This window comes from Synechococcus sp. CC9616, assembly GCF_000515235.1.
In the GTDB taxonomy this organism is placed as follows: Bacteria; Cyanobacteriota; Cyanobacteriia; order PCC-6307; family Cyanobiaceae; genus Parasynechococcus.
In genome coordinates, this window is record NZ_KI911558.1 from 1,071,918 (window position 1) to 1,127,934 (window position 56,017).

General features: G+C 59.1%; 58 protein-coding genes, 1 tRNA gene and 3 pseudogenes (1 of these 62 running past the window's edge). 42 read left to right on the forward strand and 20 right to left on the reverse strand.

Annotation, left to right across the window (positions count from 1 at the left end; all coding sequences use genetic code 11):
* Positions 1-648: pseudogene (locus SYN9616_RS17930) on the reverse strand (photosystem II q(b) protein); the annotation flags it as partial.
* 141 nt (positions 649-789) lie between these two features.
* Entirely contained in the window at positions 790-2,106 is a 1,317-nt protein-coding gene (locus SYN9616_RS0106430; protein WP_028952361.1) for a YcjF family protein, read from the reverse strand.
* Positions 2,107-2,301: 195 nt separating this feature from the next.
* On the opposite strand from SYN9616_RS0106430, the gene SYN9616_RS0106435 reads away from it, so the two are divergent.
* From SYN9616_RS0106435 to SYN9616_RS0106455, 5 genes are all read left to right on the forward strand, one after another.
* Positions 2,302-3,168, forward strand: a complete 867-nt coding sequence (locus SYN9616_RS0106435; RefSeq protein ID WP_232200659.1) for a cation diffusion facilitator family transporter — start codon at positions 2,302-2,304, stop codon at positions 3,166-3,168.
* Positions 3,161-3,688 (forward strand): hypothetical protein, encoded by a 528-nt coding sequence (locus SYN9616_RS0106440; RefSeq protein ID WP_028952363.1) that lies wholly within the window; start codon positions 3,161-3,163, stop codon positions 3,686-3,688. The genes SYN9616_RS0106435 and SYN9616_RS0106440 overlap by 8 nt, the downstream gene beginning before the upstream one ends.
* A 15-nt stretch (positions 3,689-3,703) precedes the next feature.
* Positions 3,704-4,252: a hypothetical protein gene (locus SYN9616_RS0106445; protein WP_028952364.1), complete on the forward strand. Its 549-nt coding sequence runs from the start codon at positions 3,704-3,706 to the stop codon at positions 4,250-4,252.
* 3 nt (positions 4,253-4,255) lie between these two features.
* Positions 4,256-5,269: a tryptophan--tRNA ligase gene (gene trpS, locus SYN9616_RS0106450; protein WP_028952365.1), complete on the forward strand. Its 1,014-nt coding sequence runs from the start codon at positions 4,256-4,258 to the stop codon at positions 5,267-5,269.
* 190 nt (positions 5,270-5,459) lie between these two features.
* A complete protein-coding gene (locus SYN9616_RS0106455; RefSeq protein ID WP_369791924.1) occupies positions 5,460-6,173 on the forward strand; it encodes a muramidase in 714 nt (237 codons plus the stop codon).
* A gap of 4 nt (positions 6,174-6,177) precedes the next feature.
* Here SYN9616_RS0106455 and SYN9616_RS0106460 read toward each other — a convergent pair whose 3' ends face one another.
* Complete coding sequence (locus SYN9616_RS0106460; RefSeq protein ID WP_037990759.1) at positions 6,178-6,510, reverse strand: DUF2605 family protein; 333 nt, start codon at positions 6,508-6,510, stop codon at positions 6,178-6,180.
* Positions 6,511-6,539: 29 nt separating this feature from the next.
* On the opposite strand from SYN9616_RS0106460, the gene thrS reads away from it, so the two are divergent.
* The 6 genes from thrS (at position 6,540) to SYN9616_RS0106490 (ending at position 14,584) form a co-directional block, all read left to right on the forward strand.
* Complete coding sequence (thrS, locus tag SYN9616_RS0106465; protein WP_028952368.1) at positions 6,540-8,369, forward strand: threonine--tRNA ligase; 1,830 nt, start codon at positions 6,540-6,542, stop codon at positions 8,367-8,369.
* Positions 8,366-8,767, forward strand: a complete 402-nt coding sequence (locus SYN9616_RS0106470; protein WP_037990761.1) for a DUF1824 family protein — start codon at positions 8,366-8,368, stop codon at positions 8,765-8,767. The genes thrS and SYN9616_RS0106470 overlap by 4 nt, the downstream gene beginning before the upstream one ends.
* A gap of 83 nt (positions 8,768-8,850) precedes the next feature.
* On the forward strand, positions 8,851-9,885 hold the full coding sequence (locus SYN9616_RS0106475) for a glucokinase (protein ID WP_028952370.1): 1,035 nt from the start codon (positions 8,851-8,853) through the stop codon (positions 9,883-9,885).
* A gap of 14 nt (positions 9,886-9,899) precedes the next feature.
* A complete protein-coding gene (gene thrB / locus SYN9616_RS0106480; RefSeq protein ID WP_028952371.1) occupies positions 9,900-10,847 on the forward strand; it encodes a homoserine kinase in 948 nt (315 codons plus the stop codon).
* Positions 10,848-10,904: 57 nt separating this feature from the next.
* The gene (locus tag SYN9616_RS0106485) at positions 10,905-12,476 is read left to right on the forward strand and encodes an NAD(P)H-quinone oxidoreductase subunit 4 (protein ID WP_028952372.1); all 1,572 of its coding nucleotides are present in this window, start codon (positions 10,905-10,907) and stop codon (positions 12,474-12,476) included.
* A 5-nt stretch (positions 12,477-12,481) separates the two neighbouring features.
* The gene (locus tag SYN9616_RS0106490) at positions 12,482-14,584 is read left to right on the forward strand and encodes a M3 family metallopeptidase (RefSeq protein ID WP_028952373.1); all 2,103 of its coding nucleotides are present in this window, start codon (positions 12,482-12,484) and stop codon (positions 14,582-14,584) included.
* On the opposite strand, the gene SYN9616_RS0106495 is transcribed toward SYN9616_RS0106490, so the two are convergent.
* The 5 genes from SYN9616_RS0106495 to SYN9616_RS0106515 are packed head-to-tail and all read right to left on the reverse strand — an operon-like array spanning position 14,581 to position 22,262.
* Positions 14,581-15,171, reverse strand: coding sequence for a triacylglycerol lipase (locus SYN9616_RS0106495; RefSeq protein WP_028952374.1), 591 nt, complete (start codon positions 15,169-15,171; stop codon positions 14,581-14,583). The genes SYN9616_RS0106490 and SYN9616_RS0106495 overlap by 4 nt on opposite strands.
* A complete protein-coding gene (locus SYN9616_RS0106500) occupies positions 15,168-15,545 on the reverse strand; it encodes a dihydroneopterin aldolase (protein WP_028952375.1) in 378 nt (125 codons plus the stop codon). Before SYN9616_RS0106500 ends, SYN9616_RS0106495 begins: the two co-directional genes overlap by 4 nt.
* Before the next feature lie 8 nt (positions 15,546-15,553).
* Complete coding sequence (locus SYN9616_RS0106505) at positions 15,554-16,861, reverse strand: glutamate-5-semialdehyde dehydrogenase (RefSeq protein WP_028952376.1); 1,308 nt, start codon at positions 16,859-16,861, stop codon at positions 15,554-15,556.
* Positions 16,862-16,875: 14 nt separating this feature from the next.
* Positions 16,876-17,778 carry an ROK family protein gene (locus tag SYN9616_RS0106510; RefSeq protein WP_037990763.1) on the reverse strand — a complete coding sequence of 301 codons (903 nt, stop codon included), beginning with the start codon at positions 17,776-17,778 and terminating at the stop codon, positions 16,876-16,878.
* Between the two features lie 2 nt (positions 17,779-17,780).
* Positions 17,781-22,262, reverse strand: coding sequence for a translocation/assembly module TamB domain-containing protein (locus tag SYN9616_RS0106515; protein ID WP_156918705.1), 4,482 nt, complete (start codon positions 22,260-22,262; stop codon positions 17,781-17,783).
* A gap of 33 nt (positions 22,263-22,295) precedes the next feature.
* Between SYN9616_RS0106515 and SYN9616_RS0106520 the strand changes: the two genes are divergently transcribed.
* The 12 genes from SYN9616_RS0106520 to SYN9616_RS15370 all read left to right on the forward strand — a co-directional run bounded on the left by SYN9616_RS0106520 (position 22,296) and on the right by SYN9616_RS15370 (position 31,611).
* On the forward strand, positions 22,296-22,748 hold the full coding sequence (locus SYN9616_RS0106520) for a DUF2518 family protein (RefSeq protein ID WP_028952379.1): 453 nt from the start codon (positions 22,296-22,298) through the stop codon (positions 22,746-22,748).
* Positions 22,745-23,125 carry a DUF4332 domain-containing protein gene (locus SYN9616_RS0106525; RefSeq protein WP_028952380.1) on the forward strand — a complete coding sequence of 127 codons (381 nt, stop codon included), beginning with the start codon at positions 22,745-22,747 and terminating at the stop codon, positions 23,123-23,125. Before SYN9616_RS0106520 ends, SYN9616_RS0106525 begins: the two co-directional genes overlap by 4 nt.
* A gap of 62 nt (positions 23,126-23,187) precedes the next feature.
* Positions 23,188-23,457, forward strand: a complete 270-nt coding sequence (locus SYN9616_RS0106530; protein WP_369791925.1) for a hypothetical protein — start codon at positions 23,188-23,190, stop codon at positions 23,455-23,457.
* Positions 23,447-25,024 (forward strand): CocE/NonD family hydrolase, encoded by a 1,578-nt coding sequence (locus SYN9616_RS0106535; RefSeq protein ID WP_028952382.1) that lies wholly within the window; start codon positions 23,447-23,449, stop codon positions 25,022-25,024. The genes SYN9616_RS0106530 and SYN9616_RS0106535 overlap by 11 nt, the downstream gene beginning before the upstream one ends.
* A 15-nt stretch (positions 25,025-25,039) precedes the next feature.
* On the forward strand, positions 25,040-25,762 hold the full coding sequence (locus tag SYN9616_RS0106540) for a DUF3887 domain-containing protein (protein ID WP_051410970.1): 723 nt from the start codon (positions 25,040-25,042) through the stop codon (positions 25,760-25,762).
* Between the two features lie 61 nt (positions 25,763-25,823).
* Positions 25,824-28,130 carry a 1,4-alpha-glucan branching protein GlgB gene (gene glgB, locus SYN9616_RS0106545; RefSeq protein WP_028952384.1) on the forward strand — a complete coding sequence of 769 codons (2,307 nt, stop codon included), beginning with the start codon at positions 25,824-25,826 and terminating at the stop codon, positions 28,128-28,130.
* 49 nt (positions 28,131-28,179) lie between these two features.
* Complete coding sequence (gene hemE, locus SYN9616_RS0106550) at positions 28,180-29,238, forward strand: uroporphyrinogen decarboxylase (RefSeq protein WP_028952385.1); 1,059 nt, start codon at positions 28,180-28,182, stop codon at positions 29,236-29,238.
* The gene (locus SYN9616_RS0106555; protein ID WP_028952386.1) at positions 29,235-30,254 is read left to right on the forward strand and encodes an NAD(P)-dependent oxidoreductase; all 1,020 of its coding nucleotides are present in this window, start codon (positions 29,235-29,237) and stop codon (positions 30,252-30,254) included. Before hemE ends, SYN9616_RS0106555 begins: the two co-directional genes overlap by 4 nt.
* Positions 30,255-30,260: 6 nt before the next feature.
* Positions 30,261-30,620 (forward strand): plastocyanin, encoded by a 360-nt coding sequence (petE, locus tag SYN9616_RS0106560; protein WP_028952387.1) that lies wholly within the window; start codon positions 30,261-30,263, stop codon positions 30,618-30,620.
* 128 nt (positions 30,621-30,748) lie between these two features.
* A complete protein-coding gene (locus tag SYN9616_RS0106565; protein WP_028952388.1) occupies positions 30,749-31,102 on the forward strand; it encodes a c-type cytochrome in 354 nt (117 codons plus the stop codon).
* The gene (locus SYN9616_RS17665; RefSeq protein ID WP_028952389.1) at positions 31,099-31,326 is read left to right on the forward strand and encodes a Nif11-like leader peptide family natural product precursor; all 228 of its coding nucleotides are present in this window, start codon (positions 31,099-31,101) and stop codon (positions 31,324-31,326) included. Before SYN9616_RS0106565 ends, SYN9616_RS17665 begins: the two co-directional genes overlap by 4 nt.
* An 81-nt stretch (positions 31,327-31,407) precedes the next feature.
* The gene (locus SYN9616_RS15370; protein ID WP_051411094.1) at positions 31,408-31,611 is read left to right on the forward strand and encodes a hypothetical protein; all 204 of its coding nucleotides are present in this window, start codon (positions 31,408-31,410) and stop codon (positions 31,609-31,611) included.
* A 2-nt stretch (positions 31,612-31,613) separates the two neighbouring features.
* Here the strand turns inward: SYN9616_RS15370 and SYN9616_RS0106580 are convergent, their stop codons facing one another.
* Positions 31,614-31,817 carry a hypothetical protein gene (locus SYN9616_RS0106580; RefSeq protein ID WP_037990769.1) on the reverse strand — a complete coding sequence of 68 codons (204 nt, stop codon included), beginning with the start codon at positions 31,815-31,817 and terminating at the stop codon, positions 31,614-31,616.
* A 151-nt stretch (positions 31,818-31,968) separates the two neighbouring features.
* Here SYN9616_RS0106580 and clpB point away from each other — a divergent pair, with 151 nt between their 5' ends.
* The gene (clpB, locus tag SYN9616_RS15375; RefSeq protein WP_051410971.1) at positions 31,969-34,641 is read left to right on the forward strand and encodes an ATP-dependent chaperone ClpB; all 2,673 of its coding nucleotides are present in this window, start codon (positions 31,969-31,971) and stop codon (positions 34,639-34,641) included.
* On the opposite strand, the gene SYN9616_RS16430 is transcribed toward clpB, so the two are convergent.
* Complete coding sequence (locus tag SYN9616_RS16430) at positions 34,602-35,081, reverse strand: 6-carboxytetrahydropterin synthase (protein ID WP_028952391.1); 480 nt, start codon at positions 35,079-35,081, stop codon at positions 34,602-34,604. The genes clpB and SYN9616_RS16430 overlap by 40 nt on opposite strands.
* A 61-nt stretch (positions 35,082-35,142) precedes the next feature.
* On the opposite strand from SYN9616_RS16430, the gene hisIE reads away from it, so the two are divergent.
* Positions 35,143-35,811, forward strand: coding sequence for a bifunctional phosphoribosyl-AMP cyclohydrolase/phosphoribosyl-ATP diphosphatase HisIE (gene hisIE, locus SYN9616_RS0106595; RefSeq protein WP_028952392.1), 669 nt, complete (start codon positions 35,143-35,145; stop codon positions 35,809-35,811).
* A 6-nt stretch (positions 35,812-35,817) separates the two neighbouring features.
* Here hisIE and SYN9616_RS0106600 read toward each other — a convergent pair whose 3' ends face one another.
* Both SYN9616_RS0106600 and SYN9616_RS0106605 read right to left on the reverse strand, forming a co-directional pair.
* Complete coding sequence (locus SYN9616_RS0106600) at positions 35,818-36,474, reverse strand: hypothetical protein (protein ID WP_028952393.1); 657 nt, start codon at positions 36,472-36,474, stop codon at positions 35,818-35,820.
* Complete coding sequence (locus SYN9616_RS0106605) at positions 36,474-36,965, reverse strand: DUF2214 family protein (RefSeq protein WP_028952394.1); 492 nt, start codon at positions 36,963-36,965, stop codon at positions 36,474-36,476. The genes SYN9616_RS0106600 and SYN9616_RS0106605 overlap by 1 nt, the downstream gene beginning before the upstream one ends.
* A 180-nt stretch (positions 36,966-37,145) precedes the next feature.
* Here SYN9616_RS0106605 and SYN9616_RS0106610 point away from each other — a divergent pair, with 180 nt between their 5' ends.
* The 5 genes from SYN9616_RS0106610 (at position 37,146) to SYN9616_RS0106630 (ending at position 39,707) form a co-directional block, all read left to right on the forward strand.
* Complete coding sequence (locus SYN9616_RS0106610; protein ID WP_028952395.1) at positions 37,146-38,072, forward strand: sigma-70 family RNA polymerase sigma factor; 927 nt, start codon at positions 37,146-37,148, stop codon at positions 38,070-38,072.
* A gap of 68 nt (positions 38,073-38,140) precedes the next feature.
* Positions 38,141-38,539, forward strand: a complete 399-nt coding sequence (locus tag SYN9616_RS0106615) for a YkvA family protein (RefSeq protein WP_028952396.1) — start codon at positions 38,141-38,143, stop codon at positions 38,537-38,539.
* Positions 38,540-38,544: 5 nt separating this feature from the next.
* Positions 38,545-38,868: a hypothetical protein gene (locus SYN9616_RS0106620; RefSeq protein ID WP_028952397.1), complete on the forward strand. Its 324-nt coding sequence runs from the start codon at positions 38,545-38,547 to the stop codon at positions 38,866-38,868.
* A 54-nt stretch (positions 38,869-38,922) separates the two neighbouring features.
* Complete coding sequence (locus SYN9616_RS0106625; protein WP_232200669.1) at positions 38,923-39,156, forward strand: hypothetical protein; 234 nt, start codon at positions 38,923-38,925, stop codon at positions 39,154-39,156.
* A gap of 8 nt (positions 39,157-39,164) precedes the next feature.
* Complete coding sequence (locus tag SYN9616_RS0106630) at positions 39,165-39,707, forward strand: phosphate-starvation-inducible PsiE family protein (protein ID WP_037990772.1); 543 nt, start codon at positions 39,165-39,167, stop codon at positions 39,705-39,707.
* Here SYN9616_RS0106630 and SYN9616_RS16435 read toward each other — a convergent pair.
* Positions 39,670-40,122: pseudogene (locus SYN9616_RS16435) on the reverse strand (Nif11 domain/cupin domain-containing protein); the annotation flags it as partial. The gene SYN9616_RS0106630 and the pseudogene SYN9616_RS16435 overlap by 38 nt on opposite strands.
* A gap of 74 nt (positions 40,123-40,196) precedes the next feature.
* Between SYN9616_RS16435 and SYN9616_RS0106640 the strand changes: the two are divergent.
* Positions 40,197-40,448 carry a DUF3136 domain-containing protein gene (locus tag SYN9616_RS0106640; protein ID WP_369791926.1) on the forward strand — a complete coding sequence of 84 codons (252 nt, stop codon included), beginning with the start codon at positions 40,197-40,199 and terminating at the stop codon, positions 40,446-40,448.
* Between the two features lie 19 nt (positions 40,449-40,467).
* A complete protein-coding gene (locus tag SYN9616_RS0106645) occupies positions 40,468-40,809 on the forward strand; it encodes a c-type cytochrome (protein ID WP_028952402.1) in 342 nt (113 codons plus the stop codon).
* Here the strand turns inward: SYN9616_RS0106645 and SYN9616_RS0106650 are convergent.
* A complete protein-coding gene (locus tag SYN9616_RS0106650; protein WP_028952403.1) occupies positions 40,785-41,054 on the reverse strand; it encodes a YciI family protein in 270 nt (89 codons plus the stop codon). The two genes, SYN9616_RS0106645 and SYN9616_RS0106650, sit on opposite strands and share 25 nt — an antisense overlap.
* A gap of 95 nt (positions 41,055-41,149) precedes the next feature.
* Between SYN9616_RS0106650 and SYN9616_RS0106655 the strand changes: the two genes are divergently transcribed.
* On the forward strand, positions 41,150-41,521 hold the full coding sequence (locus tag SYN9616_RS0106655) for an AbrB family transcriptional regulator (protein ID WP_028952404.1): 372 nt from the start codon (positions 41,150-41,152) through the stop codon (positions 41,519-41,521).
* Positions 41,522-41,634: 113 nt separating this feature from the next.
* Here SYN9616_RS0106655 and trpA read toward each other — a convergent pair whose 3' ends face one another.
* From trpA to SYN9616_RS0106670, 3 genes are read right to left on the reverse strand one after another with little or no spacing between them, the layout of a single operon-like run.
* Positions 41,635-42,429 carry a tryptophan synthase subunit alpha gene (trpA, locus tag SYN9616_RS0106660; RefSeq protein ID WP_028952405.1) on the reverse strand — a complete coding sequence of 265 codons (795 nt, stop codon included), beginning with the start codon at positions 42,427-42,429 and terminating at the stop codon, positions 41,635-41,637.
* A gap of 32 nt (positions 42,430-42,461) precedes the next feature.
* Entirely contained in the window at positions 42,462-42,803 is a 342-nt protein-coding gene (locus SYN9616_RS0106665) for a DUF3007 family protein (RefSeq protein WP_028952406.1), read from the reverse strand.
* A 1-nt stretch (position 42,804) separates the two neighbouring features.
* Positions 42,805-43,056: an NAD(P)H-quinone oxidoreductase subunit L gene (locus SYN9616_RS0106670; RefSeq protein WP_028952407.1), complete on the reverse strand. Its 252-nt coding sequence runs from the start codon at positions 43,054-43,056 to the stop codon at positions 42,805-42,807.
* Positions 43,057-43,096: 40 nt separating this feature from the next.
* Between SYN9616_RS0106670 and SYN9616_RS0106675 the strand changes: the two genes are divergently transcribed.
* Both SYN9616_RS0106675 and SYN9616_RS0106680 read left to right on the forward strand, forming a co-directional pair.
* Positions 43,097-43,182 (forward strand) — tRNA-Leu (locus SYN9616_RS0106675).
* A 75-nt stretch (positions 43,183-43,257) separates the two neighbouring features.
* Positions 43,258-45,912: a glucosidase gene (locus SYN9616_RS0106680; RefSeq protein WP_037991366.1), complete on the forward strand. Its 2,655-nt coding sequence runs from the start codon at positions 43,258-43,260 to the stop codon at positions 45,910-45,912.
* Here the strand turns inward: SYN9616_RS0106680 and SYN9616_RS0106685 are convergent.
* Genes SYN9616_RS0106685 through SYN9616_RS0106695 form a run of 3 tightly spaced genes read right to left on the reverse strand, consistent with a single transcriptional unit; the run spans position 45,909 to position 48,908 of the window.
* Positions 45,909-46,214 carry a thioredoxin family protein gene (locus SYN9616_RS0106685; protein WP_028952409.1) on the reverse strand — a complete coding sequence of 102 codons (306 nt, stop codon included), beginning with the start codon at positions 46,212-46,214 and terminating at the stop codon, positions 45,909-45,911. The genes SYN9616_RS0106680 and SYN9616_RS0106685 overlap by 4 nt on opposite strands.
* Positions 46,205-47,236, reverse strand: coding sequence for a dihydroorotase (gene pyrC, locus SYN9616_RS0106690; protein WP_028952410.1), 1,032 nt, complete (start codon positions 47,234-47,236; stop codon positions 46,205-46,207). Before pyrC ends, SYN9616_RS0106685 begins: the two co-directional genes overlap by 10 nt.
* Complete coding sequence (locus SYN9616_RS0106695) at positions 47,229-48,908, reverse strand: SulP family inorganic anion transporter (protein WP_028952411.1); 1,680 nt, start codon at positions 48,906-48,908, stop codon at positions 47,229-47,231. The genes pyrC and SYN9616_RS0106695 overlap by 8 nt, the downstream gene beginning before the upstream one ends.
* A gap of 94 nt (positions 48,909-49,002) precedes the next feature.
* Between SYN9616_RS0106695 and SYN9616_RS0106700 the strand changes: the two genes are divergently transcribed.
* The 7 genes and pseudogenes from SYN9616_RS0106700 to SYN9616_RS15380 form a co-directional block, all read left to right on the forward strand.
* Positions 49,003-50,100 (forward strand): calcium/sodium antiporter, encoded by a 1,098-nt coding sequence (locus tag SYN9616_RS0106700; protein WP_028952412.1) that lies wholly within the window; start codon positions 49,003-49,005, stop codon positions 50,098-50,100.
* Between the two features lie 125 nt (positions 50,101-50,225).
* A complete protein-coding gene (locus tag SYN9616_RS0106705; RefSeq protein ID WP_028952413.1) occupies positions 50,226-50,726 on the forward strand; it encodes a DUF2231 domain-containing protein in 501 nt (166 codons plus the stop codon).
* The gene (locus SYN9616_RS0106710) at positions 50,723-51,343 is read left to right on the forward strand and encodes a DUF2231 domain-containing protein (protein WP_028952414.1); all 621 of its coding nucleotides are present in this window, start codon (positions 50,723-50,725) and stop codon (positions 51,341-51,343) included. The genes SYN9616_RS0106705 and SYN9616_RS0106710 overlap by 4 nt, the downstream gene beginning before the upstream one ends.
* Positions 51,340-52,275 (forward strand): cytochrome c oxidase subunit II, encoded by a 936-nt coding sequence (locus tag SYN9616_RS0106715; protein ID WP_028952415.1) that lies wholly within the window; start codon positions 51,340-51,342, stop codon positions 52,273-52,275. Before SYN9616_RS0106710 ends, SYN9616_RS0106715 begins: the two co-directional genes overlap by 4 nt.
* An 8-nt stretch (positions 52,276-52,283) precedes the next feature.
* Entirely contained in the window at positions 52,284-53,972 is a 1,689-nt protein-coding gene (locus SYN9616_RS0106720) for a cbb3-type cytochrome c oxidase subunit I (protein WP_028952416.1), read from the forward strand.
* 4 nt (positions 53,973-53,976) lie between these two features.
* A complete protein-coding gene (locus tag SYN9616_RS0106725) occupies positions 53,977-54,573 on the forward strand; it encodes a heme-copper oxidase subunit III (protein WP_028952417.1) in 597 nt (198 codons plus the stop codon).
* A 4-nt stretch (positions 54,574-54,577) separates the two neighbouring features.
* Positions 54,578-56,017 (forward strand): annotated as a pseudogene (locus SYN9616_RS15380) (GMC oxidoreductase); it runs 67 nt beyond the window's last position.

Here is a 56,017-nt window from a genome sequence, read left to right on the forward strand (position 1 = left end):
GGAGCCGTGCATGGCGGAGAACAGTGATCCACCGAAAACACCTGCGACGCCCAGCATGTGGAAGGGGTGCATCAGGATGTTGTGCTCGGCCTGGAACACCAACATGAAGTTGAAGGTGCCAGAGATGCCCAGGGGCATGCCGTCAGAGAACGAACCCTGACCGAAGGGGTAGACCAGGAAGACAGCGAAGGCTGCTGACAGCGGAGCGCTGTAGGCAACGCAGATCCAGGGGCGCATGCCCAGGCGGTAGGAGAGTTCCCACTGGCGGCCCATGTAGGCGGAGATGCCGATCAGGAAGTGGAAACAAACCAGCTGATAAGGACCGCCGTTGTACAGCCACTCATCGAGTGAAGCTGCTTCCCAGATGGGATAGAAGTGCAGGCCGATGGCGTTGCTGGAAGGGACAACAGCACCGGAGATGATGTTGTTTCCGTAGATGAGGGAGCCGGCGACGGGCTCACGGATGCCATCGATATCAACCGGAGGGGCGGCGATAAAGGCAATGATGAAGCAGATGGTGGCTGCCAGCAGGCAGGGAATCATCAGCACACCGAACCAACCCACATAAATGCGGTTGTTGGTGTCAGTGACGTACTGACAAAAAGCTTCCCAGTTGCTCTGGCGTCCGCTGCGAATGGCGGTGGACATAAGAGGAAAGAAGACAGGAAATGGCCACCCTTGATGAAGGGAAGGCTGTGCAAAGCCTATGGAGTGATTTGCTTATTAGACGGCGACTAAATATTCCGAAGCAGCTCTCAATCTTTCTTCATGAAGGACTTCATGAAGCCTTCATGAAGTTGCGTGAAGAAGCCAGTGTTTTGACTGCTGCAAGAAGCCTGGCCAGTCCAGCCGCTCTTCCTCTGCGGCCCTGGCCACAAGGAGGGGAGCCTGTTGTTTCAGCAGCTTCAGATCCGGCTCGGCAACACCGGTATTGATTGCCAACCAATCAGCCATCGAACGACCCACCACGCGCGTTAAGTAGGCGGCACTCAGGGCCTGCATCGCTCCAGCCACAAGCCAGCTTCCGCCGTCGAGCTTGGCAAGCCCCAGAAGCATCTGGGAGCTCCACTCCACGACGCCCTGAGCCAGAGCAGCTCGAGCCAGTTGAGCCGCTGCTTCCTTCAGCACATCCAACTGGAGACGACAGCCCCAGAGGTCGGCCATCTCGCGGATCATCAGCCCGTTGGCCACGACGATTGCCAGAAGATCAAGACTTGGCACCGGTGACGCCAGCACGGACGTTGCGACGATCCACTGGGTGCGCTGCTGAAGTGTCTGAAAGCGTTGACGCCGGAGCTGTTCGAGATCGGCTTGCCAACGTTGGTGCAGATCCGCAAGCAAACGTCGGCGAGTCATCGCGATGGTGGACTCTGCCGAACCAAGGCTCAATCTCAGCGGCTGAAGTGTGACGCGCAGTTCGACATCACTGGCAGAGAACAACAAGCGCTCATGCCAGCGCTGCGGCAGCTGGCTCAAAAGATCCTCTTGCAGGGGGCAGCCGAGTCCATCCACCACAAGCCAGGCTGGTTGATCCTCTGGCACCTGATGCAGCCAGAGCAGATCGGCAGCCAGCAACGGCGCGTGCAAAACGTGCACCACCACATCCTGTTGGCGCAGAGCTTCGGGCCAGCATCTGGCCCCATCACCTGCCGTCAGCGGATGGGCCATGGACAGCTTGAGAGGAGCTGATCCAGACAGGGCCAGCTGCCATGTTTCGACTGGGAAGATCTCGGTGCCCGGCACAGACACAACGGCGAGGGTCTGAGGAGCAGAGCGGTCCAGCAAGCTCTGCAGGGCTGCCTCTCGACCACGGGCATCACCGCTGGAGCTGTCCTCCAAAGCCTCGAACTGCTTCAGGACCTCCCGGCATCGCTGGATCCAGCCATCGAGCGTTTCAGGTGGCTGAAACCGGGGTTGAGCTGAACCACGGCCAAGCCACCACGCGGCTGCGCCCAGGGCGAGCAAGGAGAGGCCGCCACCGGGAAGGCGCAGAACGTCGCCAAGCAGCCAATGACCTGCCAACACGCCCCCTCCGGCCAGCGCCAACTTTCCGATCAAGGCCGGAGACACTGGAGAAACCTGTGTCAGGAGTCCCGGGAGTTTCAACGGAAAGGGAATGGTCCGTAGAGGAATCTTCTTAGCTCACTGTTGCGGATGCGACCAGCGACACAGATCAAACTGCGTAATTTTCCATAATTTGTAGATTCAGTCCCGATCTGGTGCATGCAAGGGAAGGTGGCCCAAAACCACGCCGTCGCACCAACAAGCCTGGATCACCGGCAGCAGGTTCGTTCCGTCCTGATGGTGGCGCTGGCCGTCAACATCAGCATGTCGCTGCTGAAACTGATCGTTGGCGTGATCAGCGGCTCATTGGCGGTCATCGCCGATGCCATGCACAGCGCGACCGATGCACTCTCCAGCCTGACCGGGCTGATCACCAACACGCTTTCTGATCCCAGACCGGATCGGGATCACCCCTACGGCCACCACAAATACGAAGCGATCGGCGCCCTTGGCATCGCTGCGTTCATCCTGTTCACCGCACTAGAGATTCTGCTTCGATCGGGGGAACGGATGGTCGAAGGTCTTCCGGCGATCCGTGTCTCCGCATCGGAACTGCTGCTGTTGTTTCTGGCTCTCGGCTTCAATTTGCTGCTGGCCGGCTACGAACACCAGCAGGGGAGTCGCCTAAACAGCACGCTGCTGAAAGCTGACGCACAACACGCGGCCAGCGATGTGTGGACAACAGTCCTCGTTCTGGTGGGCATGGCCGGGACCCTCTGGTTTCAGATCAGCTGGCTTGATGTCGCCTTGGCGATCCCGATGGCCCTGCTTTTGATTCGCGTCTGCTGGGACGTGCTGCGCAAGACGCTGCCCTGGTTGGTTGATCACATCGCCATCGCACCGGAAGCGATTCATGCACAGGTGATGGATGTCCCGGGGGTCCTCAACTGCCACGACATCGCCAGTCGAGGGGTCCTTGGTCAGCAGGTGTTCATCGATATGCACATGGTGGTGGAGGCCGACGATCTGACCACGGCACACCGCATCACAGAGCATGTTGAGCAGAGGCTGGATCACAGCTTTGGGCCGGTGCGCTGCACGATTCACCTCGAGCCCAAGGACTACGTGGAGGAGGGAATCACCTATTCAGGGACGCATGGCTAGCGACAGGCCAACCCACGATCCTCTGGACGTTCTCACAGCCCGGCAGCGTCTCGGCCTTTCCGAGATTTTCGATGAGGTACGCCTGGCATCCGGCTGGTCCTGGCAGTTGCCGGTCCTGCTGCAGGAACGCAGCTGGTTGAGGCTGATGCGAATCAATCTGAGGGACCTCAGCCGCCACCTGCCGCCCGATGGACGCGAGGATGCGCCGGAGCTGAGTCGATTTCGAGGCTTGCTGGAGCAGGGTGTCGACCCGCTACAGGCCCAGCAGCGCTGCTGGGCTGAGTTCGGCATGGAGGACTGTCATCGCGCTCTTCGCCGTTATTGGGATGGCAACGAGAGCCTCAGAGATGGATGGACGCTGAGCCGCTACCTCGATCTGGTAAGCCGATATCGGCACCGGATCGATCACGGGGAAACCGTGCTGCCGCTGCTCGTGCTGGCTCAACAGGGAAGTCGCGAAGGTCACCGGCTGCACTGGGTCACAGACAGGACACCGACGATGCGCCACACTTGCGCCTGATTCGGGCCGCAGGCCATGAGTGATTCCTACAGCAATGATTCCCAGAGGGGGAATCAGGGTGAAGGTGGCCGCGAGGGCTACCGCGGAGAAGGGGGGCGCGGCGGTCAGCGCGGCGGTCGCCCCGGAGGCAGGGAGGGTGGCGGATTCCGCATCCGCCTGAGTGACAACGAAATGCGCTCTGCCCGAGCGCTTCAGGAGGCCTTCCAACTTCGTTCCACAGTGGCCGTTCTGGGGCTTGCCGTGAGAACCCTTGGTCAGATGCTTGAGGACGGCCAACTGGACGAGCTGGTGCAGCAGCAGCGGTCCCAGGCGCCAAGAGGGGGACGCCGCGATGGAGGTGGCGGACGAGGTCGCCGGAACGACGACGAACGATCCGGCGGCGGCGGGCGTGGATCCCGGCCTGATCCGTTTGCAAGACCCTCAAAACCGCAGCCTCCGGAGCCCGAACCCGAACCGGATGTTTCCGAGAGCAGCGACGCGTCCGTAGCCGAACCAGAGGTTGCCGATCAGGCTGCTGGCGACGAACCACAGCCAGACGGAGACAGCAAGCCAGCTGAGGCCTGAACCATGACACGCCCCCGGGTTCTCTCCGGCGTTCAACCCACGGGCGCCCTGCATCTGGGTAACTGGCTGGGGGCGATCCGCAACTGGGTTGAGCTGCAAAACAGTCACGACACATTTGTCTGTGTGGTTGATCTGCATGCGATCACAGTTCCCCACGACCCGGCAAAACTGGCTGGCGATAGTCGCACCACAGCAGCGCTTTACCTCGCCTGTGGCATGGACCCCGACCGTTGTTCGGTGTTCATCCAGAGCGAGGTGTCAGCCCACAGCGAATTGTGCTGGCTGCTGAATTGCGTCACGCCCCTCAACTGGCTGGAGCGCATGATTCAGTTCAAGGAGAAGTCGGTGAAGCAGGGCGACAACGTTTCGGTTGGCCTGCTCGATTACCCGGTGCTCATGGCCGCGGACATCCTTTTGTATGACGCCGATCTTGTACCGGTTGGTGAAGACCAGAAACAGCACCTCGAGCTGGCTCGCGACATTGCGCAGCAACGCATCAATGCTCGCTTCGGCAGTGAGGAGCGACCCGTGCTCAAGGTCCCCGAACCCCTGATTCTCAAGGAAGGTGCTCGGGTCATGAGCCTCACCGATGGCCGCAGCAAGATGAGCAAGAGCGATCCCAATGAAGGAAGCCGCATCACGCTTCTAGATCCGCCGGAGGTGATCAACAAGAAGATCAAGCGGGCGAAGACGGATCCCCAGCGAGGTTTGGAGTTCGGCAACCCCGATCGGCCTGAAACGGACAACCTGCTGGGGCTCTACGCCATCCTCAGCGGCTGCGGCCGTGACGCCGCCGCTGAGCAGTGTGCCGAGATGGGATGGGGACAGTTCAAGCCTCTGCTGGCTGAAGCCACCGTGGCGGCACTGGAACCGATTCAGCAGCGCCACCGCGAACTGATGGCGGATCCAGCGGAGCTCGACCGCGTGCTGAGCAGCGGCCGTGAACGCGCCGAAACCGTGGCGCAGAACACCCTCGAACGGGTGCGTTCCGCGATGGGATTCGCTCCTCGAGCCTAATCAGGACACCTCAACAAGATAAGGCTGGCTAATCATTGATCCCGACAGGGCCATGAGGACACCTGCGATCAAAAAGCCCGATGAGACTCGCTGCGGCAGGGCGAGTCCCGCGAGTCTCACAAAAAGGGTTCGACTGCGTATACATACTCATCCGGGCACGTCAACCCCACAGTGACCGGCCTCGCCATTGGTGGATCCGGTCGATCAGGTTGGCGCTCCCTTCAAAGACTGCTGCGTGCATCTTCTCTCCGGAGGCCTGAGAACCAACGTCCTTTCGTTCACATCCCGGCGGGTTGCTGTTCTGGCTCTCTTGGTTCTTGGCGCAGGTGTACCACCACTGGCTGAAGCCACCGCCGACAACGACCGCCCTCAGGCACGCCACCTGGTGGTTCACGCCATGGTTGCCAATGTCAGCGAAAACGGCCCTTACGAACTCACCCCAGAACGCCGCGCTCTGCTGAATACGATCCGCTACGCAGAAGGCACCTGGAAAGACGGTGCAGACAAGGGTTACAGGATTCTCTATGGCGGCGGTGAGTTCACAGACCTGTCCCGTCATCCAGAGCGCGTGGTGGTCAAGAGCTATGCCAGTGCCGCAGCAGGTGCTTATCAGTTTCTGCCCTCCACCTGGGCTGGCGTAGCCAAGGAACTGAATCTGACGACGTTTGAACCGAAGCATCAGGATCAGGCCGCCCTTCATCTTGTCGAGCGTCGCGGAGCGCTCAAAGAAATTGATCGCAAGGGGCTAACGACCAAGGCCATGGCTCGCCTGGCTCCTGAATGGGCTTCCTTCCCAACACCGTCCGGCAACAGTGCCTACGGACAACCGGTGAAATCCCACAGCGAACTGGCGAGCTTCTACAACAGCAACCTTAGGAGCCTTCGCAATCAGCTCGGAGCCTGAGACCTCAACGGTCGACCGTCGCCAGGCGCGCAGCCAGGGTCCACACCTCCGTGACCAGACCGTGCCAGGGCGTCATCGCGTCCATCGACACGGCCATCGGCTGTGACGCCGCTGAGACAAGAGCTCGGGTGGCGGCGATCGCCTTCCGGCCCTCCAGCAAACGAGCGGCAAACTCCTGCTGGTCCTCATCGGTCATCACACTCGTCGGGCAACGACCGAGCAGCTCCTCACCGCGGCTGAACCAGTGCTCGAAGTCGTCCAGCAGGGAGTCCAGCAGGGACGACATCAGATCTGCCGCATCGGACGAAGAATCTGGAATGGGCCGTCCCGGGGACATGGCGATGCCGCTGATCTCACGCCCATAGGATGGCGGGCCCTGATCAGGAACCGGTGAGTAGCGCGGCCGCAACCCCTCAAGCCCCCGTCGCTCTTCCCAAAACCAGTGAAAGCGATCAACTCCTGAGGATCCGCCACTCGATGAGCCATGTCATGGCCATGGCGGTTCAGAAGCTCTTTCCCAAAGCCCAGGTGACCATCGGGCCCTGGACAGAATCGGGCTTTTACTACGACTTCGACAATCCAGATCCCTTCACCGAAGCCGACCTGAAAGCCATCAAGAAGGAGATGGGCAAGATCATTGGTCGCCGGCTTCCGTTGGAGCGCATCGAGGTGAGCCGTGAAGAGGCCGCCGCAAAGATCAAGGCACAGAACGAGCCGTACAAACTTGAAATCCTGGACGGACTGCAGGAGCCCATCACCCTCTACACACTCGGCGATCAGTGGTGGGATTTATGCGCAGGGCCCCACGTTGAAAACACCAAAGAGCTGAATCCGAAGGCCTTCGAACTGGAAAGCGTCGCCGGGGCTTACTGGCGTGGTGATGAGACACGAGCACAGCTTCAACGGATCTACGGCACCGCCTGGGAAACACCGGAACAGCTTGCGGAACACAAACGCCGCAAGGAGGAAGCCTTACGACGGGATCACCGACGCATCGGCAAGGATCTCGACCTCTTCTCGATCGAGGATGAAGCCGGGGCCGGACTGGTGTTCTGGCATCCCCGAGGAGCGCGGATGCGCCTGTTGATCGAGGAGTTCTGGCGCCAGGCCCATTTCGAAGGGGGCTACGAACTCCTCTACACACCGCATGTGGCAGATATCAGCCTCTGGAAAACCTCAGGCCACCTCGACTTCTATCAGGAGTCGATGTTCGGCCCCATGCAGGTGGATGAGCGGGAATACCAGCTCAAGCCGATGAACTGCCCCTTCCATGTGCTCACTTACGCCAGCAAGCTGCGCAGCTACCGGGAGCTGCCGATCCGCTGGGCTGAACTGGGCACGGTGTATCGCTACGAGCGGCCAGGGGTGATGCACGGCCTGATGCGCGTTCGGGGCTTCACCCAGGACGACGCCCATGTGTTCTGCCTGCCTGATCAGATCAGTGATGAAATCCTGCTGATTCTCGATCTCACCGAACGGATCCTGTCCGCCTTCGACTTCAGCACCTACGAAATCAATCTCTCAACCAGGCCTGAGAAGTCGATCGGCGACGATGCCGTCTGGGACCTGGCCACCCGAGGCCTGGTCGAGGCTCTCGAACGCAAGGGCTGGAGCTACAAGATCGACGAAGGCGGCGGTGCTTTCTACGGACCCAAGATCGACCTGAAGATCGAAGACGCGATCGGACGAATGTGGCAGTGCTCCACCATTCAGCTGGACTTCAACCTTCCCGAACGCTTCGAGCTCGAATACGTGGCCGCGGACGGATCGCGTCAGCGTCCGATCATGATCCACAGGGCGATTTTCGGCTCGCTGGAACGGTTCTTCGGGATCATGACTGAAAACTATGCCGGTGATTTCCCCTTCTGGCTGGCCCCTGAGCAGATCCGTCTTCTGCCGGTCACCGATGAGGTTCAGCCCTACGCAGAGCAACTGCTGAAGCAGCTCAAGGACGTTGGCGTTCGCGCCACGATCGATCGCAGCGGTGAACGCCTCGGCAAATTGATCCGCATCGGTGAGCAGATGAAAATCCCTGTCCTTGGTGTGATCGGAGCCAAAGAGTCGGAGCAACAGTCCGTCAGTCTTCGCAGCCGCCGTGATGGTGACCTCGGCATGATTGCAGCCAGCCAGCTGGTTGAGGCGTCAGGTCGATCCGGACGAGAGCGGCTTGCCGGTCTGGAGCTCCATCCAGCGTGACCCCCAGGCTGAACAACCTCGCTGATCTGATGCATTGGCGGGAAGCGCCAACCCTGGAGGACGGCCTCGCTGATCGTCTCCGCCTGGAACTCGCGGACGCCATGGCCGAAGCCGATTGGTTCACCGTCGGGGTCATGGCCCCATCGGACAGCGTGGCTCTGGAAACGCTGAGACGCCTTGAAACACATCAGGGATGGGAGCCCATGCAGGTGGTGCAGACCACAGACGAAGTGGGACCGGTGTTTCTCAAAGCCAATCAGACCAGCGGTTCGATTCGCATCCGCATCGAACATGGACTTGCTCAAGGCATCCTGATCAGCGGTCATCGACATCAAACGGCTGACGATCAGGCCGGCATGGTCACAACCTGGGGACCGCTTCCGCTGGATTTTTTCTGAATCCGATGCCCTGAACGACACCAGTCGTTGCCGAGTTGTCCTGCGAACCGCAGCCTGAAGAAAGACGGATTCTCGGAACCCGCATGGCCGGCACCACTCTTCTCGCAGGCGACATGGGAGGAACCAAGACCCTCCTGGCCCTCTATGGACTCAACAACGGTCGCCTGACAACACTTCATCAGGAGAAATTCAAGTCCAGCGAATGGAGCTCGCTGGAACCGATGCTTCAGGCCTTCATCAGCCAGCGACCTGCGGAGATTCCCGCGCCTGATCACGGTTGCATCGCGGTGGCCGGTCCAGTTCGAAACAGGACAGCGAAGATCACCAACCTCCCCTGGCAACTGAAGGAGGAAGACCTGGCAGCGGCCGCCAGCATGCGGAAGCTGGAACTGGTCAACGATTTCGGAGTGCTGATCTATGGCCTTCCTCACTTCGATGCAGACCAACAGGTGGTGCTTCAGGAAGGACACCAGGATCAGGGGCCCGTGGCGATTCTTGGGGCTGGCACCGGCCTCGGGATGGCGCGTGGAATTCGCACGAATGGAGGTCTGCTCTCCCTCTCCTGCGAAGGTGGTCATCGTGAATTCGCCGCCAGAACCGAGGAGGAATGGCAGCTGGCCTGTTGGCTCAAACGGGATCTCGGTGTGGAGAGGCTGTCGGTTGAACGAATCGTGAGTGGAACCGGGCTGGGGCATGTGGCGCATTGGCTGCTGAATCAACCCCATGCCCAGAACCATCCCCTGCGGCAGATGGCGACGTCATGGCGGAACGACACGGCCTCCGACTTCCCAGCCCAGGTGAGCCGTGCCGCATCCGAAGGTGACGATCTGATGCAACATGGCCAGCAGCTCTGGCTCTCGGCCTACGGCGCTGCAGCTGGAGATGTGGCGTTGCAGGAACTCTGCAGCGGCGGGCTCTGGATCGGAGGAGGTACGGCCGCCAAACAGCTGGCGGGACTGAAGTCGGAGACGTTTCTGGCCCCGATGCGAGCCAAAGGTCGCTTCGAGGAGTTCATGGGCAGTCTTAACGTCACCGCCGTGATCGATCCGCTTGCGGGACTGTTCAGCGCCGCCTGCCGGGCTCGGATGCTCGCGGAGCCAGGTGAGACACTGGCCTGAACGCAGCGCATGGGATGTCGCAGCCGCGCATCGGGCAGAAAGTGGTGGTGGATGTTCCGGCAACCACCGCCAATCTGGGGCCCGGTTTCGACTGTCTCGGCGCCGCACTCGATCTGAACAACCGCTTCGCCATGCGACGGATCGAGGGCAATGGTGAACGGTTCGAACTCATCATCGAAGGCAGCGAGGGAAGTCATCTGCGCGGGGGGCCTGACAACCTCGTGTATCGGGCGGCTCAGAGGGTCTGGAAAGCCGCTGGCCTGGAGCCCGTGGCCCTGGAAGCGAGGGTTCGTCTGGCCGTTCCACCGGCCCGCGGTCTTGGCAGCAGCGCGACAGCGATCGTGGCGGGATTGATGGGAGCGAACGCCCTGGTGGGAGACCCACTCAGCAAGGAAAAGCTCCTGGAGCTGGCCATTGACATCGAGGGCCACCCGGACAACGTTGTTCCCTCACTGCTTGGTGGCCTGTGCATGACCGCCAAAGCCGCGTCCCAGCGCTGGCGCGTTGTGCGCTGTGAATGGACATCAGCGGTCAAGGCAGTCATCGCGATTCCATCGATCCGCCTCAGCACAAGCGAAGCGCGCCGAGCCATGCCCAAAGCGATCCCTGTCAGCGATGCCGTAGTGAATCTGGGAGCCCTCACCCTGTTGCTGCAAGGACTACGGACCGGCAATGGAGATCTGATCGCTGACGGCATGCACGATCGCCTGCACGAGCCCTATCGCTGGAAACTGATCAAGGGTGGTGATCAGGTGAAATCATCAGCCCTCGAGGCCGGTGCCTGGGGATGCGCCATCAGTGGTGCAGGCCCCAGCATCATTGCCCTCTGCTCAGAGGACAGGGGAAAAGCGGTCAGCTCGGCCATGGTGCGCGCCTGGGAAGCCGCTGGAGTGGCCAGTCGGGCACCGGTGCTGGATCTGCAGACGTCAGGCAGCCACTGGCAACCAGCAGAAGATGGGTAGTTCTACCCAAACAGGGGCAACAGAGCTGTTAGCTTTATTCACGATTGGGGTCAGGAAATGGACGCAGAACTGCCGTTGTTGGCCGCGTCCGAGGCCACTTTTCCCTGGCTGTCTCTGATTGTTCTGCTGCCAGCGGTCGGCGCGATGCTGATGCCGCTTCTGCCTGGAGACGACAACAAAACGTCGCCACTGCCCCGCAACTTCGCCCTGGGCGTGCTGCTGGTCGACCTGCTGCTAATGATCGCGGTCTTCGCCACGCGCTTCGATCCCACCCAGGCGGGCTTGCAGCTTGTTGAACGGGTCAGCTGGCTGCCGGTGATTGGTCTGGAGTGGTCCCTGGCCGCCGATGGCTTGTCAGCTCCGCTCGTGGTGCTCAGCGGCCTCGTCACCCTGCTGTCCGTCGCGGCAAGTTGGTCGGTCACCAGCAAATCCCGCCTGTATTTCGCCCTGCTGCTCCTGCAGGCATCCGCCCAGGGACTCGTGTTCCTGTCCCAGGATTTTCTGCTGTTCTTCCTAGCCTGGGAACTCGAGCTGGTTCCGGTGTACCTGCTGATCGCCATCTGGGGAGGCCAGAACCGGCAGTACGCCGCCACCAAATTCATCCTCTACACAGCCCTGGCATCCCTGCTGATCCTGATCAGCGGCCTGGCTCTTGCCCTCTCAGGCGATCAGTTCACGCTCAACCTGAGCGAACTCGCAGCCCGCTCGCCAGGGGGCAGTTTTGGCCTGCTCTGTTATCTGGGTTTCCTAGTGGGTTTCGGCGTGAAGCTGCCGATGTTCCCGCTCCACACCTGGCTTCCGGACGCCCACGGTGAAGCCAATGCGCCGGTTTCGATGTTGCTGGCAGGAGTGCTGTTGAAGATGGGCGGTTATGCCCTGCTTCGTTTCAACGTTCAGATGCTCCCGGATGCCCACCTTCAGCTGGCGCCAGCCCTGGTGATCCTTGGCATTGTCAACATCGTCTATGGAGCGCTGAACGCCTTCGCCCAGGACAATGTCAAACGACGAATCGCCTGCAGCTCTGTGAGCCACATGGGCTTCGTTCTGCTCGGCATCGGCGCGGTCGACGCCCTCGGTGTGAGTGGCGCCATGCTCCAAATGGTGAGCCACGGTCTGATCGCCGCGGCCATGTTCTTCGTCACCGGCGTGTTCTACGAACGCACCAAGACCCTCTCGATCCCCAACATGGGTGGACTGGCCAAAGCCCTGCCGATCACCTTCGCTTTCTTTCTGGCCGCCTCCCTCGCTTCCCTGGCCCTTCCGGGCATGAGCGGCTTCATCAGTGAGATCACCGTCTTCCTCGGCATCACGAGCCAGGAGGGTTTCACATCCCTGTTCCGCTCCATCAGCGTGCTTCTTGCCGCGATCGGCCTGGTGCTGACGCCCATTTACCTGCTGTCCATGTGTCGACGCGTGTTTTTCGGGCCGAGGATCCCCGCTCTTGCCGTCGTGGACGACATGCGTCCGCGTGAGCTGGTGATCGGCCTCACACTGCTCGTCCCCACACTGGTGATTGGCGTCTGGCCCCGCGTTGCCATGGATCTCTACGAGGCATCCACCGAGGCTCTGGCCACGCGCCTCGGAGAACACAGCCTGATGGCTCTGATCGAACGCCTCCCTCTCGGTTGATGACGATGACCTCCACCTCCGCACTGCTGCAAGGCTCTGGGCTGCCCAAATTCGAGGCGATCACTCCCGAGCTGGTTCGCAGTGACATCCCCGTTTTGATCTCGACGCTGGAGCAGGACTTCAGCGCACTGGAAAGCAGCCTCAGCCAGGCCATGGAGAAAGGGGACCCCCTTCACTGGCAGGCGGTGATGCCCTCACTGCAGCGGATCGGAGAACGGCTGCGGTGGAGCTGGGGCGTTGTATCCCACCTCAACGGCGTCTGCAATTCACCGGAGTTGCGGGATGCCCATGCCAGCCAGCTTGGTGATGTGGTGCGACTTGGCAATCGTCTTGGCCAGAGCGCCTTGCTGTACCAGGCTCTCAGCCAACTTCGCGATGCCCCCCAGCAACCTCTGGATGAAACACGGCGCCGCATCCTGACCAGCGAACTGCTCTCGATGGATCAACGGGGTGTTGGTCTGAGTGGAGAGGACCAACAGGCCTTCAACCGCACCAGTGAACGGCTGGCGGAACTGTCCACGGCCTTCAGCAACCATGTTCTGGATGCCACGCAGCAATGGACCCTGAAGCTGACGGACAAAGCCCAGTTGTCCGGCTTGCCGCAGCGGGCTCTTGAAGCCCTAGCCGCTGCTGCTCGCGAAGCGGGCGATGGCGAGGCCAGTGCTGCCGAAGGCCCCTGGCTCCTGGGCCTGGACATGCCGCGCTATCTGCCATTTCTGACCCATGCAGAGGATCGCGGTCTACGGGAAACCATCTATCGCGCCCACGTCAGCCGAGCCAGCAGTGGCGAGCTCGACAACAGCGATCTGATCGAAGAAATCCTGCGACTGCGCATCGAACAGGCCAGACGACTCGGCTACACCCATTGGGCCGAACGCAGCCTGGCCAGCAAAATGGCTGACGATGTGAATGCCGTTGAGGCCTTACTTGAGGAATTGCGCGTCGCGGCCTACCCCGCAGCGGAAATCGAAATCGCGGATCTCAAGGACTGTGCGACGCGCCATGGGGCTGCAGAGGCAGATGCTCTCGCCCCCTGGGACCTGCCGTTCTGGTCTGAACGTCTCCGCAAAGAGCGTTTCGATCTTGATCAGGAGGCTCTGAGACCCTGGTTCCCACTACCTCAGGTGCTCGAAGGGTTGTTCAGCCTCTGCGAACGGCTCTTTGATGTCGAGATCCAGGCCGCGGATGGGGAGGCGCCGATCTGGCATGCCGACGTTCGCTACTTCCGGGTTCAGCGCCGAAACGGCCCTGCCATCGCCGCGTTTTATCTCGATCCCTTCAGTCGACCGGCCAGCAAGCGTGGCGGTGCCTGGATGGACGACTGCCTCGGGCGCAGCATCGGCAGTGATGGACGCCAGGTCCTGCCGGTGGCCTATCTGATCTGCAATCAGACACCCCCTGTGGGGAAGACCCCCAGCCTGATGAGTTTTGAAGAGGTGGAAACCCTTTTCCATGAGTTCGGCCACGGTCTTCAGCACATGCTCACCACCGTTGATGAGCCGGAAGCAGCGGGCATCAACAACGTCGAGTGGGATGCCGTCGAGTTACCGAGTCAGTTCATGGAGAACTGGTGCCTCGACCGTGCAACCTTGATGGGCATGGCTCGCCACTGGCAGACCGGGGAGCCGCTTCCCGAAGAGGAATTCAACAAGCTGCAGCGCAACCGCACCTTTAATGCCGGCCTGGCAACGCTGCGCCAGGTGCACTTCGCACTCACCGACCTTCGTCTGCACAGCCGCTGGAGCCCGGAACTTGGCCTCACACCAGATCAGATGCGCCGTGAAGTGGCCCGCAGCACCACTGTGATCGAGCCGATCCCGGAGGATCAGTTCCTCTGCGCCTTTGGCCACATCTTCTCCGGTGGCTATTCCGCCGGGTATTACTCCTACAAGTGGGCGGAAGTGCTCAGCGCCGATGCCTTCGCAGCGTTCGAGGAAGCTGGCCTCGACGATGAGGTGCAGGTCCGAGCAACCGGAGCTCGCTTCCGGGACACGGTGCTGAGCCTGGGCGGCAGCCGCGCTCCGGCCGATGTGTTTTCTGCCTTCCGTGGTCGGCCGGCCAGCAGCGAGGCACTGATCCGCCACTCGGGGTTGGTTGCCGCGGCCTAGGCGGCGGTCAGGTGCTCCCGGAACACGTTTAAGGCCCTGGGATGGGAGATCAGTTGCTGATGGGTCCAGACATCAATCACCTGCTGATCCCCCCAGGGCAGCTGGGCTGTCCAATACGGACACACCATCAGATCCCAGTGGCAGAAATAACTGCGACAATCCAACGCAGCCAAGGCTTGTGAACTGCGGCCGAGATCCCGAAGCAAGGCACTTCCCACCTTCATATCCGCTGCACCTGGCAGCAAAGCCCGTGGAATCGGTTGAGCGGTAAGCGTTCCATGCTGAGGGCTGCCCACACTGAAGAATCGGCGCGCGCGCTGGGCTCCGTTCAGTTCCTGCAGCCAGATACGACCCACCACTCCACCCATCGAAAATCCGAACAAATCAATCGTCTGATCCGCTCCGAAACGTGCTCGGATCTGACGATCGAGATCACGGGCTAACTGGCGCAGTGGGACGGCTCCCAGGCGATGGGGCAGATGGGGAGTGAGCAGAGGCTGATCAGAATCTTCCAGGGCCTGGATCAACCGCCGAAAGACCCGCGGGGTGTCCCAGAGGCCGTGCACCAGAACAAGCGGGGGCCTCATGGATCAGCACCAGCTGAAGAGTGATGTCTGAAGCGTTCAACCGACACCACGCCGCTGAATCCAGGCACCGGTGCAGCACATTTGCTCAGTTCCACGCGCATCGGAACGGGGCCATAAAGCGCCTCCAGACGATTCAGCACCTGCTCGCTGAAGTGCTCGATCGTGAGGCAGCGAATGGATCGCGACAGCTGCTGCAGATCTCGGATCGCCAGGCTGTAGTCGGCGCTGGAGGCGAGATCATCAGCAGCAGCGGATTGCCCGAGATCTAGCCAGAGGCTTAGGTCCAGACGGAACCACTGACCATCGCGACGCTCGTTGGGAAGCACCCCGACATGGGCCCACAGCCTCAGGTTTCGGACGTGGATGGCATCCATCAAGGAGGTCAAAGGGGTTGATCGCGATGGCTGAAACGTCGCGTTCCTGCGGCGTAATCCGCGGCGATATGACCGTCACCACGAAGGCGATAGCGGTAAGTCACAAGGCCTTCTAAGCCGACGGGGCCGCGGGGCGGCAGGGTCTGCGTGCTGATTCCCACCTCGGCCCCGAAGCCGTAACGGAAGCCATCGGCGAAACGGGTGGAGCAATTCAGATACACCCCTGCACTGTCGACAGCGGCCAGAAAGCGATCAGCTGCTGCCGCATCCGTTGTGACGATCGCATCCGTATGGCGGGAGCCGAAGCGGCGGATGTGGTCGAGGGCGGCATCCAGATTCGAGACCACCCGCACCGAAAGAATCAGATCGAGATATTCCGTTCGCCAGTCCTCCTCCGTTGCTGCTTCTGCGACCCCGAGCCCTTGGCTGGCGTCATCTCCGCGCAGCACCACCCCAGACTCCTGGAACCGGGGGATGGCCGCCGTCAGGAATGCCGCAGCGACCGACTCATGCAGAAGCAGCGTTTCAATGGCGTTGCAGGCCGCCGGGTACTGAGTCTTGCTGTCGATCGCCACGCGCACGGCCTGCTGCACATCCGCTGCGCTATCGACGTACAGGTGACAGATGCCGTCAGCATGTCCCAGGACAGGAATACGGGTGTTGTCCTGGATGAACCGCACCAGTTCATTGCTGCCGCGCGGAATGATGAGATCCACGAGCCCATCAAGCCGCAACAAGGCCAGGCTCTCTTGACGCGTGGTGAGCAACGCCAGAGCATCGGAAGACACATCGCTTTGGCTCAGGCCTTGCTGAAGGGCCTTCATGACCGCTTCGTTGGTGCAGCTGGCCTCGCTCCCTCCCTTGAGGATGGCGCCGTTTCCGGATCGAATTGCCAGCGAAGCGATCTGCATCAACGCATCCGGGCGAGCCTCGAAGATCACACCCACCACACCCAGAGGCACCGTGATCCTCTCCAGCACCAGGCCCTGATCCAACTCCCGATGCAATTGCCGGCGACCGAGGGGATCTGGCAGAGCCGCCACCTTGTGGACGCCCTCGATGGCTCCCTCAAGTTTCTTCGCATCCAGCTTCAGCCTGGCCATAAGAGCTGGGGCCAGTCCCTGCTCCGCAGAGCGTTCCAGATCCTCCCGGTTGGCGTCGACGATGCCGGCCGCATGCTCCGCAAGGGCATCCGCCATCGCCTGGAGGGCCTGAGCCCTCTGCTCGTCTGAGGTCTGACCGAGGGACACCGCTGCCAGCCGCGCTGCTCCAGCCCTCTGCAACAGTTCCGCCGAGGGCTCGGGAACGGAAGTCATGACGGAATTGCGTATCAGTCTTCCGTCATCATCCCGCCCAACCTCTGCAGAGCTAGACGAGCCGCGCCAAGGCGTCCGGCACCATTGCCGAGCGCACAGGACTCGATCCGCAGACCTTCGCGGGAGACCGCCTGCACCCGCAGCTCCACCTCCCGACGGACCGCGGGCAGAAAATGGCGGGCGGCGCCGGCCAGGCCTCCCCCCAGCAGGACCAACTGGGGAGTGAACAGATAGGCAAGCGAACTCACACCAACGCCCAACCGACGGCCGTACTGCTCCCAGACCTGAATCGCTTCCGACTCCCCGGCATCCGCCGCTTCACTCAGCTCGCGTGGGTCTCGGTCGCAGAGGCGCCGCAGCGCCGCGATGCTGGCGTATTGCTCGAGGGAGCCTCGATTACCGCTGTTGCAGGGCGGACCCGCTGGATCCACTCCGATCAGTCCAGGCTCAGCCGCGGCACCGTTATGGCCGGTGAACAGAGCTCCATTGATCAGAACGCCACCGCCCACCCCGGTGCCAAGCGTCAGCAGCACCACATCGCCAAACCCCAGGGCCGCTCCGCGCCAGGCCTCTCCCACAACGGCGCAGTTTCCATCGTTGGCCAGGGTGACGCGCCGCTTCAAACGGGGTTCAAGCCATTCCGCCAGAGGCACCTCCTCCCAACCGGGGAGATTGATGCAGATCCTTGCCACCCTGGCCTCTACATCCATGGGACCCGGCAGCCCGACACCAACCCAGGCAGCCTCGCGGCCAGGATCAAGCTCTGCGACCGCTTCGCAGAGGGCCATCGTGACGGCCCCTGGCACGGCCGGCTGGGGGGTGGGCTGCTCCAGTTGCGCCAGGAGCTCACCTTCCGCAGTAAAGCGAGCCAACTTGATCGCCGTGCCGCCGAGATCGATCCCGATCACCTGATCCATGCTCAGAAGCGGAAGAAGAGCCGCAGCTGGGTCTGCCAAGTCCCGTCGGTATCGATCGAACCAGACAGCGTCGTGTTGGGATTCACCTGGTAGGTCACTGAGGCCTGAGGTGGAACATCACCATTGTCCGGCGCTGCCAGGACAGAGAAATCGAAGCGGTCGCTGACGTCGAGACCAGCTTCCGTGACGATGGTGAAGGTGGGCGGCACACGGCCGGATTTGCGCTCCTCTTCCGATTTCACCGACGGGGTGACATAAGTGGGATAGAGAGCGATGTGCAGGCGTTCCCCCATCACATCGGAAAGGGTCCCCAGAACCGGAGACAGAAGCGTTTGACCCAGGACCGTGGCAAGGGCAGCACCTGCACTGCCTCCGGCTAGTCCCTCCAGAGAGTTGCCACCGATCAGCGACAGCAACTGCGACTGGGACATCGGAGGGGAACTGCGCAGCTCCAGGTTCTCCATCAGACGGTTGGCTGGGCCTGAGGCCTGCACCGTCACCTTCACCAGACGCAGCTGTCCGCCGGCCAATCCAAGACTGCCCTGACCGTTGGTTTCGAAGATGTTGGAGGTGGTGCCTGTGGCTGCATTCGCCTGCACCGAATCGGACACCCGCGACTTCATGGCGATGTCGACGTAGGGCACAAGGCCAAGCGAGGGTGTGAAGACAGCCACGTTGGGAGCGCTTGGATCCAGACGGAACGTGGTGGAGAACAGGCTGATCCGCCCGCGATTGAGACGGATCAAACCTCGGGCCTGAAGCGACTCGTCCAGGGGACCGTTCAGAAGCAGTTGCCCACCACCGCGGAAGTTCACAAACGGCGGCATCCGAACCGCGAGATCCGGCCCCAGATTCAGGCGCAAGTTCCGGAACTGCACAGCGGGGAGATCCGGCATCAACGCCTTGAGTTCCTGGGACGGCTTCGACGTGGTCCCTGGCCCGAACAGCACCAAGGGCTCTTTGAAATCCCAGTTCTCCTCGATCAATGAGTCCAGAGTGACCGGTTTGAAAGAAGACCTGGCGAGAGGGGTTCTGATCAAAGAGCCTGGGCCGGCATCGGATCGCGATCCATTGATCGTGCCGCGCACCCGCGTCAGCAGACTTTGACGGGGGCGGATCACACCATGGTTGAGAGCCACATCTCCACTGAGCACCGGTGCCCGCAGAGACCCATCAACTGTGACGCTGCCGGCTGCCGTCACCTCGACAATCGATTGACGGATGCGTCCGTTGACCAGCTCAATCGACAGTGGCTTGTCTTCCTGGCGTGGCTCCAGCAAACCGATGGCGCCGGAACCCTTGAGGCTGCCTCCGGCCGCCAGCTCAGCCTCAAGTTTCTGAACATCAAGTCGGTTGAAGTCGAAGAGAATCGAAGCATTGAGCTTGCGGATCTCCTGGTCAGCGACCACGAAATCACCATCACGCATGACGAGGAAGCCGTTGGCTTTGGGGTCCTCAAGAGTTCCCCGCAGGATCAGGCGTAGATCAGTGCCGCCGCGTTTGACCTCAACCTTGTCCCCAGCCAAGGGGGTCAGAAGACTGAGGGCGTCCCCATGGCTTTCAATCTCCAGATCAAGGGATTCACTGCTGCCGAGTGGCACGGTGCCGAGGATCGTGATCGGTTCCTTCGAGTTCTTGCCCCTGAGGGCCAGATCCATGCTGATGCCATCGGGTCCAAAGCTCAGAGTGCGGCGATCGAGGATCAGTGGCGTGCCGCCCAGCGAGGCATCGTCAAAGGCCAGGGCCGATTCGATTGAGGGGCCCTCAGCATTGAAGCGATAACGCCCCGTGAGACCGATGGCGCCTTTCAGGGCTGTCGGAACGGGGGCGAACAACGCCATCAGGGAGAACGGCAGGTGCAGCAGCGTGAAATCGCCTTCTCCTCCACTGACAGGGCCGCGCAGAACAGCGACAACTGGCTCCATCTGAAGGGCCCGATCCTGGTCCTCGTCATTCAGCCAGAGATGGCCTTGCGCCTGCAGATCCAGCTCGAGCGCTGATGGACGCGGACCGTTGAGGGTCATCACCGCATCGATCCGGCCCTGCAGGTCCTGCGGATCAAAACCCTTCTGAGGATTTTTTTCTACATAGGCCAGCAGGGCCTGCTTCGATACAGCCAAAGCCTTGAGCTGGCCGTCAATGCTTCCGCCGAAGGTATCAATCACAAAGCTGCCGAGATCCTGAGCGCTGCCGGGATCCATGCCTTCAGGGAAATCCGGTCCCCGCAGCTGACGCGCCAGATCAATCAGCCAGGAGGCACTCAATCCAGAGACTTCGGCACGACTGCGCAGTGCTCCCTCAAGGACACCGTCCGCTGAAACGCGCACCTCGCCTTCCGCTGGCTTCAGCGTCCCTTCCAGCCGGAAGCGACCATCCGCGAGCCGACCCTCAAGCGCGAGGCTGTCGAGGGGAATGCCCATGGTAGCTGGCTCATCGATGCTGGCGGCACCGCTGAACACCAGTGGCGCGAAAGCCAGACGCCCCTCACCACTCAGATCACCGGAGACACCCTCAAAACGCTGCTGTGGGGGAAGGGCCAGCTGTAGTCCGTTGAGGACGAAGCGATCCGCCTTCCAGCTGTAGTCGCGGTTGCTGCCAACCAGCGTGAGCCCCCCCTCACCACGCTGGAGGTTGACCTGGGTCGGCCAGAAGTCAGCTGCGAGCTCAGCCTGCAGCGTTCCACCGACCTGGCCAGGGGCCCTGGACGCCAGCTCAAGCCTCGCGCCCTGGCCGATCACGCCTCGAACATGGCCTCGCCAGGTTTCGGGAATCTGAAGTGCTCCCACCCTGGGTTCCCGCAACATCAGTGCCAGATCAGGCCGCAGCGTTTGTAGGGGTCCGCTCACGCTGCCACGAGCCGAGAGGGTGCCCGCCATCGGGATCTGCAACAGGGGCGTCAGCCGCCTGAGATCGATTTCGCGAAGGTTCAAGCCGGCCTGCAGTTCACCGAGCTCAACACCATTGGGTTCAAGGGTCAGTGGCAGCCGCCCCTCAGCCTGAAGGGCCTGGCTGTCGAACCGTTCCAGAACGGCAAGGCCACTGGCTTTGGACCAGTTGGCATTGAGATCCCAGCGATCCAGAAAGGGGTTGGACGTTTGTGAAAGCTGCAGTTCAAGCTCAGGTTCAGCCAACGTGCCACCGGCGAGGAGTGAGCCCCTGACGGGACCAGTCGTGCCGAGGGCCTGGGTCAGGGCTGGAAGCGATCGCCAGATCAAGGGCTCGGCACTGAGCTCCGTGCTCCGCAGACGCAGCGCAGGAAACGCCTCTCCTTGCATCGACAGACGCAGGCCGGGGGCCTTCAGCTGCAGGGAATCAACACGGGCAAGCGGTTGCTGGCTGTCAGTCCAGGGAGTCGTCAGCTGGCCATTGACGGTGACCGGCCCATCCACCGGACTGTTCTCAGGCAGCTGAACCTTGCCCGCAACACGCCAGCGTGGTTCGCCCCAGGGACCATCCATCTGCAGATCCAGCCGATCGTTTCGCCTGGAGTTCCTGAGATCGAATTTGAGGTCGAAGGAGCGATTCAGCGCAACAGACCCTGAAGCCTTGGCAGACCAGTCGCCATAACGCAGCTGACCGCCCTTCAACGTCAGGGTCTCGTCCTGGCAGGACAGGCTGAGTCGTTTCGAGCGCAACGGTTCAGAGCCCTTGTCGCGACTGACTTGAATGTCTTGAAACTGAACACCGCCGCGACAGCCCAGTCGTCCCTGCTGGAGCTGCAATCGCAGATCACCATCAAGACGCCCCTGCACCTCGGCGGTTGTCGGCAGAGACAGAAGACCGGCCAGACGATTGAGTTTCAGGTCCTTCAGGCCGGTCCGCAGGATCAATTGCGGTTGATCCCAGCGCCCGCGGGCCTGGAGCGCGACGGCCCCTCCCTGATCAAGCCACTGCAAACGCGCTGAAGAACTGAACCAGCTGTCGGCCAGCTCAACTGCGCCACGACCCGAGAGACGAAAGCTCTCACCCACAGGAGAGAGGCTGACCTGCGCGGGCTGAATGAAGCGAACGTTCAGCCGGATCCGCGGCAGGGTCCTGGGTGCCATCGCGGACCCTGGTGTCCAGTAACGCCCCTGGTCATCACGACGCAGCTGAACGCGGAAACCACTGACATCAAGCGCAAACACCGGCTGCCAGCGCCGCAAACTGGCCAGGGGATCCAGGCGGACGACCAACTGATCCAGAGAACCAGTCGATCGATCCTTAATCGTTGGCAGAATTTTGGAGGAACCGATGGCCAGTCCCCATGGACGAAGGCCCTCGTAAGCACCGATCTGGACTGGATGGCCGAGGGGGCGGGACAGAGAACGCTCCAGATCCGGTCGCAACCGGTTCACAAAATCCGACGCAGCCCGATCTACGGCCAGGACGCCAATCGAAAGGCCACCCACCAGTAGAGCGCTGCCGGTGAGGACGATTCCAGCTCGAGGAATCCGCCGCGTTTCTCCCATGAACCGCGACGTTGTCCCCCGAAGTGCGCGCAATATAAGGAGATCCCCTCATCAGGACCAGCGTCCATGTCCTTCGATCAGCTGCTGCTCACCACGGCTCCCTGGCTGGCATGGGCTGGTGTGGGATTGAGTGTTTTAACCGTGATCGGGTTTCTGGCTGGCTGGGGACTTCGCTTCCGTTTGGTGGGTGTCAGCAGCTTCACCTTTCTCCTGGCGATCAGCTGCTGGGCTTTCGCACTCAGCTACAGCCCGCCGGTGGTGGTGGAGGGCGCTGTCCGGGCCCCGATCGTCTTTGACAACGGCGACGATCTGGTGGTGGCGCAAGCACCAGATGGACTGAATCAGGACGATGTGGCGCCGACCCTTAAGCAGCTTGCCGCCAACCTGCGCGGAGCTGGACGCAGCAGCAGCGTGGTTCAGATTCGACTGCGTGCACTCGAAACCGCTGGGGATGGCAGCACCCGACCCGTGGTTCTCGGAGAAACGCTGCGCGACTTTCGCTCAGCGCCGATTCGATGAAAGATCTCCCACAAACATTTCGTTATGAGCAAAACGATCTGGCGGCAGCTGGTATTGACAGCTGGCCGGATCTTCGTGATCTCAGTGATGCAACCCTGAGCCGCCTGGTGAGAACCGGCCGCTCCTCGGCTCGAAATCTGCATCGTCTTCGCGGCATGGCTGTTCTGGTTTGCGATCTTGAGCTCGCACCGCAGGATGCCGCGCTGCTGATGCATGCCGGCATTGCCAGTGCCTCAGCTCTGGCCGCATGCACTCCGGAACGACTGGTGCGTCAGACCGGTCGTCTCGAGCGCAGCCTTGGCAGCGGCCGGCGCGCAGTCGTCGATCTAACGATCGCTCAGCATTGGATTCGTCGAGCCAGGCAACTGACGAACTGACCTATCTCAGCTTCCAATCATCAAGAGGTCTAGGTAGTTGTTAGATATACGAATGTTGGTGAGTGCTGAAGCTGCTGACAATTGTCTCAGTGGGTCTGTTGGCCGCAGGCCCCGTTATCGGTGCTGAATCGAAGTTGCTGGAAACCGTCAAACGCAATCCTGCAGAAGCACAAGCTCTCTGCAAGAAGTTCAAAAAAATGAACTCATCCGGGAAATCCGCTTATTCCAAGAAGTCCACAAAACGTCTAGCAACCAGTCGCAATCTCACCATGATCGACGCCGAAGTGTTTGTGACCTACGTGGTGGGCATGTATTGCCCGGATGTCCGCTGAACCGATCCAGTCATGTCTCACCCTGAAGGATGGGACCGACCTGATCGCTGACTTATGGACCCCTGAAGGTTCAGGACCCTGGCCGGCACTGCTGATGCGTCAACCCTATGGGCGACGCATCGCTTCGACAGTCACGTTGGCGCATCCCACCTGGTGGGCTGCCAAGGGATATCTGGTGGTGGTGCAGGACGTGCGCGGGCAGGGGGACTCCGGCGGCTGCTTCAAAGGATTCGCCCAGGAAGCCGCCGACACCGAACACATTCATGGCTGGGTGCGGGGGTTGCCGCAATGCAATGGTCGACTCGGTTGTTACGGCTTCTCCTACCAGGGGCTGACCCAGTTGCTTGCATCGGAGACGGCCCCGGCGCCCGACTGTCTGGCTCCGGCCATGACCGGACTGGACGAGCGACTTCACTGGAGCTGCGAAGGCGGCGCTCACTGGTGGCATCTGGGCGTGGGCTGGGGGTTACAACTGGCCGCCCTGCAGGCGAGGCGCCGCGGCGATCAACAAGCCTGGGATGCGATCCGGCGCAGCCTCGAAGACGGAAGTTATCTGCGCGATGGCCGAACCCTGCTCCAACTTCACGATCCGGAAGGAATGGCCCTGCGATGGCTCGATCAGGACCCGTCCTGTGATGAGGACTGGGTCGTGCATCGTCCGCCAGACCATTGGTTGCGGCAGCCAATGCTGCTGCTGGGCGGATGGTGGGACCCCCATTTGCTGGGGATCCTGGATCTGTGGCGACGGAGCATCGCGGTTGGCGGCACACCCCAGATCCACATCGGTCCCGCCAGCCATCTGGAGTGGTGGAGCGGAGCTCAGACCCTGCTGCTGGAGTTCTTCGACACGCACCTCAAAGGCAGTCAAACCAGCAAAGCGACTCCAGCGATGCAGCTCTGGAATCTCACATCGCAGACCTGGCAACGGCCCGAACCCAGCAGCCGTATCAGCTGGCAGCTCTGCGGTGATGCGCTGACCTGCCTTGATCAAGAGCATGGACGGCTGGACCAGAACACCACTGGGTCTGGAGAGGTCACCATCGTTCACGATCCCTGGCGGCCGACACCGTCCATTGGCGGCCATCTCAGCCCAAGTGCAGGGGCGGCTGACCGTCGTGGCGTCGATGGACGTTCCGATGTGGCCACCTTCAGCTCATCCCCATGTCTGCAACCACTGACCCTTCAGGGACACCCCCAAATCTCCCTGGAGGTCCATGCCGATCAACCCGGATTCGATTTATGCATGGCTCTCTCCAGACTTCCCGCAGGCTCCGATGCCGTTGAGCAACTCAGCACTGGCGTGCTGCGACAACGCGGACCTGCAGCTCTGAAACCCCAGATCAGACGGGTCACGATGCAGCCTCTGCTGGCCGAGTTGAGCGAAGGAGACCGACTGCGCGTGTCGATCGCCGGTGCAGCCTGGCCGGCGATCGGGGTCAATTCCGGGCACCCCGACATCCCCTGCGATGCACCTTCAGCCAGCCATCGCGTCATCGCCATGACACTGCGACTTGCCGGCTCACAACTGACCCTCAACCCATTGGACTCCGGCAGACTGCAGCCCTAATTCATCAATCAAGACGTGAAGCTGTCCGCCGCTCTGCTGGCCCTGTCTCTGGCGGCTCCCGTCAGCCCAGGACTTCTTTCGATCGCTCCTGTGGCTGCTCAGGAATCGGAAGCCACCAGCCTCACCCCTGCCCAGGCAGAGACCGCGACGAAACTGCTGCTCAGCGCCATCGAAAATAATGATGCTGCCGCTGTCCACAACAAGCTTGCCGACAGCATCAAAAACAGCGTCAGCGTCGAAGCGGTCCAAAAGCGCCTCGATTCAGATCTGGCCATCAGCTCAAGCCGCGTGCTGAAGGTGGGATCTGGCTACAGCGACACCACCGTTGATGCCCTGATCACAACCGCAGAGGGTGACCTTCCAGTCCTGCTCATCCTCGATGAAGAGGGCAAGCTGCTGGCCTGGAAGATTGGCGGCAAGGACATCCCAATTGAAGCCACAGCCCAACGCTTCACCGAAGAGCTTGCGGCTGGACGCTGGGTTCAGGCACGCAGCCGTCTCCAGATCGACTTTCAGAAAGAGCTGGCTCCGGGAGACCTGGAGCGCAAGTGGACCAAGCTGACCAAACTTTCCGGTGGCTTCCGTAACGTGAAAGATGCTGTGGTCGCCAGCCAGGGAGGGGAGCAGCAACTGGTGTTGGTCTGCGTTGAATTCGGCAAAGCCACCACCAATCTGTTCGTGATTTTCGACGACCAGGGCCGCATCATCAACGTCGACATCTCCCGCGATTTCGTCTGACCCTCACACCTCGAGGCCTCGGGAATTCGGCTTAAGCTCCCGTCCACTTCAACGATGTTTCATGGGTGGCGCGGCAGTCCTCGACTGGATGGTTCAGGACGGCGAACGACTGGCGGAATGCCGTCATGACCACCCTTTCTCGGTCCTCGGCCCCCAGCCGCTGGAGGGCGGCTGGGTCATCCGGATCTGGATGCCCGAAGCCGACTCGGCGACCCTGCTTCTCGATGGCCGGGAACAGGCCATGGACTGTCCCCACCACCCCTGGATCTTCGAAACGGCGGTGCCGCACGATCCCGGAAGCAACTACCGCGTCCGCGTTCATCGGGGCGGCACCACCCACGACCAGCACGACCCCTGGGCCTTCCGGGACGACTGGATGGGCGAGATGGATCGCCATCTTTTCGCCGAAGGGAACCATCACCACATCTGGCAGCGGATGGGTGCCCATCTGACCGAGCGTCATGGTGTTGCCGGCGTGATGTTCTGCGTTTGGGCTCCCCACGCCCTGAGTGTGTCGGTCCTCGCTGATCTCAATTCTTGGGATGGACGCCATCACCCCATGCAGCAACGGCTTGGTGGCATCTGGGAGCTGTTCGTTCCCGCGATGCCTGAGGGCTCGCTCTACAAGTACGAAATCCGTTCCCCCGAAGGGCATTGCTACCAGAAAGCAGACCCCTACGGCTTCCAGCACGAAGTACGCCCGGCCAACAGCTCTGTGGTCTCCCATCTGGACGGCTTCCAGTGGTCAGACGGGGAGTGGATGCAGCAGAGGGACAGCAGCAATCCCCTGGATCAGCCGATCTCCGTGTATGAGATGCACCTGGGCAGCTGGATCCACGAATCAGCGGATGCCCCCTGGATCCAGCCTGATGGAACGCCGCGGGCGCCGGTGCCAGCGGCTGACATGAAACCCGGCGCGCGGTTGCTCACCTACGCCGAACTCGCCGACCGCCTGATTCCCTACGTGAAGCAAAGGGGCTTCACCCATATCGAACTGATGCCGATCACCGAGCATCCCTTCGATGGCTCCTGGGGTTACCAGGTCACCGGTTGGTATGCCCCGACCAGCCGTTATGGAACTCCGGATGAATTCCGTGCCTTCGTGGACCGCTGTCATGCCGAAGGCATCGGCGTGATCATCGACTGGGTTCCCGGCCACTTCCCTAAAGACAGCCACGGCCTGGCCTTTTTTGATGGGACCCACCTTTACGAACACGGGGATCCCCGCATCGGCGAGCACAAGGAGTGGGGGACGCTGATCTTCAACTACAGCCGCAATGAGGTGCGCAACTTTCTGGTTGCCAACCTGGTGTTCTGGCTGGAGCAGTTCCATATCGATGGCATTCGCGTAGACGCCGTGGCCTCGATGCTTTACCGCGACTACCTGCGACCGGACGGTGAATGGCTGGCCAATGAACACGGCGGCCGCGAGAACACCGAAGCGGTGCGATTCCTGCAGCAGGCCAACCACGTGATGTTCCAGCACTTCCCCGGTGCTCTCTCCATCGCCGAGGAGTCCACCACCTGGCCCATGGTGACCCAGCCCACGGACATGGGCGGACTTGGGTTCAATCTGAAATGGAACATGGGCTGGATGCACGACATGCTCGATTACTTCGAGATTGATCCGTGGTTCCGGCAATTTCACCAGAACAACATCACATTCTCAATCTGGTATACCTACACCGAGAATTTCATGTTGGCGCTCAGCCACGATGAAGTGGTGCATGGAAAGAGTCATCTTCTTCACAAGATGCCTGGAGATGACTGGCAGAAATATGCGAATACTCGAGCCCTGCTGGCATACATGTGGACCCATCCCGGCAAAAAGACCATCTTCATGGGGATGGAATTTGGGCAACGCGCCGAGTGGAATGTTTGGGGCGATTTGCAGTGGGATCTTCTCAATTACGAGCCCCACATGGGTATTCAACGACTCGTCGATGATCTGAATGTTCTTTACAAAGCAGAACCAGCTCTCTGGAGAGATGATTTTGATCAATATGGCTTCCAATGGATCGACTGCAATGACAATCGCCATTCCGTCATCAGTTTCATGCGCCGTGAAACAACTAGTGGCACCTGGCTTGTGGTGGTTGCAAACTTCACACCTTCAAGCCATTCCCACTACCGGGTAGGGGTTCCTCTTGCCGGTTTCTACGAAGAAATCTTCAATACCGATGCCGCCCGCTACGGAGGAAGCAATCTCGGAAACATGGGTGGCAAACGCAGCGAGGAATGGGGCATTCACGACTACGAAAATTCACTCGAGCTGTGCCTGCCTCCTCTCAGCTTGCTGGTGTTTAAACACGACCCCAAACGCAGCCTCCTGCCGGAAGACTCAGTTGCCGCAAGCAACACGATGTGAAGTTCATCCATGAGCTCAGGTAGGTTGCCGGCTTGATCCCGTGTTCTAGATGAGCGATTCACTGCCCCTGCTGCTGCGAGCCGCGCGCGGTGAATCAGTGGAGCGACCACCCGTCTGGATGATGCGGCAGGCAGGCCGCTACATGAAGGTGTATCGAGATCTTCGGGAGCGTCATCCAAGTTTTCGGGAGAGATCCGAAAATCCCGATCTGTCCTACGAGATTTCGATGCAGCCGTTCGAGGCTTTTCAGCCGGATGGTGTGATCCTGTTCTCCGACATCCTGACGCCACTGCCGGGGATGGGCATCGACTTCGACATCGTTGAGAGCAAGGGACCGCTGATCAACGACCCAATCCGTTCCCTCGCCCAGGTGGAAGCGCTGCAACCGCTGAATCCCACCGAGTCGATGCCCTTCGTGGGAGACGTGCTGGGTCGACTTCGCGAGAGCGTTGGCAACCAGGCTGCTGTGCTGGGTTTCGTGGGCGCACCCTGGACGCTTGCTGCCTACGTGGTGGAAGGGAAGAGCAGCAAGAATTACGCCGTGATCAAAGCAATGGCTTTCCAGGAGCCCGAACTCCTGCATCGCCTGCTGAGCCATTTCGCCGAATCGATTGCCAGCTACCTGCGCTACCAGATCGATTCCGGTGCCCAGGTGGTTCAGATGTTCGATTCCTGGGCCGGTCAGCTCAGCCCGGCCGACTACGACACCTTCGCCGCCCCGTATCAACGCCGCGTCGTTGAACTGGTGAAGCAGACCCACCCGGACACCCCCTTCATCCTCTACATCTCCGGCAGCGCCGGCGTGATCGAACGGATGGCTCAGACAGGTGTGGACATCATTTCCCTGGACTGGACCGTCGACATGGCTGAAGCCTGCGCGCGCCTTCCCCAACACATCGGAGTCCAGGGGAACGTTGATCCCGGTCTGCTGTTCGGAACGCCAGAGGCAATCAGGGACCGGATCGACGACACCGTTCGCAAGGCACGCGGCCGTCGCCACATCCTCAACCTTGGCCATGGAATCCTGCCGGGAACCCCTGAAGCCAACGGACACGCCTTCTTTGAGGCTGGTAAATCCGTGATGGATCGCGTCGGGGCTGCCGCTTGAGCCGAATCCTGATCACCGGCGCCAGCGGCTGCGTCGGCCAGTACATCACCAGCTGGCTCTTGCAGAACTCAGATGCTGAGCTTCTGCTCTGGTTGAGGGATCCCGACAAACTGACAGCGGTTTCAGCAGACCATCCACGCATCCGGCTCCTTGTGGGAGATCTGCGCGACACCGATCGGTTCGCGGCCGATCTGGCGACGGTTGAGCGGGTGATTCACACCGCCACAGCCTGGGGAGATCCCGAACGGGCAGAGCAGGTGAATGTTGTGGCTGTCAAACGAATGCTGGAACTCCTCAACCCCGTGGTTGTCGAACAGATCATCTATTTCTCAACCGCCAGCATCCTGGATCGGCATCTCCAGCCGCTTCCTGAAGCCCTTGCCTACGGCACCGAATACATCCAAACCAAAGCTCGTTGCCTACAGGATCTCGAGCAGCACGCTTTGGCCGCGCGGATCATCGCTGTTTTTCCAACCCTCGTCTTCGGCGGACGACTGGATGGCTCCAGTCCATTCCCAACGAGCTACCTCACACAGGGACTCGGAGAAGCCAGCCGATGGCTCTGGCTCGCCCGCTGGCTGAGGGCGGATGCCAGCTTTCACTTCATCCACGCCGAGGACATTGCCCGCATCTGCGGCCAGTTCGCCACAACTCCCCATGCAGCGAACCAGGAACCAGGGCAGGGGCCCTTGCGTCGGATCGTGATGGGGCAGCCGGCCCTATCTGTCAACGATGCCGTTGCCAAGCTCTGCCGTTGGCGACATGTGTGGCGCACACCGGGAATCCCCTTGATTCCATGGTTGATTGAAACCCTGATCCGAGTTCTGCCAATCGATGTGACTGCCTGGGATCGATTCAGCATCCGTCAGCGCCACTTTGTACACGAGCCCGCAAGCACTCCGGAGCGATTTGGAGGCAGCAGCCATGCCCCCGATCTTGAGACAGTTCTTGGCGATTCCGGGCTTCCAAGACGCAAAGGTCTTGGAAGCAGGCGTAATATCCCGGTATTGACCTGATTCCTTATGGGCAACATCTTCCGCACCCTGGCCGCAGCCTGCTGCGCCTTCCTAATGCTGATTGGCCTCAATGTCGGCTCTGCTCAGGCGTCTACCGTTGAAGTGAAGCTTGGAACCGATGCGGGGATGCTTGCCTTTGAGCCATCCACCGTCACCATTAAGGCCGGCGACACCATCAAGTTTGTCAACAACAAGCTGGCACCGCACAACGCTGTGTTCGAAGGTCACGATGAATACAGCCACTCGGACCTTGCCTTCGCTCCTGGAGAGTCCTGGGAAGCAACCTTCGCCAGCGCCGGAACATTCGACTATTACTGCGAACCGCATCGCGGAGCCGGCATGGTGGGCAAAGTGATCGTCGAGTGATCATCTGCTTTTCACGGTTCTGACAGAGCCATTCATCTCGAGCCCCTACCTGTTTGTGTCATTCACAGGTAGGGGTTCTTACGTTTGACGGATGCTCTGGATACCTTTGAACCAGTGACAAAGATTGCATGAGCCGGATCACCGGTTTGCTTGCGCTGGTTTTTGCTTTGGTGCTTCCGCTGATGTCGGCACCCCCAGGTTTGGCCATCGATTTGAGCAACGATCGAGGTGAGCAGATTTTCAGCAGCAATTGTGCGGCTTGCCATATGGGTGGCGGCAATGTGATTCGTGCCAGTCGCACCCTCAAGATCCGCGATCTGAATGCCCACCTCGAGGAATATCAGCAGGATCCCCTGGAAGCCATCGAGCACCAAATCGAGGACGGCAAAAATGCAATGCCCTCCTACGCAGGGAAGTTGAGCGAAGCCGAGATCATCGCCGTAGCGACGTTTGTCGAACAACAGGCGGAACTTGGCTGGTGAGTCGAAACGCCCTCCAACGACTGGTCAATGCCTGTGAACGAAGTCCATCACTTCGTCAGTCCCTCAAGGCCTGCAGCAGCTCTGAAGAGTGGATTGAGGTGGCCAGGAACCACGGATTCCTGATCACTGCAAAAGACCTGGAGTCTGACGACAAGGAATCACAACTCAGCCACTGGTTTGAACAGAGCCGAATCAGTCAGCCATTCCGATCCACGCATCGATAGGGCTGAACAAACTTGAAACAAGCCAGAACCGTCAAGCCGCCGCAACAAAGCTTTACATTGGTCTTTGCTGTCGCTTTTGCAATGAGCATCGAGAAGCTTTGCCGCGAGCAACGCAACAGTGCTGATCGTCTGTTTATGGATTTCAAATACACCGCTCCAGGATCTGATGAACAGATCCAATCCCTGAACACGTTCCATTCCCTCGTCAGCCTTTGGGCCTGTTACCTGTCGCAGACCACTGAGCAAACCCATCTGATCGACAAGGAACCCTCTCTCCTGAGCTGAGATCAGGGAGTTCCGGACGACTTCGCCCCTTTCAGGACAGCGAGATACAGCTGTTCATCGATCTCGCGGATGTCGTATTCCGTGGGTTTCACGCCGTGGTGATGCTCATGCACCACCATCCAGCAGCATCGCTCCAACTCTCCACCTGCCTCACTGGACAGCTGTCGGGCCTGGGAAATCAATGCGCTAACCACATCTGCATTCATCAAGTCGACATTGCATCCATGTTCGGGGAACTCTAAAAAGATGATCCGGTTCCCCGGCCAGGGTCGAAAGGGCCCTACCGATGCCATCGGCAAGCCGCCCCTGATCAGCCGGAATGCCCCATACGGTTGTTGCATTCCACAGATCGCCTGAATGCAACCCACGGCGGAACAGTTCACTGAAAAAGCCTGGGCCGCGGTCGTCGCTGCCCAGCAACTCGCGAAAACCTCTCGTCACCAGCAGCTGGAAACGGAACATCTGCTGCTGGCGCTTGTTCAAGACAACGGCCTCGCAGGTCGCGTGCTTTCCAAAGCCGGCGTTGAGCTGAGCAACTTCGAAACGTCGTTGCGCAGTTACATCCAACGGCAGCCGAGCATGACGTCACCGCCTGAATCGGTGTTTCTTGGACGAGCCCTGAACGCATCCCTGGATCGAGCCGAACAACAACGCAACAGCTTTGGCGACAGCTACATCTCCATCGAACATCTGCTGCTGGCTCTCAGCGAGGATGATCGCTGCGGCCGGCAGCTGCTTAGCCAGGTTGGCCTGAACAGCGAGACGCTCAAGGAGGCGATCAAGGCGGTGCGCGGCAATCAAACGGTGACCGATCAGAACCCTGAGGGCACCTATGAGTCGCTCGAGAAATACGGCAGAGACCTGACGGCTTCGGCACGTGAGGGCAAACTCGACCCGGTGATCGGACGCGACGAGGAAATCCGTCGCACCATTCAGATCCTCAGCCGGCGCACCAAGAACAACCCTGTTCTCATTGGGGAACCCGGCGTTGGCAAAACGGCCATCGTTGAGGGTCTGGCCCAGCGCATCGTGAACGGCGATGTGCCATCGGCTCTACAGAATCGACAGCTCATTGCTCTCGACATGGGAGCCCTGATCGCAGGAGCGAAATACCGGGGTGAATTTGAGGAACGGCTGAAAGCCGTGCTTAAGGAAGTCACGGCTTCTGAAGGACAGATCGTGCTGTTCATCGATGAAATCCACACCGTGGTCGGCGCCGGAGCAACAGGGGGCGCCATGGATGCCAGCAATCTGCTGAAGCCGATGCTGGCGCGAGGGGAACTGCGCTGCATCGGTGCGACAACCTTGGACGAACATCGTCAGCACATTGAAAAAGATCCCGCTTTCGAGCGTCGTTTTCAACAGGTGCTTGTGGATCAACCCACGGTTGAGGACACGATATCCATCCTGCGCGGGCTGAAAGAACGCTACGAAGTTCATCACGGCGTGAGAATCGCCGACAGTGCCCTTGTGGCAGCTGCTGTACTCAGCAGCCGCTACATCGCCGATCGTTTTCTGCCAGACAAGGCCATCGACCTTGTGGATGAATCAGCTGCCCGATTGAAAATGGAAATCACCTCCAAACCGGAGGAGATCGATGAAATCGATCGCAAGATCCTGCAGCTGGAAATGGAGAAATTGTCTCTCGGCCGCGAGTCCGATAGTGCCAGCCAGGAACGGCTTCAACGGCTGGAGCGTGAGCTTGCTGAACTCAGCGAACAGCAGAGCACACTCAATGCCCAGTGGCAGCAGGAGAAGGGGGCGATTGATGATGTTTCTTCTCTGAAAGAGGAGATTGAACGCGTCCAACTGCAGGTGGATCAGGCCAAACGCAGTTACGACCTCAACAAAGCAGCCGAACTCGAATACGGAACCCTCGCCGGTTTGCAGAAGAAGCTGCATGTACAGGAAGTGCTGCTGTCGGAAAGCGATGGTGGTGACAAGACGTTGCTGCGCGAGGAGGTCAGCGAGGACGACATTGCCGAGGTGATCGCCAAATGGACGGGCATCCCTGTCTCCAGGCTGGTGCAGAGCGAGATGGACAAGCTGCTTGCCCTCGAGGACGATCTGCATCAACGGGTGATCGGTCAGCACCAGGCCGTCACTGCCGTGGCCGATGCCATCCAACGCTCCCGGGCCGGACTCAGTGATCCGAACCGACCGATTGCCAGCTTTCTCTTCCTCGGCCCCACCGGAGTTGGCAAAACAGAGCTCTCAAAAGCCCTGGCCAACCGTCTCTTTGACAGTGACGACGCGATGGTGCGCATCGACATGTCGGAATACATGGAAAAGCACAGCGTCAGTCGGTTAATTGGAGCACCTCCGGGCTACGTGGGCTACGAAGCGGGCGGACAACTCACTGAAGCCGTGCGGCGGCGGCCCTATGCGGTAATCCTCTTCGACGAAGTGGAGAAGGCACACCCGGATGTTTTCAATGTGATGCTGCAGATCCTCGATGACGGGCGCGTCACCGACGGGCAGGGACGCACGGTGGACTTCACCAATACGGTGCTCATTCTCACCAGCAACATCGGCAGTCAGTCGATCCTTGAGCTGTCGGGAGATCCTGAACATCACGAGGAAATCAGCCAGCGAGTGAACGAGGCACTGAGGAACCATTTCCGCCCTGAGTTTCTGAATCGCCTGGATGATCAGATCATTTTCAGAAGTCTCTCCAAGGAGGAACTGCGCAAGATCGTCAACTTGCAGATCGACCGATTGAGGCAAAGACTTGCAGACCGCAAACTCGATCTACTGCTGAGCGATGACGCCTGCGACTGGCTCGCCAATGCAGGGTATGACCCTGTCTATGGAGCCCGACCCCTGAAAAGAGCGATTCAGCGTGAACTGGAGACTCCGATCGCAAAAGCCATTCTGGCTGGTCGCTACAGCGATGGACACGTTGTTGAAGTAGGCCTCGAATCGGATCAACTGAAACTGAACAACCCAATGGCACTTGCGTCATCAAAAGACCCGGTCGCAAGCCGCAGTCATGACGTGACGCTTTCAAACCATTCCGGTAAGGAATGAAAACAACCGGTGTTGCGGGTGTTCTCCCTCGCCTCCACACTCCAGCAGCAGGTTCTTCCTGCATCACGTTGATGCAGGAGCTGATTCGCCCATGTCCAAACCAGCTCCGCGCTGGTCTCCATCCCCACGTTGGACATCACGCGGAGATCAAGAGCACCAAGCTCATGCAGTCGCTCCCATTCCTGCATCAACGGATCATCTGCATTCACAAGGAACGTGTGATCGAACTGCTCTTGCAGTTGTTGTTCAAGTGGCCTCAGGCTGGAGAAATCAACAACAAAGCCACAAGGATCGAGCTCAGTGGCAGCGAAATGGAGCAAGAAGCTACGGCTATAGCCGTGCACGAAGCGGCAATGACCGCTGTGTCGCCATTGACGATGGCAACAGGGGTAGCCCTCGAATAATTTGCTGCAGGTATGCGGAGACGGCAGTGAAAGCACGAGGCAGGTGCGGAGTAAGGCTGCGGGAGGATCGAGACAATGGCTCTGCGCAGGAGGCCTGATGCACCCCCTCAGCCCCGCTTTTATGGACCAACTCCGTTTTACAGAAGCGGGGTTGATTCCTGCTGTGGCGCAGGATTGGCTCGATGGCGCCGTCCTGATGGTGGCCTGGATGAATCGCGAATCGATTGAGAAAACACTGCAGAGCGGTGAAGTGCATTACTGGAGCCGCTCGAGAGCCGAGCTCTGGCACAAGGGAGCAACCAGCGGACACACCCAGATCCTTCGTGGAATCCGCTACGACTGCGACGCGGATGTTCTGCTCCTCAACATCGAGCAGACAGGCGATGTTGCTTGCCACACTGGAGCCCGCAGCTGTTTTTACGAAGACGACGACAATCCCACAGGGGGCGGGGTTGATGCACTGCCACCTCCGGCAGATGCCTGCACTGAGTTGTACCGCGTGATCTGGGAACGAAAAAACAAACCGGAACAGGGCAGCTACACCAACAAACTGCTGCAGGGAGGCGACAACAGCATCCTCAAGAAAATCGGTGAAGAAGGAGCCGAATTCGTGATGGCTTGCAAGGACGACAACGCCAAGGAGATCGCCGGTGAAGCAGCCGACTTGATCTTTCACATGCAAGTCGCACTCGCTCACCACGGCGTCCCGTGGAGAGACGTTCAAGCAGTACTGGCTGCTAGGCGAGGTGCCCCCCGTCGTCACTGATCAGGCTTACTGATCGGGCTCACTGATCGGGCCGAATCGATTGCTCAAACTGCGCACCCACTGAAGTGTTGTTTGATCGCGTGTGCTGGGTTGCAGCACCGGCTTGGCTCCCTGATGCACTGCCAGGGAATCGAGCGGATCATCGCTGTGCCCCCACAATCCCAGGGCATGACCAAGCTCATGCAATGCCGTTGCTTCGAGGACTTCGGCCCTCAGCTCCGGAGACACCAAAACATCGACAAAGGGCTCACGATGCTGAATCCCTGCACGTGTAAGCAGAACCAGTTGCAGCGTGCTGCGCCCATTGCTGGCTCTCCAGCGACCATTCAACCGTCGTCGTGAGGGGCGTTGACGGTGAATTCGAATCTGGGCGCGGTTGCTGTCGGTCACCCGCGTGATGGGAACAAGGGCACTCCAGCGCTGGAGCGCTGACTCCACCCCAAGGCGCCAGCGGCGACTCCAACGATCCGCAGGTGCAGGTTCTGGATCGATCCAGACACACCAATGCTTTAACGACGGAAATCCAAAGTTGGTGGTGGCGAGACGTTGCCCGTATCCCAGTGCAGGAACCGCATCTGATCCAGACACCGAAGGAAGCTGGCGCTGGAGGTTGTCTTCGAGCGGTCGGATCTCAGCGGCCGGGGGGCAGGGATCTGCCTGCATCAGGCTGCAGGAAGGCCGACACCACGAGCCATCAGCGTCGCAAGCATCGGAATCGAAGCGAATCCCAGCAGTTCGATGTTGATGATCCAGCCCAACCGCGTGGCAAGGGCCTGGCTGACCTTGGGCAGTTCACCCTTGCGCAGCGGAATGGCCCAAAGGATGTAGGTGATCGTGGGGTAAAGGGACAGACCTCCCACTGAGAGGTAGAGACCGACCTTCCACCAGAACAAGGGGTTCTGCGTGTAGAAGTCGGATCCTTGGCCGAAATGGATCACCCTCAGGATGCCGCTGACCAATAACGCCAGAGCAGCAATGCCATAAACGATGTCGGTGATCACCATGGCTGTGGCCTCACCGCGATTCGGATCGGCTTTGATCAGGCGACGCTCAAGGACCAGTGCGCCGAAGCACACCATGAAGCTCAAGTAGTGCACGTATGCGACGCCAGCGCTTTTAGCGATGTCCGTCGTGAAAGCAACCGCCAGATGCATAGCAGCGGATTACGAAACGACATGGACCCTAGCGGCAAGACATCCAACACCTCTGAAGATTGTCTTCAACAGAGAGAAGAAACTGTTTAATCATGCATTAAAAATGAATTCCGCAGTCTTTATTACACCCGCAGAATGAAAACACTTTGGTTCTAGGTTCAATTCATTGCTGAATTTCTGATGGTGAGCTCTCTGAGTGCATTTCTAGGTGAAATTGGCCGCCACCAGCTGCTTACCCCAGAGCAAGAACTCATGATGGGACGAAAGGTTCAGGCGATGGTAGCGATCACTGAGCGTTGCCACCTTGCCGGGGGAAGTGGACCGTCCTGTGAATACAACGATGAAGAAAAAGTAGTGATTCGCCGTGGCGAGCGCGCCAAGAATCAAATGATCACCTCGAATCTTCGTCTCGTTGTCAATCTTGCCAAGCGATATCAAGGCAAAGGTTTAGATCTGCTCGATCTCATTCAGGAAGGAACCCTGGGGCTCACCCGTGCCGTCGAGAAATATGACCCCACCCGAGGCCATCGCTTTTCCACCTACGCCTACTGGTGGATCAGACAAGGACTCAACCGCGCTCTTTCGACCCAGAGCCGCACTATTCGGATTCCGGTCAATGTCAACGAAAAACTCACCAAACTGCGCGCCGCAAAAGCACGTTTAATGCAGCGCCATGGACTGAGTCCATCCACCGAGCAACTCTCCGAATACATGGAGATCTCAATGTCCGAGGTGGAGGATCTGCTGGCCTGCGAGCTTCGCAGCGTCACCGTGAGCCTGCAGGGAGTCGTTAAATCAAAATCGGATCCTTCCGAACTCGTGGATGTTCTCCCCAGTGATGAAATGCCCCCGATGGAACGGGCAGAGATTGCCGAACGCACAGCATCGGTATGGACGCTGCTGAACAAGGCCAACCTCACTCCCAAGGAGCGCACGGTGGTGACCTTGCGTTTCGGACTCGATGGCACCCACGAATGGCGCACCCTCGCCGAGGTTGCTCGCCACATGAATTGTTCGAGGGAATATTGCCGCCAGGTGGTTCAGCGAGCCCTTCGCAAACTGCGCAAAACAGGCATCCAGAGCGGACTGGTGGAAACCACCCATTGATCGTTCGGGCAGCCCTCTGGTCAGGTCGACCGGCTCAGGCGAAAGTGTTTTGAGTGCGAATCAATGCCATGAACAATCGTTCGGCAAGACAAGATTCTGCAAAAGCATCCCGAGCTGCACAATCCACCGTTGAAGCTGAGCTCATCGACAGCCAGGTGGTGGATGAAAATCTGTTGAAACGCCTGCTGCGCCGTGCTGGGCGAAGCATCGCCGCTCCCGCCCTTGAAGCCTTGGAAATGATGCTGGATGCCTCGACCCCTGCACCGGCTCGACTCACGATGATGGCAGCGCTGAGTTACCTGTTAATGCCCGCAGACCTGATCCCCGACGTTTTGCCGGTCGCCGGTTTCAGTGACGACCTGGTGGCCCTGACAGCCATGATGGGGATCTGGAATCAGCACATCACGCCTGACATACGCGAAAAAGCTCGGCGCAGACTGGATCGCTGGTTCCCTTACGGCCGCTGACGATCATGCCGAACACCACGTGGTCTCCCGAGTTCGAACAGGAACTGACGTCTTTGCTCAAAGACTGGCTGAAGCAACAGGGCAGAACCCAGGCCGACTTAAGACGAAGTCTGCGGGCCGTTTCAACCAGGATGCCGGCCTTGCTTGAGGTGCTGGAACGGGAATTCCACCTGAACGGGCTTGCTGGTTTGGTGGGACGGCTGTGCAAGGTGGAACATGAGTGGCAGGGAGAAGACGTGGCTCATGAGGGCGCTTCAACCGGATCAGCAGATCCGTTCAGTCAGCTGGACCTTCTTCTGCAGGAAATTCGCGACGACATTCCCAGCTGAGCTGATCAACGGCAAAGTGGTGGTCTCCAAGAAGAGAACACGCTCGTGCCCAGATTGTTTTCCTCACTGGTTCTGATCCTGGGCCTTCCGGTCCTGACAGCCGGCGACGGTTTGGCACAAACGGAGGGTTGGTTGCTTGGTCCCAGCAGTGCTGTCGGCAAGCAGAGCGAGATCGTGCCGACCAACTGCATCACGGCGACAGACGGATCGATCACCTGCGACACCAAGGTGGTTAACCCAGCCTGGGATACCCCGGCACGGCCGTACTACAACCCGTTCAAGGACTGATTTTCTACGTGAATCAACGTCAGCGCCGAACTGGCTTTCTGTCACTGGTGGACGCCGGAGAACGGTTCGTCGCCAGGATTCTCACGATGATCACCGGGGTGGTGATTGCCGCTGCCCTGATTCAGCTGATTCTCCTGCTTGGCAACAAGCTTCTTTTAGGCACGGGAGCGAATTGGCTGGGAGATGACCTGATCAAGGTGCTGGGAGATCTCCTGACTGTGCTGATCGCCCTCGAGGTGCTGCAAAACATCACCAGCTATCTGCGCCGCCATGTTGTGCAGATCGAGCTGGTTCTCGTCACCGCACTCACCGCCGTTGCACGCAAGGTGATCGTTCTGCCCTCCGGAGCGGAAGACAAACCCCAGCTTCTTTTCGGTCTGGGGATTGCAACACTGTCACTGGCAGCCGCCTACTGGCTGGTCAGACGGGCGATCCCTCAGACACGGAATCACGCCAATGCAAAGCGAGCCAGAGAGTTCCCGGATCAGGATCCGTTCTCTCCACACGATGAAGTCGATGCGGCGGAAGATGGAGATGGTCGCCAACGCTGAGGTCAACAATCCGGTCGGGTCCCGTGCATCGGATCCGGGCGCTCCCTCTGAGCACCATCACCCACTCATGGTCATCCTGATCAAGCCATGATCCCTTTGGAGACTGAAAGCGATTGGAACGAATCAGCTTGAGGGTCCAGCTGCTTCCCTGCTGAATCTGTAGTTCGAACTCCTTACCTTCATCTGGCAGCGGCTGATTGAACAAATTGCTAGGACTCAGCTCAGACTCTGCTGGCTGCTCGCCCCAGCGTCGACCGATGTCATACCCCCAGGCTTTGGAGAGCATCACCACTTCGTTGTGGCTGGCGCAGCAAGCCAGCTGTTCGCGGCGATCAGGATGTCCGTCGAGGCTCTGCACGAGGTCTTGAAGTTGCGCGACCTTCTCGAGAAACCGGATCAGATCCTCTTCTGGCATTGGGGACAACCGGTCTTGCAAAGGCGTGATCCTGACGACAGACGAATGGCCTGGATTGCGAAGAAAGTCAGGAGATGCTGATCGACAAGACCATGCCACCTGCAACCAAAGTACTCACCATCGGAGATCTCGAGGCCGGATTTCCCAGCTATTGCCAGGCTCTTCGTCAGCTCGTGACCATGGGGCGTGATGTCGAATCGATCCGACGGACCCTGTGCTGGGATTATCTGGAACGGCTCCACAGATCCCTGCCTCAGAGCTATCGCTCTCCTGAGGAGCTGTTGCAGCGCTACCAACGCTCCCAGCCGACAGGTGTAACAAACTGATTGCAGCAATGCCTCATTGATGAAAGCGCTTCTCGTCGTTGTCGTTCTGACGATCAGCATGATTGCTTTCACATGCTCGGCAGCACGAGCGGAACCGATCCTGACTGAAGGCTCCGCACTATTTGATCTTCACTGCGCTGCTTGTCATCCCCATGGAGGCAACATCATTCGCCGAGGGCGCACCCTGAAACTGGCTGCTCTCGAGCGACGTGATATTGCATCTCCTGAAGCAATCGCAGCTATCGCACGCAACGGTATTGGCCAAATGGGGGGATATGGAACAGAGCTTGGAGAGTTAGGTGATCAGTTGGTCGCAGAATGGGTCTGGCTGCAAGCTCAGAACGCTTGGATCCAGGGATAAACCTCAACATTCGTCCAGATTCCCTGCTTCCAGTAGACATCTGACTCGACAAGGTCGCGCACAGTTGTCAGATTCTCCGCTTCGAAGATTCCAAACACATGGGTACTCCCCTCTGTTGGGCCCAGTGTGATCAAGGTCCCCTGCTGCTTAAGAGACTTCAGGCGGGAGAGATGCTCTTCACGAAAAGGTGTTCGCTTCTCAAGAGCATTTGAGCAATACGTGCCCCAGAGAACGAAACGTGCCATAGGAAAGATCCAATCCGTGAGAACAATTTCCGTGAAAGGATGGCATACAGGCAGGCCATAACGCTATGTTGATTATGTTGCGTTAATTCAAAACAATGCTCACTGGGAGCGATCTCCTCAACAAAGTCAAGGAATTGGGTGATGTCAGCAAGTCTGATCTGGTGCGCGCCTGTGGCTACGTCTCGAATAAGAAAGATGGTGGCGACCGTTTAAACTTCACCGCTTTTTATGAAGCACTTCTTGATGCCAAAGGTGTAAGCCTTGGAATCGGTGGTGTTGCTGGTGTAGGCAAAGGTGGACGCAAACTGAGCTACGTCGCCACTGTTCAAGGCAATGGCAATCTGTTGATTGGTAAGGCTTACACCGCCCTGTTGGATCTCAAGCCTGGAGACGAGTTTGAAATCAAGCTCGGACGCAAACAGATTCGTCTGGTACCCGTCGGCGGTTCTGACGAAGATGAAGAGTGATCAGAGGGTGCACCCAATCTGATCAGCTGATCTCTAGAAAACCTGATGCCCCGACTGATGTCGGGGCTTTTTTTATGTTACCGAAGGCCAATCATGATCTCGCCCAAGCAAGATCAATGACATGCCTCCCGAAGTTCGCGGCAAAAGCTTTCTGCCTCTGAGGCCATGTTGGCTGCTCCCGCCGCCGCCATCCTTTTGACGAGAGCGCTGCCAACAATCGCACCGTCAGCCCCCCAACGACGAACCTGTTTGACCTGTTCTGGTCCTGAAATACCGAAACCAACGGCAACAGGAACTGGTGAACTTTGTTTCAGCTGCTGCACCAGTCCCTCAACTCTGGTTTCCATCTGAGCGCGCTCACCGGTGACACCCGTCACACTGACGAGGTAAGTGAAACCTCGGCTGCTCTCAGCGATTCTGGCCATCCGAGCTTCCGGAGTGGTGGGCGCAACAAGCAGGACCAGATCAAGACCATGCTGTGTTGCAATCGGTGAAAGACGATCTGCTTCTTCCAGGGGGAGATCGGGAATCACCAACCCTGATGCACCAGCGCCAGCAGCCTGCTCACAGAATCGCTGCATACCAAGATTGAGCAGAGGATTGCTGTAGGAAAAGAGAATGAGGGGTAAGTCAAAGTCATCCGGAAGCGTCGACAACATCTCCATGACTTTGGCTGGAGTTGTACCGGCATGAAGTGCTCGGCTGGCAGCGGCCTGAATCACAGGGCCATCTGCAAGCGGATCGCTGTAGGGGATTCCGAGCTCCACCATGTCAGCCCCGCCCCGTTGAAGGGCGAGCAACACCTCGCGCGTGGTCGCCAGATCAGGATCACCAGCCATCAGAAAGGGCATCAATGCCATGCGGCCTTCCTGCTTCAGTTGTTCAAAACGCTGATGGATGGCGTGCATGTCCCGGCCGACGTCGAAGCAACCCGATGAGCCTATGAGTCCGCCCTGACATCATCCCCGTCAAGACCAAGCCGTTGCAGGAGAGCCTGTTGCTCTTCCTCGGGAAGTGCATCGAACCGGGCTTCGAGATCCTCACGCTCCTTGGCGTCATACACCTCGCGGTAACGACGACGCTGATTCATGTATGTCATCTGCCCAGTCACAACACGGAACAGATAAGAGCCTGTCCAAACAACCACAATCAGCACCAACAGCGACTGAGCCGCAATTCCTGCTGAGAAACCACGAACACCGAGGGCCTCGAATCCGAGATAGCCAACGCCCCCAAGTGCCAGAACGATCAGTCCGATGAGAAGAACCTTGGCGCGGGTCAATTCAGACCTCTCCCTGTCCGCTCATACGCAGATTCAAAAACGGAGCGAACACCACCATGCCCGGGAAGAACAGAAAAACGCATCCGTAGACGAGCAGACGTTCAATATTTCCCATCTGGTGCCAGCGCTTGTTCATCCAGAAAAACAGCGCCAGGGGAACGACCAACAGGTAGAGACCTGCAAGGACCCCGTAGGCAGCGATGGCGAGCAGGCTCTGCTGCGATATCCCGTTCAGCAGGGTCAGGAGATCCAAAGCGGTCCTGCGACTCACCAAAATTTAGAATGGCCGCAAAGGGGGCGTGGCGGAATCGGTAGACGCACGCGACTTAAAATCGTTTGGGCCGTAAGGCCTGTGGGGGTTCAAGTCCCCCTGCCCCCATCGGTCTTCTTCTCCAATCGTCCCGTAAGCAGCTTCTGAACAGCTGACTACCTTGTGAAGGTGGCCAGTTTGGTGATGACGGAACCGGCTGAGATTCAACGTCGCAAGCAACGTGACGCAGGTGAATACAACTGGGATCTCTGGGGCACCTATCTCTCTGAACGTCAGTGGGGAACAGTTAGGGAGGACTACTCCCACAACGGCGACGCATGGAATCATTTCCCCTTCGACCACAGCCATCAGCGGACTTACCGCTGGGGTGAGGATGGACTACTAGGACTCTGCGATGAGCAGGGGCTGATCTGCTTTGCGATGGCCCTCTGGAATGGCGAAGACGCCATCCTCAAGGAACGTCTCTTCGGACTGAGCAACCCAGAAGGCAACCACGGGGAAGATCTCAAGGATTACATGTTTCACTTGGCCGGAACGCCTACCGGCAGTTACGCCAAAGCGCTGTACAAATATCCCCAACGCGCCTTCCCCTACGAGACGCTTCGAAAGGAAAACCGGCAGAGAGATCGCTCTCAACCGGAATTCGAACTAATTGACACAGGCATCTTTTCAGAGGATCGCTACTTCGATGTTGTCATTGAATACGCCAAAGCCGACCCCGAAGACATCCTGATCAGGGTGACGGCGACCAACAGAGGCCCCGAGCCGGCAACGCTCCACCTACTGCCCCAACTCTGGCTGCGGAACACCTGGAGCTGGGGCACAGAAGGTGAGTCAAAACAAACCATGCACTCCCTTGAGGGGGCCATCGTCACACCATCTCTCTCTTCTCTGCCTGCGTACGAACTCCGCTGCAGGAACAACGCTGACCTCTGGTTCACAGACAATGAAACCAATACCGAATCGCTGTACAACCAGCCTCTGCAATCCCCGTACGTCAAGGACGCTTTTCACCGATATCTCATTGACGGCGACAAGGCTGCCATCAATCCTCAACAAATCGGCAGCAAGAGCGCATTCCATCTCGAGCAACTGATTGAAAGCGGCAAAAGCTGGACGGTGGACCTGCGACTTCGAAGATCAGGCCTGGAGGACGCGACGGAACGCTTTGGCACGCAGCATTTTGATCAGCTTGTGGAGCAGCGCCAGGCCGAGTGGCAAGAGTTCTTGCACTGGGTGGCACCCGACCTTGGCGAGGATGATCGACGCATTCACAGTGCAGCCGGGGCTGGCCTCTACTGGGGTCGACAGGTTTACAACTGGTTTGTTCATCGTTGGCTGGTCGGCGACACCACGGGACCAACGCCACCGGCAGAACGATGGAAAACCGATCAGGCCTACTGGCGAAGCATGAAAGCCAGCGACATCATCTCCATGCCTGATGCCTGGGAATATCCCTATTTCTGCCAGTGGGACCTGATGTTCCATGCAGTCGCCTTTGCCGAATATGACCCGCACGAAGCACGGCGCCAGGCTGGCATTCTCAGGACTCATAACTACATCGCAACGAATGGACAATCACCGGCCTATGAATGGTCGCTCTCAGATCCAAATCCTCCGATCGGGGCATGGGCAACACTGAGAATTCATCAGATTGAAAAGAAGAGGGAGAAAACAGCATGCCTTGATAACCTGGCTTCTGATTACCGAAAATTGCTACTTGATTACGGCTGGTGGGCCAATCGAACCGATCTGAATAAGGACAGCATGTTTGATGGTGGCTTTCTCGGACTCGACAACATCGCGATCTTTGATCGATCAAAACCGCTGCAGGACGGCAGCACGATTGAGCAGCCTGACGGCACATCCTGGATGGGAATGTACAGCCTCAACATGCTGGAAATTGCGGTCGAAATCGGTCGCGAGCAGAGGGGCTACAGCGATTCGATTGGTCGCTTCATCAAGGATTTCTGGAAACTTGCCTACGCCCTGAATTCCGATGATGGGCGCAGCTATGTGTGCTGGGACGAACAGGATGGTTTCTATTACGACGTGCTTTATCGGTTGGACGGAAGCGCTGATTACCTCAGAACAAGATCTCTTGCAGGACTGATTCCCTTACTGGCGGTGGCTTCATTTGATCATGAAACGACCCAGCAATTTCCCATGCTTGATATTCAACCAATCCTGAAACAACGTGCTATTGATCGAGGGGAACCTTTCCCAGAGCTCGATTATCTTGGCGAATGGCATCAAGACCGCATTCTTTACTCACTGGTCCCGAAGAGTCGCCTCGAAAGGATTCTCCGACGCGTCTTTGACGAACAAGAATTCCTGTCACCATATGGAATCAGAGGATTATCCAAGCACTACGATAAGAATCCATACACATATCGTGAAGGCGATGAAGAAGGAACGATTAATTACAGCCCTGCAGATAGTCCTGTACCAATGTTTGGAGGTAACTCCAACTGGAGAGGTCCCGTTTGGCTGCCAATCAATTATCTGATCATCGAAGCCCTGCAGAAATATGCCCACTATTTCGGCGACGACTTTCAAATGGAATTCCCAACCGGCTCTGGAACCAGGTTGAATCTTTGGGAGATCTCTCTCAAACTCGAGGAGCGGTTAATCAATCTTTTCAGGAGGCAGAAAACTGGCTCACGACCATTCAATGGATCAACATCATATTTCAACGATGATCGTCACTGGCGAGATCTGATTCATTTCAATGAATATTTCCATGGAGACAACGGCAGAGGTTTGGGCGCAAGCCATCAAACCGGATGGACTGCCATCGTCTCAAAAATGATCACGCAACTGAATCGTTATTCCTAGCCAGCAGGCAGAAGGGCACGAAGCTTCTCCCGAAATTCACCTTTCTGCATACCACCCTTCAGCTCACCGTGAATGGCGAATTCCCCCTCAGGATCCGTCACCAGAAGATAAGTTGGCCAACCCATTCCTTCCTTGTTCGGGTATTGGGCCAGAAGGATTTTCCGGTATTTGCGATAGGCCTCCGTGTCCTGGAGCATGACGGAAACAAAGCTGCAGCCCAGTTCTTCAGCCACCTTGCCGTCGTAGTGACTCATGCGATGGCAGGTACCGCAATCCTCAGAGCTGAACTTGATCAGGTGCATGGGGACAGTTTCCAGGAGAGTATTTCTCCAGCATGGAAGGGCACCAGGCCATCCACAAGCTCTGGAATCAATTGATCAACACGTTCGAGTGTGATCTGCTGGTTGTTCACGGGTAATCGGTAAAAGGCAGGGCCATGGCGACTGGTGAAACCCTCCAGTCGATCCAGCGCCCCCTCCTGTTCGAACACCTGGGCATAGCTCTCAAGAGCATTGGGAGCATTGAAGATGCCGGCGCAACCACAGGAGGTCTCCTTCGATTCCCGGGAGTGCGGCGCCGAATCGGTTCCCAGAAAAAATCTTGGATCACCGCTGGTGGCTGCTCGCCGCAGGGCAAGACGGTGCCGTTCCCTCTTGGCCACCGGCAGACAGTAAAAATCACTTCTCAAGCCTCCAGCGAACATCGCGTTTCGATTGATGTGGAGATGATGAGGCGTGATGGTGGCCGCCAGATTGGCTTCCGTCGAGGTCACGATCTCAACGGCCTCCTCTGTGGTGATGTGTTCGAAGACCACCCTCAGGTCAGGGAAACGCTTCAACAGGGGCCTGAGATGTTGGTCGATGAATCCCGCCTCACGATCAAACACATCCACCGTCGGATCGGTGAGCTCGCCATGGATCAGCAACGGCATGCCGATGCGCTGCATGCAGGAGAGAACATCGCTGATCGTCTGCAGGTCAGTCACACCAGCAGCGGAATTCGTTGTGGCGTTGGCGGGATACAGCTTCGCCGCCGTGAACACACCACTGAGAAAACCCTGTTCGAGATCGGCTGGGTCGGTGGAATCTGTGAGGTACGCCGTCATCAGCGGCTCAAAGTCCAGATCGTCTGGGCAGGCCGATCGAATCCGCTCGCGATAGGCATCGGCCGCCGCTGTGGTTGTCACCGGCGGCTTGAGATTTGGCATCACGATCGCCCGACGAAACAGGCGAGCGGTGTGGGCTACAACCTTGTCCAGCATCACCCCATCCCTCAAGTGAACGTGCCAGTCGTCCGGAGCGATCAGAGTGAGACGGTCAGGCATTCCGGGCGGTCGACGGCAGAGAGCCCACCGCCAGGCTGAGGGCTTGAAGACGATCAGGGGTGATGTTCTCCGCAGGCAGGCGATCGAGAAGCTTGAGCTTGCGAAGACGGTTTTCCGTGCTTCCCGTTGCTCCCACCATGAACACCTGGCGCCCCACCTCGATCGCTTCCTTCACTGCATTCTCGAGGGCGATTGCCGCTGTGACACCAAGGTGGGAAACCTCTGACAGGTCGAACACCACCGCCTTGCAGTTGGCAATGGCGTTGTGCTCACGCGAAATCGCCTTGGCCACACCGAAGATCATCGGACCTGCCAGCTGGAACAGCAAAACCTTGCCCGCCGCCTGATCGAGAAGCGACTGCTCCTCGGAGCTGAGCTCCACATCGTCATCGGTGGTGCTGATGGTCTTCACGCGTCTGGATTGCAGGGCACTCATCCGGTCGATCGTGAGCACATTGGCCACAAACACACCAATCCCCACTGCGGTGATCAGATCCACCAGCACCGTGAGCAGAATCACCCCATAGGTGATCACCGCTGCCTTGAGAGACAGGTGATGGGCCCGCTTCAAGAATTCCCAGTCGATGATGTCGATGCCGACCTTGAGCGCAATGCCGGCCAACACCGCTAGGGGAATGCGTGAGGCAAACGGGGCAGCCAGAAGCACCACCAGCATCAGAACCATGGCCCTCACAACTCCGGAGAGAGCTGTGCGTCCCCCTGCCTGGATATTGACCACCGTTCCCATCGTGGCTCCAGCCCCAGGCAGCGCTCCGAACAGACCCGAAGCAACATTGGCCAGGCCCTGACCGATGAGCTCTTTGTTGGAGTCATGCTCCGTTCGCGTCAGGCTGTCGGCCACCACCGACGTGAGCAACGCGTCGATGCAACCAAGCATCCCCAACACGGCGGCATTCACCACCATCATTCGAATCTGGCCTCCAGAGAAATCCGGCAGGCTGAGGGTTGGGAACTTGGCTGAGAATTCAGGGATCGTGCGCAGACCTGCGCCTTGAAAAGCAGTCAGGGCCAGAACTGTTCCGACCACCAGGGCCAGCAGTTGAGGCGGGCAGAACTTCTTCAGACCTGCCGGGGGGAACCAGAGGATGGCCAAGGTGATCACTGCCAGCAGCAGCTCCATTGGCCGGGTGCCCTGGACAAGAGTCGGCAACTGACTCAGCGTGCCCATCACGCCGCCTGTCGGGTCCTGTCCGAGGAAAGGAGCCAGCTGCAGCAACACGAGGATGATGCCGATGCCGGACATGAAGCCCGAGATCACCGTGTACGGCATCATTGTGATGTAACGGCCCAGCCGAAACAGGCCGAACAGAATCTGAAAAATGCCAGCCAACACCCCCACGGTGAAGGCCATCGCCAGAGCTTTTTGTGGGCTCTCCGCCGTGCTGGCGAAACTGATCACCACAGAGGTGAATACCACCGTCATCGGACCGGTGGGTTCCGAAATCAGGGTGGGAGTCCCTCCGAAAAGAGAGGCGACGAGACCAATGATCACGGCCCCCCAGAGGCCAGCCGCAGCACCCACTTCCGGCGCTCCGGATGCATTGCCGACGGCGATGCCGAAGGCAAGAGCCATCGGCAGGGCGATCACTGCAGCTGTGAGGCCGCCAAAGACGTCACCGCGGATGTTGGTGGCGTTGATGCGGTTCAGCAAGAGTGGTCCACTGGCTCGGGAGGGTGAACCTTAGGTCGCTTTGCCGGCAGAGCAGAATCGGCCCAACTCTCCCTCGCGAATCCGGATGCCCGAGGTGCCCCAATTTCTCCAGTACTCGCTTGAGGTAATTGGAGGCATCCTGCTGCTGTTCCTTGGAGGAGATCAGTTCGTCAAAGGGTCGGTCACCCTGGCCACGCTCTGCAGAATCCCCCAGCTGGTGATCGGCCTCACCGTGGTGTCCTTCGGCACGAGTGCTCCGGAGCTGTTCGTCAGCGTCAGCTCGATTCTCCAGGGCGCGGACGATCTGGCCGTCAGCAACGTGGTGGGCAGCAATATTTTCAACATTCTTGTTGTGCTGGGCTGTTCAGCACTGGTCTTACCTCTTCGTGTCGAGAACCGCCTGGTGCGTAGAGATGTTCCAGTGCTGCTGGCCATTTCTTCGGCAGCCTGGGGGATGGCCTCTGCCGGACGGATGACCTGGCAGGCCGGTGTCGCCCTGCTGATCGGACTCCTGATCAACACCGTCTGGGAAATCCGTACAGCCAGAGAAGACCACCACGCAGAGGATCAAAAAGCTGAAACACCTCTCCCGGCAACGACTGGAAAGAGTCGCGCCCTTGTGATCGCCCTGATCCAACTGGTCGCCGGCATCACACTGCTTGTGCTCGGCTCCAGAACACTGGTAAGCGGAGCAAGTGCAGCGGCTATATACCTAAACGTTCCCACCGCCGTGATTGGTCTAACCATTGTGGCGACGGGCACATCAACCCCGGAACTGATCACATCGGTCGTCGCCACCATGAAGGGTCGGACCGATCTGGCTGTCGGAAACGTCGTTGGCAGCTGCCTGCTGAATCTGTTGATGGTGCTCGGAGGCTGTGCCGCAGTCAGCGGCAATGCGGGGCTGCAGGTCACCGGGGAACTCATTACCGAGGATTTGCCCGTGATGATGATCGCCACCCTGGTTTGCCTACCGATTTTTTGGTCTCGGCGCAGCATTTCCAGGATTGAGGGAGCGATTCTGCTCACGGGCTACATCGTTTATCTCACGGACAACGTCCTGCCCAGAACAGCGCTGGCCTCTTGGCAGGACGAATTTCGGTTGGCGGCGCTTTGCCTGGTGCTTCCCATCTTTGTGGTGGTGATCGCCACACAGGTTTTGATTCATTTACGCCTGAAAAAGACCGGTTGAAGCCTCATGTCGCCCAGATCACCTGATCGGTTAGGTGGTGGGACAAATCAAGTTGTATTTCCTCATCAGGGGCTGACCACTCGATTTTTAATGTCCATGCTTTGAGGGCGTCGCTCGGCTTGCCGATGCTCGAGCTGCTTCCTCCCCTAAACGACAAGAATCTTCCCTGGCTCGACGTCATTCATCCGATCGTCGTTCACTTCGTGATCTCCATGGCGCTGATCACTGTTGTGTTCGACGTGATTGGCGTTGTCACCCGAAAGAAGAATCTGTTTGAAGTCAGCTTCTGGAATCTACTTGTTGCCACGGTGGCAATCTTTGTCGCCATCATTTTTGGTCAGGTCGAAGCCGGTCTTGCCAATCCCTACGGAGCGTCGAGGGACATCCTTAATTACCACAGCACCATTGGCTGGTCTCTGGCCGGTGTTCTGGCCTTGCTGACCGGCTGGCGCTACGTCGCTCGTCAGAAGGACCCAACGGTGCTGCCGAAGGGGTTTCTGGCAATCGACTTCGTCTTGGCCGGGCTCGTATTTGCACAGGTGTATCTGGGAGACAAGTTGGTGTGGGTTTATGGCTTACACACAGTGCCCGTGGTGGATGCGATTCGTCAGGGGGTGCTGTCGTGACCCTGATCGCCTCCATCAGCTCGCCGATCAATGAGATCAGCGACTCGCTTGGTGCCAACGATCTTCCCTACGCCATCCCCCTGCACCCGAATCTGGTGCATCTGACAATTGGTCTGTTCGCCATCGGCATCGCCTTTGACTTCGCCGGCGCGTTCTACCCCCTGGAGAAGCGGATCTTCCGCTTTCTGGCCCTGCCGGTCACCCGAAGCGGCTTCCACGATGTGGGCTGGTACAACCTGGTGGCCTGCAGCGGCATCACCTTTTTCACGGTGGCCGCCGGTTTCTATGAAATGTTGCTGGCTGTGCCGCTGCCTGGCATCCGCAGCATTCTCGGCCAAACCGCGATCGACACCATGCTCTGGCACGCCATCGGAGGCGTTGCCATCCTGCTGGTGATCGTCGCCATGACCGTCTGGCGCGGCTATCAGCGCTTCGTCTGGCGGAAGGACTTCGGTCGCCAGGTCACCTGGCTTTACCTCTTGGCAGGAGCCTCAATGCTTGTGTTGATGGGACTGCACGGCAGTCTTGGAGCCTGGCTCGCCAGCGATTTCGGCGTCCACATCACCGCTGACCAGCTTCTCGCTGCCGGTGCTGATCTCAATGAGGTGCTGCCATGACCTCGACTGCTCCCAAACAGGGACCGAACATCGGCGCCATCGTGATCATCACGATGGCCGTGGCGATCAATCTGGTGATTGCCAAGTTGATGGGAAACTGGTCCTACAGCTGGTTTCCACCTCAAGCCTCCACTGCAGCGCCCTACGTCGACGACCTGTTCGCACTGGAGACCGCGATCGGCTCCTTCATTTTCTTCGGCTGCACCGGCGTGATGGGCTGGGTGCTGTTGTTCAACCGGGCAGACAAGTACGACGAAAGCGACGGTGCTCCGATCGAAGGCAATACCAAGCTCGAAATCATCTGGACGATCATCCCCTTGGTGACGGTCTTCGCGATCGCCGCCTACACGATGAACGTCAACATGAAGCTTCAGAACCTTGGTCCGAAGCACAAGTACGCCATCGGCACCGATCCAACGGCTTTGATGGAAGCCGATCCAATCGCAGACGTGGGCCCGATCGATGTGATTGCCCGCCAGTGGAGTTGGGAATTTGTCTATCCCAATGGGGTGCGCAGTTCAGAGCTGCATCTGCCGGTTGATCAGCGCGTCAATTTCCGGTTGATCTCGGAAGACGTGCTGCACAGTTTCTTCGTCCCGGCCTTTCGCCTCAAGCAAGACATCATCCCCGGCAGCATCATTTCCTACAGCCTCACGCCGACGAAACAGGGCCGCTTTCGGCTACGGGACGCCATGTTCAGCGGCGCCTACTTCTCCCAGAACCAGACCGACGTCATCGTCGAATCCGATGAGGCGTATGGCGATTGGCTGAAGGCGACCGCCAAAAAGCCCCTGCAACCCGGACTCGATCCCGGACGTGTGTTGTACGACCGCCGAATTGCCCGCGGTGACAAGGGCTGGGCCACGGTGCCGCCTGCTCCAGCCCCGATGGTGAATGACCCAGGGGATCCCTCGATTCCCCACGACGCCTGAGACGTGCCATGACAACCACCAATTACGACCCACGCGTCCTCAAGGCGCCCCATCCGGTGCCCGGTGCGCCGGACAACTGGAAGCGCTTCTTCAGCTTCAACACCGATGCCAAGGTGATCGGCATCCAGTACATCGCCACCTCGCTGTTCTTCCTGCTGGTGGGAGGCCTGCTGGCCATGATCGTGCGCGGTGAGCTGATCACACCGCCGGCTGATCTGGTGGATCCGAGTGTCTACAACGGCCTTTACACGATGCATGGAACGGTGATGCTGTTCCTGTTTCTGTTCCCGATCCTCAACGGCTTCAACAACCTGTTGATCCCCACGATGATCGGCGCACCGGACATGGCGTTCCCAAAGCTGAACGCCGCCGCCTTCTGGCTGGTGCCGGTGTTCGCCGTGGTGCTGATGGGCAGCTTCTTCGCTCCCGGAGGTCCAGCCTCCTCGGGATGGTGGTCCTATCCGCCAATGAGCCTGCAGAACCCGCTGGGGCATTTCATCAACGGAGAGTTCCTCTGGATCCTGGCGGTGGCGTTGTCAGGCATCTCCTCAATCATGGGAGCCGTCAACTTTGTGACGACGATCATCCGGATGCGGGCCCCCGGGATGGGCTTTTTCAAGATGCCGGTGTTCGTCTGGACCGCCTGGGCCGCCCAGACGATTCAGCTGATCGGCCTGCCGGCCCTCACCGGTGGTGCCGTGATGCTGCTGTTCGACCTGAGCTTCGGCACCAGCTTTTTCCGGCCTGAGGGCGGCGGCGATCCGGTGCTCTTCCAGCACTTCTTCTGGTTCTATTCCCACCCGGCTGTGTACGTGCTGGTCTTGCCTGTGTTCGGGATCTTCTCCGAACTGTTCCCGGTGTATGCCCGCAAGCCGCTCTTCGGCTATCGCTTCGTGGCGATTGCCTCCTTTGGCATCACTTTTCTCAGCCTGATCGTGTGGGCCCACCACATGTTCTATACCGGCACGCCGAACTGGATGCGCCATATCTTCATGTTCACCACGATGCTGATCGCCGTTCCCACAGGCGTGAAGGTATTCGCCTGGCTGGGCACTCTCTGGAGGGGCAACCTTCGCCTGAACACGCCGATGCTGTTTTGCCTCGGAGGCCTGTTCAACTTTATCTTTGCCGGCATCACCGGCGTGATGCTGGCCACGGTGCCGATCGACATTCACGTTGGCAACACCGCATTTGTTGTTGCCCACTTCCACTACGTGATTTTCAACACGATCGGGTTCGGGGTGTTCGCCGGCATCTACCACTGGTTCCCGAAATTCACCGGGCGGATGTACTACGAAGGCCTGGGCAAAGTGCATTTCGCGCTCACCTTCATCGGGGCCACACTGAACTGGTTGCCGATTCACTGGGCCGGCTTGCTCGGGATGCCCCGTCGTGTGGCCTCCTATGACCCGGAATTCGCCATCTGGAACGTCCTGGGCAGTATCGGTGCCTTCATGCTCGGCGTCGCTTCGATTCCCTTCATCCTCAACATGGTGAGCTCATGGGCGAGGGGGCCGAAGGCTCCTCCCAATCCCTGGCGAGCCATCGGTCTTGAGTGGCTGCTTCCCTCACCGCCACCGGCTGAGAACTTCGAGGACGACATCCCCACGGTGATCAGCGAGCCCTATGGCTACGGCCTGGGCCACCCACTCGTCGAAGACGAGGAGTTTTATATCCGCCGCTCTCAGGAGGCCTGACCCGATGACCAGCGTCAACCCGGACCTTTCGCTCAACCACACCCCTGGCCATGTGAAGCACGACGGTCACAACATGACCGGTTTCGTGATCTTCCTCTGCTCCGAAAGTGTCATCTTCCTGGCGTTCTTCGCTGGCTATGCCGTGCTCAAACTCACCGCCCCGCAGTGGCTGCCGGACGGTGTTGAAGGGCTCGAGGTGCGCATGCCCCTGATCAACAGCGTGGTCTTGGTGAGCTCCAGTTTCGTGGCCTATTTCGCCGAGCGTTATCTGCACAAAGGCAACCTCTGGGGATTCCGCGCGGTATGGCTGCTCACCATGGCGATGGGCTCCTACTTCGTCTACGGCCAATACGTCGAATGGTCCGAACTCACTTTCAGCCTCGGCAGTGGTGTGTTCGGTGGTTTGTTCTATCTGCTGACTGGCTTCCACGGCCTGCATGTCATCACCGGAATCCTGCTGATGGGCCTGATGCTGGCGCGCTCCTTCCGTCCCGGTAACTACGACAAAGGCGAAATGGGTGTCGCTTCAGTGAGCCTGTTCTGGCATTTCGTCGATGTGATCTGGATCATCCTCTTCCTCCTCATCTACGTCTGGCAGTAATCCCATGATCATCGACGACCATCATTACGACGTCATCGTTATCGGCAGCGGTGCTGGCGGCGGCACCCTGGCCGGGGCCCTCAGCAAGGCAGGAAAGAATGTTCTTGTGCTTGAGCGTGGCGGTGCCATGGCTCTTGAGGATCAAAACGTGGCGGATGTCGATCTGTTTCGCAAGGATCGCTACCACCCCAAAAACGAGCGCTGGTTTGGTCCAGATGGCGATCCCTTCGCCCCGCAGACCACCTACGCCCGTGGTGGCAACACCAAAATCTGGGGCGCCGTGCTTGAGCGCATGCGCGAAAAGGACTTCACTGAAGTGCCGTTGCAGGAGGGCGTCTCCCCAGCATGGCCATTTGATTACAACGAACTCGCTCCGTTCTACGAACAGGCTGAAGCGCTATATCGCGTTCACGGGCAGGCAGGTGTCGACCCCACAGAACCGAGCCGTTCCAGTCCCTACGACTCCGAACCAAAACCGGTTGAAACGTTTCTGGAGCCGCTTCGCGCCGCTCTGAAGCGACAGGGATGCCAGCCCTATGACATTCCGATCAGCTGGTCTGATGACAAGGACGACCCCAGTGGAGACGCCCAGCTGTTTGGCCTTGAAGCCGGAGACGACAAACGTCTCAGCCTGCGCGAGAACGCCAGGGTGCTGCGCCTTCATGTGAACCCCTCTGGCCGGGAAGTGAAAGGGGTGGAGGCCGAGGTTGACGGAGATACCTGGCTGTTCCGTGCTGATGTGGTGGTGCTCGCCGCAGGAGCTGTCAACACCCCCGTGATCCTGCTGCGCTCCGCAAACTCCCATCACCCCAAAGGCATCAGCAACGGCTCGGACCAGGTGGGCCGCAACCTGATGAATCTGCAGCTCACATCAATTCTGCAGCTGGCCACCGAACGCAACAACGGCCGCTACGGACGCTCCCTGGGGATCAACGTACTACTACTGGGGAGACAAGAACGTCAGTTTCCCGCTCGGCCATATCCAGACCGCCGGAGGGGTCCTGCAGGATGCTCTCTTCGCCGAATCGCCGCCGGTGCTCTCCCTGGTGAGCAAATTGATTCCAGACTTCGGCCTGGAACGCTTGGCCTCACGTTCCGTTGCCTGGTGGGCGATGACCGAGGTGATGCCGGATCCCCACAACAAGATCTGGCTGCACAACGACCAGATCCGGATCAACTACATCCATAACAACCGTGAGGCCCACGATCGGTTGGTCTACCGCTGGATCGACACCCTCAAGGCGGTCGAGAACGATCCGGTGACCAAGGTGGTGTTGAAGGCCCCCACCCACGCGCGTGGGGAGGCGCCGTTGAGCGTTGTGGGCTTCGGATGCGGGTCGTGCCGCATGGGCAACGATTCAGCCACATCGGTCTTGAACTCAGACGGGCGCTGCCACGAACTTGAGAATCTTTATGTCGCCGATGCCAGCGCTTTCCCTAGTTG

Excerpts from the sequence above, each read along its gene's own strand:
- SYN9616_RS0106610 (WP_028952395.1), top strand. The coding sequence starts at position 37,146 with ATGGTGAGCTCTCTGAGTGCATTTCTAGGTGAAATTGGCCGCCACCAG.
- SYN9616_RS0106645 (WP_028952402.1), top strand. The coding sequence starts at position 40,468 with ATGAAAGCGCTTCTCGTCGTTGTCGTTCTGACGATCAGCATGATTGCT.
- SYN9616_RS0106715 (WP_028952415.1), top strand. The coding sequence starts at position 51,340 with ATGACCTCGACTGCTCCCAAACAGGGACCGAACATCGGCGCCATCGTG.
- SYN9616_RS0106680 (WP_037991366.1), top strand. The coding sequence starts at position 43,258 with ATGACGGAACCGGCTGAGATTCAACGTCGCAAGCAACGTGACGCAGGT.
- clpB (WP_051410971.1), top strand. The coding sequence starts at position 31,969 with ATGCAACCCACGGCGGAACAGTTCACTGAAAAAGCCTGGGCCGCGGTC.
- SYN9616_RS0106600 (WP_028952393.1), bottom strand. The coding sequence starts at position 36,474 with ATGCAGGCAGATCCCTGCCCCCCGGCCGCTGAGATCCGACCGCTCGAA.
- SYN9616_RS0106650 (WP_028952403.1), bottom strand. The coding sequence starts at position 41,054 with ATGGCACGTTTCGTTCTCTGGGGCACGTATTGCTCAAATGCTCTTGAG.
- hisIE (WP_028952392.1), top strand. The coding sequence starts at position 35,143 with ATGCACCCCCTCAGCCCCGCTTTTATGGACCAACTCCGTTTTACAGAA.
- SYN9616_RS0106640 (WP_369791926.1), top strand. The coding sequence starts at position 40,197 with ATGCTGATCGACAAGACCATGCCACCTGCAACCAAAGTACTCACCATC.
- SYN9616_RS0106705 (WP_028952413.1), top strand. The coding sequence starts at position 50,226 with ATGCTCGAGCTGCTTCCTCCCCTAAACGACAAGAATCTTCCCTGGCTC.
- SYN9616_RS0106505 (WP_028952376.1), bottom strand. The coding sequence starts at position 16,861 with ATGACTTCCGTTCCCGAGCCCTCGGCGGAACTGTTGCAGAGGGCTGGA.
- SYN9616_RS0106520 (WP_028952379.1), top strand. The coding sequence starts at position 22,296 with ATGTCCTTCGATCAGCTGCTGCTCACCACGGCTCCCTGGCTGGCATGG.
- SYN9616_RS15370 (WP_051411094.1), top strand. The coding sequence starts at position 31,408 with ATGAGCATCGAGAAGCTTTGCCGCGAGCAACGCAACAGTGCTGATCGT.
- SYN9616_RS0106615 (WP_028952396.1), top strand. The coding sequence starts at position 38,141 with ATGAACAATCGTTCGGCAAGACAAGATTCTGCAAAAGCATCCCGAGCT.
- SYN9616_RS0106655 (WP_028952404.1), top strand. The coding sequence starts at position 41,150 with ATGCTCACTGGGAGCGATCTCCTCAACAAAGTCAAGGAATTGGGTGAT.
- SYN9616_RS0106685 (WP_028952409.1), bottom strand. The coding sequence starts at position 46,214 with ATGCACCTGATCAAGTTCAGCTCTGAGGATTGCGGTACCTGCCATCGC.
- SYN9616_RS0106500 (WP_028952375.1), bottom strand. The coding sequence starts at position 15,545 with ATGGATGCCATCCACGTCCGAAACCTGAGGCTGTGGGCCCATGTCGGG.
- thrB (WP_028952371.1), top strand. The coding sequence starts at position 9,900 with ATGTCGCAGCCGCGCATCGGGCAGAAAGTGGTGGTGGATGTTCCGGCA.
- SYN9616_RS0106460 (WP_037990759.1), bottom strand. The coding sequence starts at position 6,510 with ATGTCCCCGGGACGGCCCATTCCAGATTCTTCGTCCGATGCGGCAGAT.
- SYN9616_RS0106485 (WP_028952372.1), top strand. The coding sequence starts at position 10,905 with ATGGACGCAGAACTGCCGTTGTTGGCCGCGTCCGAGGCCACTTTTCCC.
- pyrC (WP_028952410.1), bottom strand. The coding sequence starts at position 47,236 with ATGCCTGACCGTCTCACTCTGATCGCTCCGGACGACTGGCACGTTCAC.
- SYN9616_RS0106605 (WP_028952394.1), bottom strand. The coding sequence starts at position 36,965 with ATGCATCTGGCGGTTGCTTTCACGACGGACATCGCTAAAAGCGCTGGC.
- trpS (WP_028952365.1), top strand. The coding sequence starts at position 4,256 with ATGACACGCCCCCGGGTTCTCTCCGGCGTTCAACCCACGGGCGCCCTG.
- trpA (WP_028952405.1), bottom strand. The coding sequence starts at position 42,429 with ATGCACGCCATCCATCAGCGTTTTGAACAACTGAAGCAGGAAGGCCGC.
- SYN9616_RS0106495 (WP_028952374.1), bottom strand. The coding sequence starts at position 15,171 with ATGAGGCCCCCGCTTGTTCTGGTGCACGGCCTCTGGGACACCCCGCGG.
- SYN9616_RS0106535 (WP_028952382.1), top strand. The coding sequence starts at position 23,447 with ATGTCCGCTGAACCGATCCAGTCATGTCTCACCCTGAAGGATGGGACC.
- SYN9616_RS0106440 (WP_028952363.1), top strand. The coding sequence starts at position 3,161 with ATGGCTAGCGACAGGCCAACCCACGATCCTCTGGACGTTCTCACAGCC.
- glgB (WP_028952384.1), top strand. The coding sequence starts at position 25,824 with ATGGGTGGCGCGGCAGTCCTCGACTGGATGGTTCAGGACGGCGAACGA.
- SYN9616_RS0106525 (WP_028952380.1), top strand. The coding sequence starts at position 22,745 with ATGAAAGATCTCCCACAAACATTTCGTTATGAGCAAAACGATCTGGCG.
- SYN9616_RS0106445 (WP_028952364.1), top strand. The coding sequence starts at position 3,704 with ATGAGTGATTCCTACAGCAATGATTCCCAGAGGGGGAATCAGGGTGAA.
- SYN9616_RS0106565 (WP_028952388.1), top strand. The coding sequence starts at position 30,749 with ATGAGCCGGATCACCGGTTTGCTTGCGCTGGTTTTTGCTTTGGTGCTT.
- SYN9616_RS0106720 (WP_028952416.1), top strand. The coding sequence starts at position 52,284 with ATGACAACCACCAATTACGACCCACGCGTCCTCAAGGCGCCCCATCCG.
- SYN9616_RS0106725 (WP_028952417.1), top strand. The coding sequence starts at position 53,977 with ATGACCAGCGTCAACCCGGACCTTTCGCTCAACCACACCCCTGGCCAT.
- petE (WP_028952387.1), top strand. The coding sequence starts at position 30,261 with ATGGGCAACATCTTCCGCACCCTGGCCGCAGCCTGCTGCGCCTTCCTA.
- SYN9616_RS0106620 (WP_028952397.1), top strand. The coding sequence starts at position 38,545 with ATGCCGAACACCACGTGGTCTCCCGAGTTCGAACAGGAACTGACGTCT.
- SYN9616_RS0106510 (WP_037990763.1), bottom strand. The coding sequence starts at position 17,778 with ATGGATCAGGTGATCGGGATCGATCTCGGCGGCACGGCGATCAAGTTG.
- SYN9616_RS0106475 (WP_028952370.1), top strand. The coding sequence starts at position 8,851 with ATGGCCGGCACCACTCTTCTCGCAGGCGACATGGGAGGAACCAAGACC.
- hemE (WP_028952385.1), top strand. The coding sequence starts at position 28,180 with ATGAGCGATTCACTGCCCCTGCTGCTGCGAGCCGCGCGCGGTGAATCA.
- SYN9616_RS0106435 (WP_232200659.1), top strand. The coding sequence starts at position 2,302 with ATGGTGGCGCTGGCCGTCAACATCAGCATGTCGCTGCTGAAACTGATC.
- thrS (WP_028952368.1), top strand. The coding sequence starts at position 6,540 with ATGGCGGGCCCTGATCAGGAACCGGTGAGTAGCGCGGCCGCAACCCCT.
- SYN9616_RS0106490 (WP_028952373.1), top strand. The coding sequence starts at position 12,482 with ATGACCTCCACCTCCGCACTGCTGCAAGGCTCTGGGCTGCCCAAATTC.
- SYN9616_RS0106580 (WP_037990769.1), bottom strand. The coding sequence starts at position 31,817 with ATGAATGCAGATGTGGTTAGCGCATTGATTTCCCAGGCCCGACAGCTG.